Below are 42,129 nucleotides of genomic sequence, written 5' to 3' on the forward strand. Positions count from 1 at the left end.
TTTCTAGCCCATTTCTGGTTTTAGATAGAGCTGTGGAGAAGGGAATTGTTAAGCGGGGAGATTATGTGGCATTTTGGACAATAGGTGCTGGCATGCAGCATATTTGCATGCTGATTCAATATTAAACCTGAGTAAATTGAAAACTGCTGTTTCATGGCTTTAATTCATGAAACAGCAGTTTTTTGCAGTTTTATAAGAAAATTTCCTAGGTTTTATCAGCAAATAATTCTTAACGGAAAAGGCTTTTGTACTTCGTTATTTTGTGAAGTATACATTGGAAACAATAAAGAATTATAGTAAAATAAAAGTGTATGAAACATAGTAAAATAAATGTTGGTACAAACAGAAAAAATCAGAAAAAGAAAGGAAGGATTACATGAAAAAACAGATTGGAAAAAGGATTGCAGGATTGTTTCTTGCCGGAACCTTGATGGTGTCTTGCTGGACCGGTGGTATGCCTAAGTTTACTACTGAAAAACAGACAGTAGTAGCAGCGAGTTTTGCAGAGTATCCAGCAGAATTAGTCAGAATTTCCACTGCCAATGGCAGCCGAAACCTGAACATTTCTGGAACTGCAGATGGGGCCACATTGAACACAGATACAACCAGGGGAACACAAAATGAGAACTGGAGATTTGATTATGTAGTAAGTGGAGTTTTCCGTATCGTTAATATGGGGACTGGAAAGGTACTGGCAACGAGGAATGACAGTACCAATGGAGGTACTAGCTGCGTGATTGCACCATGCACTTTATCTAAGGCACAGTACTGGAACGTAACGCAGGTTTCTGCAGATAATCTAGGAAATGGATTGTATTATAAAATAACCAATTACTTAGACCAGAGCAAAGCCTTAACTTATAATTCAGGAAGCAATACCATTACGCTTGAGACATACTCTGGAAACAGTAACCAGAAGTTCCGTCTTAACACAGCAGGTCTGCAAGGATTTGCAGCAGAAGGAAAACAGATAAATGGTGCTGAGAAAGCTTCTGCCATAGGAGGACTGTTAGGGGAAACCGTATTTGTTGATACATATGATAAACTGGCTCAAGAAGCTAGTGGTTCCACTCCAAAAACAATTGTAATAACGAAAGATTTAAGTTATACAGGCGGATTTAATTATGATAATGAAGGAAGAAGATATCCAAAATCTAAAATTAATTTAGGAAATAATAAAACCATTATCGGAAGTTATGGGGCACATAAAATACATAATGGCTATATTGTTACGAACGGAGGGAATGGCAGAAATAACATTCTTCGTAATATTACAGTGAGTCATGATGAATCCAGCAACCATATTAATGTATGGGAATTTTCCAATGGAAATAACTTATGGCTAGATCATATTACATTTATGGGACATTCCAATATTAATACATCTAGTTATGGCGGAGATATTGACAAGCTTCTTTCTATCGTTGGAACATATGATTATGCTACCGTTTCAGACTGTACTTTTGGAAAGCATGAATATGGAGTTATTCTGGGTTATCCAACAGATACAGATGAAGCTCTTTCTGCTTATAAGGGAAAACCATGTGTGACTATAATGACAAATTATTTTAATAGCTGTATTACAAGAGCACCTGGTCTTATGCGTTATGGATATTTCCACAGTGCCAATAACTATGTATATGATTTTCATTTGGCATATACAATGCATACAGGAGCGAATATTTATACAGAAAAGAATTATTACGATGGTGCAGGAAATATAGGTTCGGTAGTAAATGACGATGCGTTAAACATTACTAGTATTTCAAATGCAACAGTAGGAAAAGTTGGTCCTTGGTATACAGATAATGGATCTATAGCAGTAAGATGTTATAATAACAATAACTTAAGAAATGTAAGTTCTCTAAGTACTTCATGGAGACCATCTAACCAGTATAGTTATAAAGTAATTGGTGCATCGGATGTTCCAAATTATTGCAGAAGCAATGCGGGAGCAAAAATGTCTTGTAATGATATGGCATATGCAGCATTTTCACAGAAAGGAGTTCCAATTGCATCTTACTTGGTAACTGGACAGAGTACTCCTTCTTATCCTAGTCCAACGCCTTCTCAATGGGTTCAGCCAAGCAAAAACCCGGTTCCATCTGTAACTCCAAGTAATGCTCCGACTGCAGTGGCTCCCCCTAATGAAAATCCAAGTACAGGAAATGTAATTGACATTTCGGCTGACGGCAATAGCTGGTCTGGTGGATATACAATGAATCTAACATTAAAAAATGTATCAGGAAACAATATTTCAGACTGGACGCTTTATTTGAACAAATCGGAAGCTGATATTACAAGTCTTTGGTGTGGGAAGATGCAAAGCTTGGGAAATCAGGTTATGATTAGACCTGAGAGTTATAATCAGAATCTAGGTGCTGGCGGAAGTTTAACATTTGGTTTTGGAGGCAACGGAACAATGCCAAATGCATTATCCTATAAGTTTGTTTATATAGTGAATGGAAAAGAGTACACCAGTACGGGAGTGGATTCTTCTTTATAAGATTGTAAAAAAATGCGTGTCTAGATAAGGGCACGCATTTTTTCTAAGTCTTCACTGGATATAAAGAAGTATAAAAAGAAATGCTATTGACATTTTTCAAAAATTTCTATATGATATCTATATTGTTAGTTTGGCCAATGGAGGGATATTCTGGATGGATTCCCTCTTTTTCATTTGTATGGACTTGGTAAAATAGAAAAGCAGAAGAGAGAGGGTAGATGATATGGAACAATTCGAAAAAATTGTGGGTTATGTGGATGACTTCGTGTGGGGGCCGGTTATGCTTATGCTATTAGTGGGGACTGGAATTTTTTTAACAGTGCGCACAAACTTTCTGTCATGGAAGAATCTTGGCTATGCACTTAAAATGACACTTAGCAAGGAAGCGAGAAAGAAAGGAAAAGGTGACGGCGATATATCACCTTTCTCGGCACTTACCACTGCGTTAGCAGCCACGATAGGAACTGGTAATATCGTAGGTGTGGCAACAGCGATGGCACTTGGAGGACCAGGAGCGATTGTATGGATGTGGATATCTGCTTGCTTTGGACTTACATCAAAGTTTAGTGAATGCATGCTTTCTATAAAGTATCGTGAAGTAAATGAAAATGGAGAAATGATTGGCGGACCAATGTTCGTTATGAAGAAAGCTTTTAAACATAAAAAAACAGGAGCTTTGTTTGGGTGGCTTTTTGCATTGTTTACCGTACTGGCTTCATTTGGAATCGGAAATCTGACACAGTCAAATTCAATTTCTTCAGCAATTAATGAAACCGCTGGGATTTCTGCAAAAGCTGTTGGTATTGTCATTACAGTATTAGCCTTAGCTATTATTGTTGGAGGAATTAAAACAATATCCAAAGTATCATCTGTAGTAGTTCCGTTCATGGCTGTCTTTTATGTAGTGGCAGGACTTGTTGTAATATTTGGGAATATCCAAAATGTACCATCTGGTATTGTAATGATATTTAAATATGCTTTTCACGTAAAGGCAGTTTCTGGTGGAGTTTTAGGAGCCATTACAGCTTCTATGATGCGTGCAATGCATTATGGAGTGGCACGTGGAGTATTTTCTAATGAGGCAGGTATGGGGTCTGCCGCCATTACAGCATCCGCTGCGACTACGGACAATCCTGTACGTCAGGCATATATTAATATGACAGGTACATTCTGGGATACTATCGTAGTATGTTCTATTACAGGCTTGTGCATTGCAAGTTCAGGAGTATTAGGAAGTGTAGATGCAAAAGGAGAAATCGTAACAGGTTCCGCTTTAACCATAGCCGCATTTAAAACCGTATTAGGTGATTTTGGAGCATGGTTAATTTGTATAGGAATTGCATTATTTGCTTTTTCTACTATTTTAGGATGGGAATATCATGGAGAAAAGGCATTTGAATATCTTGTGGATACACACAAATATAATATTGTCTATCGAGTTATTTTTTCATTGGTGGCATATGTAGGAGCCACAACAACATTGAATCTTGTTTGGAGCATTTCAGATATTGCCAATGCATTGATGGCAATTCCAAACTTAATTTGCCTTCTAGTGCTTAGTGGTGAGATTGCAAAAGATATGAAGGTATTTGAAAAAGAGGGAAAACGCTTATAGAGGAAAAATGTAGAGAGTAAAAGCAAAAAACTTTCTTTGCAGGCAATGGCGAAGAAAGTTTTTTGCTGGTGAGCCTTGCAAGGCATACAGAAGATGAAGGGAGACCTTCACGTACGGTTCTGTGAGAAGTTTAAGATGAGATTCGTCTTACTTACTTGACTGAGAGGATGGCTAAGCAAATAATGGTTAGCCTCCTGCACGATTATCATGGATTTGATGGAAATGGAGGGGCTAACATGATTTTACGGTTACCAGATTATTATAAAGATTTTAAATGTATTGCGGATCAGTGTAAAGATAGCTGCTGTATTGGATGGGAAATAGATATTGATGAAGAAACTTTAATGTATTATGAAAGTATTTCTGGTGATTTTGGAAAGAGACTTCGGGAAAATATAGTAGAAGAGGGTGAAGATACATCATTCGCTCTAAATAAAGGAAGATGTGCATTTCTAAATGAGAAAAATCTTTGTGATATCTGTACAGAGTTAGGAGAGACTGCATTGTGTGAAATTTGCCTGGAGTATCCCAGATTTACAGTTGAGTATGGCATTGTCAGGGAAAAATGTTTAGGATTATCGTGTGAGGAAGCAGGTAGGCTGATCTTTGAAAAGGATGAGCCGATGACGGTGGAAGAGACAATGATTCCAGAACAGTATCAGTGGCTAGAGGAGGAAGAAGAATACGAATTAGATCAGGAGGAGATGGATGAAAAACAGTATCCTTTTCTTGAAGCAGCAAGGAACCATACAATAAAAATATTGCAGTGCAGGAAGTATCCAATTGAAATAAGAGCAAAGGTGAGTTTACAGTTTGCCATGGAGGTACAGAAAAAGTTAAATACACAGGATTTTAAAGGTATTGTATCAGTAGTGGAACAATTTGCCGAAACAGCAATGGATACACAGGAGGATTTGCTTGGTGATGAAGAGGAGCAGTTTGCATGGTTTCAAGGACGAATGGCAATTTATGAAACGTTAGAACTTCTGGATCAGGAATGGGACACAGTCTTTAAACAGATGAAGGAACTCTATTGTGATGCAGATAAATATCAGGAAATCCATGCTGATCTGAAAAGGAATTATAAAAGAAAAGAAGTGGAGTATGAGCATTTGCTTGTATATTTTGTATTCCGCTATGGAATGAAAGCAGTTTATGATTCAAATTATCTGGATAAAATCCAGTTTGCGATTGTCAGTTTTCTTGTTATTCGAGATATGGATGGAGCATGTTATCATAAGAAAAAACAATTTCAATTAGAAGAAAGAATTGATGTTGCAAGAATATATTCCAAAGAGGTCGAACATTCAGAAGATAACTTGGAAATTCTATCAGAGGCCTTTGTGTTTGAAGAGGTTTTTGCTGTAGATACGCTTGTTAATTGCCTGTAATTTTATAAAATTCATTAGAAACAGCAGAAGAAAATATTGTTATATTGTACCTTTTGAAACAGTCACTGAGTTTTATAACCAGCTGTCGGTGCTTCGAAAGAATCTGACTGGAGTCCTGGATGCAGGTCATAGACTGCATCTGGATAACCAGAAAACGGTAGGGCTTACAGTGTGCAGTATTTTAAATGAAGTATATGGAAAGAAATAATTATGTTTTTTTACAACAAAGGGTGAAAAATTGACATGAATAAAGTTTTCTTTCAAAATATGATATAATTTTGGGAAAAGAAAAAATGTGAGGAGGAAAGCAATTGTCAGTAAAACATAGTAAAAAAGGTTATATCATGGTACTAGTTGGACTGCTGACTGCAATTTTCATAGGAATTACTCTATGGGGAACCGCCTGGACAGCATTGCATCTTTTTCAAGCAGAGGAGAGCAGATTAGAACATAGGATAGAGCAGCAATAAAATATGTATAAAATATATGTCCACGAAATAGTTATAGAAAGAGGGCTTGGCCAATATTAAAGAAATCTTTATTAACTAGGGGGCGTATAGGCATGAAAAGACTTAAGTCGGTATCTGCAGTGTTTATGATAGCAGTATTATGCAGCGTTTCTGTGCAGATACAAGGAAGAATAAGTTCTTACATGGATATTCGATGTTCACATCTTAGAGAATACAGTTATTTTCAGCATTATAATCAAAATCATTTCTTTAACCAATTCGAGTTATCAGAAGTATGGAGAGATGGAGCTCCGTATTATGAACTTTTTGCACCAGATGAAAGAATTAAAGTACAAGTGAATAGGGAACAGACCAGGGCAGCAGTGTATTATCTTGGAAAATCAGTGACGTTTCCAATCTACGGTTTTTTGAGTGCCAATGCCAATGTCTATTTGGCTGATATCACAGAAGATGGATTCTGTGAGCTTATATATAATGAGCCAGTTAGTGGAATTGATGGAAATAATGGCAATTGTGTGGTAGTGGATCTGCGGCGTATGGAACTGATAACCTATGAAGAAGATGTTTCCTGTTTTGTTCCAAGAATTAAGATAGAACCGGTTAGACAGGCTGGAAAGAAGACAATTTGCAAGGCGACAGATGCCAACCATCATATTTATTTTGGTGAGGTAAATGGAAACATTCAAGAAGTAACAGAAGCGGTCTGGAATAACAGCAAGTTAACTGTGGAATATGATGTATCCCAGAAAAAGCTGAAAGGATATGCCTGCTTTTCTGCAAAGGGAGGGAAAGATATCTTTGGTGACATTTCTGGCTGCTATACATATAATGTGGATAAAAAAAGATTGGAATTAGGGGAGATGTATTCAGTAACTGTTTGGAATCCAGTTATTCAGAATGAGAAAGGAGAAGGCTGATGTTACAATATTTTTTACAAAAAGAAAATGTGTTTCTATGGGTATTTTTTATTGGAGGCCTTGCAGGAATTGTCTGGTCTGTTTTAAGGAGAAAGGGTGTAATTGAAGAAAAAGGAATGGCAGAAATTGAGAAGGGTCCAATTGACATATTATGCTCGTTATTACTATTGTTCTTTGGGGTTGTTTCCGTTTTTTTATTGAGAGTCTGAGTTTACATAATTGTGAAAGCTGTCAACTGATAAAATAGTATTCTTATTTGCTTTTTTTCATATTTTTCGTATAATGGTATATGAGTGTTTCGCAAATATGGAATGAAAGATGGTAAATATAATGGGAAAGAAAGACAACAAGGATGGATTTATCGTTCAGGCGAGTATTCTTGCAGCAACGGGGATTATCTGCAGGATCATTGGTTTGCTGTATCGAAGTCCGTTGACAAGTGTAATTGGTGACGAGGGCAATGGGTATTATTCCAATGCGTATAATATGTATGCAATTATTTTGCTTATATCGTCATATAGTATTCCTTCAGCGGTATCTAAAGTTATTGCAGAGCGGCTTGCATTACGGCAATATAAAAATGCCCACAGGATTTTTAAGTGTGCTTTAATATATGTTGTAATTGTTGGAGGCATATTTAGTTTATTCACGTTTTTTGGTGCAAAATGGCTTGTACCTAAAAGCTCCGTTGTTGTTTTGAGGATTTTTGCACCTACGATTTTTTTCTCAGGGCTGCTAGGAGTGCTTAGAGGCTACTTCCAGGCTCACGGAACAATGGTACAGACTTCATTTTCTCAAATCATCGAACAGATATTAAATGCTGTAGTCAGTATCGGTGCTGCATATATGTTTACACAGGCAGTTGCCGATAAAGATCATACAACTCGGGCTGTGTATGGGGCGGCCGGCAGTGCATTAGGTACGGGGGCAGGAGTTTTAATTGCACTTATATTCATGTATCTGATTTACTTATTAAATAGAAACTATATCCGCAGCAGAATAGCAAAAGACCGCAGAAAAGAAGTTGATTCCTATCAGCATATTTTCCAGATTATCTTTCTTATGGTCACACCTGTTATTTTGAGTACTTTTATATATAATTCCAGTACAGTGGTCAATCAGAAGATTTACCATATGATCTTAAAGGCAGAATTTCATATGCCGAGTGCTGTGATTGCATCAAACTATGGTGTGTTTGGTGGGAAAACCACTGTTATTATGAATATACCTATTGCTCTTGCCTCTGCAATGGCGGCAGCAATGATTCCTATGATTTCAGGAAGCTATGCTACTGGAGATGAGGAGGAAACGAATAATAAAATACAGACAGGAATTCGAACTACAATGCTTATTTCTATTCCATGTTCCGTTGCAATGTTTGTACTGCCAAAAGAAGTAGTTGGATTTCTGTTTCCACAGAAAGAATCCCTTGTGTTAGCAGCAGATTTGTTAAGAGTGTTAAGCGTAAGTGTTATTTTCTATGCATTATCAACTTTAACGAATGGGGTACTCCAAGGTATTGGAAAGGTAAATGTTCCTATGATTAATGCAGCTGTTGCACTTATTGTACAAACTGTCGTGCTGGTTGCTGTGCTGTATTTGGGTTTGGGGTTATTCGGACTTGCGTTGGCAATGAATGTATATTCATTTGTAATGTGTGTACTAAATCAGGTTTCCATACGGAAATATCTTGGCTATGGGCTTGATATTATAGAAACATTTATAAAGCCTTTGATTGCTTCCTTTGTTATGGGAGCAATTGCCTGGGGTTCATATTACCTGTTTTCTTTGGTTATGCCAATTGGAAATTATAGCTTAAAGAACCGTGTGTGTCTTACATTTACTATAGTAATTGCTATGGTGGCGTATTTTGCAATTGTATTAAAGATGAAGATTTTAGATGAAGAAGATATGAGAACACTTCCTAAGGGAAATTTACTGATAAGAGCTGCGAAAAAATTAAGGCTGTTATAATGAGAATAAAGGCGAAACAAGGAGGACAGAGTTTCTCCTTGTTTTTTTGACTTATATTAAAAATATAATACAAGACAAAAGACCTATTGTTTATTGAGTCAAGTAGGAGTAAAATAGGAGATGTTTCAAGGAGTTGATTTCAAAAACATGATTCTTGTTCAAGGAGGGGTTAGAGTGAGTACTTACTTAGTAGTAGGATTTGCTGCATTCGTTTACGGACAGATATTTAGCACGAAAGTCGTAAGATAAGGGATAATAAAAAAGGATTTTTTTAAACTTCTTTGTGCAAAGTATATGGGGGGTTCTTGCACAAAGGAGAATAGGTGAGGATGATCAGAGGTTGAAACTTAGACAGGATCTGAATCAGGCGATGTATTATTTGAAAATCAAAGCGTGGAATCGTGTTTTGATGTGGGGGCTTATAGGGATTCTATGTATAATAGATTATTCATGTCGCTTTTTTGTTCATGATGGATTGTATAGAATGCAGAGTTATTGTAGTTGCCTGATTATAGGATTTACAGGCATGATTGGCTTTTTGCTTTACCGGAGGCTTTCGGTATTTCAATATAGCGAGATAGATACTTTAAAAATGCTGGGAATGTCCAATCAAGCAGTGTTTTTTGTAGCAGCATACCAGATAAGGTATATGTATTTCTTTGTTATGTCAGTTTTTTCGATAATGAATGTTTTTCTGATAGATGCTTCAGTTATCTATATGCTTATTTTGGAGGCTGGCGTATTCTGGTACATATTTATTTTTTTATATTTCATAAAAACCTGGCATTATCACAGATTAAAACTTGGGAGAGCATTTTATATTATAAAAAGAATAGCAGTATTAGTGAGTTCGCTTGCACTGTTTCTTATTATTTTATTACAGAAACGGTTGCAGGTTATTTTGCGTGTTAAGAAAAGTATTCCTGTGTTCCAAGAGATATTTGAGCAGGTTACGGATTTCTCTAATAAGCCGCTTGGAGGTATTTTTGTTCATATATTTATTATAGGTACTGAGTTTTTGTATTTGCGTTTTATTCGCAAGCATGCGTTGTTTGGTGAAGAAGAAACAAAGGTAATAGGAATTCCATTCTGGGTTCCAATGCGTGATATTCTGCTTAAATTTAGAGGAAAACGAATCTATCAGATTGTAAAAGTGAATTATATGCTTTATTGCCAGAATTTTAACTGCTTTATTACTAAGGTGTTTTTGGGAATGATCTGGTTTATCTTGATATTTTATTGTAAAGATGAAAAATTAGTCTATTACATTGCAAATGTAATTATCGCTATGCTATCGGCTCTTATTATGTATCGGGTCCGGGAAGATAGCTGTAATTTGGAATTGTATCGTGCCATTGGATATGACACAAAAAGAATGTTTATTTATCATAGCATATCGGCATTCTTTTATTTATATACGTTTATATTGCTGGGAATGGTATATGGAGTCTTAGCAAGACATTTGTCCTGTAAAGAAGTATGTGTACTGCTCCTTCTTATGGGATACCGGACCATCTTTTTTGTCTGCTTTAATTTTTATTATTTATTCGTACGCAAAATAGATATGGACTCACAAATATACGAGGCTTATGAGTTTTTTACTGGAACTGTATTATCCATTACGTCGTTTGGAATAATAGTTATGCTTTTTTTCTTGGGCAAGCTTATAAAATACCATAGAAGTATGGAATATAGGGGGGAAGAGTCTTGATTCAGATAGAAGGAATTACAAAGCGATATGAAAAGAACAAAGGTATCCACAATTTAAGTTTGAAATGTATGGATGGGGAAGTAATTTCCTTAATCGGCCCTAATGGTTCTGGTAAATCTACATCATTAAAGGGGATTGCAGGGTTATTGAAATTGGATAAAGGTTATGTACTTCTTGATGATAAAAATACATTAGAGGCAGATACGAAAAGAAGAATAGGATACCTTCCAGAAAACTTAAAATTTGATTTTAATATGACAGGATATGAATTAGTTGAAATGGTCAATGTGCTAAAATTCAAGTATTTCAATGGTGATGAGGAAACAGAGATCTCAAAAATGCTTCAAGATTTTGATTTATGGGAAAGCCGCCATATGAAGTTAAAGAATTATTCAGTTGGAATGCGGAAAAAGATAGGTATTCTGCTTGCAATCATGAGATTTCCTAAGCTTATTATACTGGATGAGCCAACGAATGCAGTAGATACAAAAGGAATTATAACCTTGAAAAGGTATATTGAAGAGGCAAAAAGAAGAGGTTGTATTATCATTGTATCTAGTCATATCCTGGATTTTATATCAAGTATCAGCACGAAGAATATTTTCATAAAAGATGGACAAGTTGAGAGAATTGTTTCTGGAACAGACAATGTCAACTTGGAAGAAGTGTACAAAGAATTATATCTATAGAATAACGGGGCTATCGCACTAAGTCGTTAGTGCGTAGCTCCTTTTTCGTACAAAAAACTGCCAAAGACTCGAAAGTATTCGGCAGTTGATGTAAAATTAATATTGAAAAACCGCCCCTAACCTAATGTGAACATGGTATAGAGGCGGTTTTCAACTACAAATATAATTCATTATTTAATGGCAACTTCTTTGATTAATTCATTATATATTCTCATAATATCAGTCATTCCAAATTTTTTACCCTGTTGATTATAACGAATTTTCTTTCTAGCCTTCTTATTCAAGTCAGCAACTAAATCTTTTGGAATCACAATATCCAAGCCTGTATTAATATCTTTATAAGTTCCAATAATATAATTCTTTGTTACTGGAAATAAATTCTGTGGCAAGAAAGCTCTTTGCTCACCTAATACATATCCAAAACTAATATTATCACATATAGAATACTTTTTAATTGATTTATCATATTCCGCTTTATACGTAGATATTTTTGATGATATTGGAATCATCCAATAGATTTCTTCATCTGAATTATTAAACTTAAACAAGTAACAACATGGTCTTCCGTGTTGTTTGCCATTCACCATTTCTTTATTTTCTAATAATCCGCATCCTTTGAATTTTTCATAAAATTCATCTTTTACAAAATATAATTTCCCTACTTCCACAATTCTCCTTATGTACAAAAAAAGGGGGTGTCGCACTAAATTAATGCAATAGTCTCTAAACCACAAAAGCCAGACTTCAAGAAGTCGGGCTTTTATGGTTTAATATAAGTATGCAGCTACCTATATTGCAACAAAAAGATTATACAAATTTAATGTCAAATTTATTTAAGTGAGAGAAAAAAGAAGTGCTATTTTTTATAACGTAAGTTGTGATTTTGTTCCTTTGGCAGCACGTTTCTTCATACGTACTTTTTTGACATTATAACGCTTGTCATCAAAGGCAAACTCTTCAATTTCAGGCTCAAGGACACAAGCATAAAGAACTTTGTCATTACCATCTAAATCAATTCCTTTTACACCTCGGCTGTTTTTCTTCATTTCACTTGTTTCGTTTAAGATATAGCCTAAGGAAGCCCCTTTTTCGGTTAAAAGAATTACTTTCATATTTTCTGAGTTTAACTGGTGGGCAGATACGGCATTAATACCAGCTAGACGGTCGCCATCTGCTAACTTTGTCGCTGCGATGCATGAACGTATCGTTTCAAACTCCGCACCAGAAACCAGTTTTACAAAACCATCTTTAGTTGCAAAGAAGACCATGCTTTCAAATAATGCTTCGAAAGAAATGAAAAGCAGAATCTCTTCTTTGCCTACTTTGCATAGATTATGAATTAAAGTACCTTTATCACGTATCTTACATCTAGGAATACTAGAGACTTTGATTTGGTACATATTTCCTTCGGCAGTGAACAGGCAAAGTTTATCCGTATTCTGTATAGGAACCTGATGAACATATTCCATTAGGGTTTCTTTGCCTAGACGCTGATAGCTTGCAGCATCAATAGATTTTGTATATCCGAAGCGATCCACTAAAATGTAAAGATCTTCTATTTTTACTTCTTCCACATAGTCTTTAGCACCTGCATTCTCAAGCATTGTTTTTCTCTCTTGCGGAAACATTTTCTTATAACTTCTTAGTCTTTGCTTAATCACTTTGTATAGTTCTTTTTGGTTTCCAAGAACCGTTGTGTACTTCTCGATATCTTGTATTAAAGAATCGCTTTCTTCGTGAAGCTTTAGGATTTCCAAGCCAATTAATTTGCTTAATTGCATAGATAGAATTGCTTCTGCCTGACGTTCTGTAAAATCAAGAGTGGAAGCAGTACGTCTGGATTCTTCAGACTTAAAGCGAATGTCATCTGTTTTTCCTGTCATTAAACATTCTTTTGCCTGTTTCACGGAAGAACTTCCACGTAATATTTCAATAATTAAATCTATAATATCCGTAGCACGTACCAGACCTTTTACGATTTCCAGCCTTTGATTTGCTTTGTGCAGCATGTATTCATATTCCTTTGTATACAGCTCTATCTGGAAGGATACAAACTCACTAATTAAAGATTTTAAATTAAAAGTAATAGGCTGTTTTTCTTTAACAGCAAGAAGATTCACACTATAGGTATCTTCCATAGCTGTTTTCTTATACAAGCCATTTAACAGGTTCTCTGCATCACGGTCCTTTTTTACTTCAATAATAATTCGGATGCCTTCCTTGGAAGACTCATCCCTTACGTCATACATCTCATCAAAAACTTTGTCTTTCATAAGAGCTGCTAAGTTTTCCACCAGTTTTGTTTTATTACCTGCAGCCGTGTAAGGAATCTCAGTAATAACAATATTTTTCCGGCCATTGTCACCTGGTTCAATTTCACATTTTGCACGAATCTTGATACGTCCTTCGCCCTGTTCATAGATCGTTTTTAAATCAGCTTTGTTTACAATGGAACCACCTGTTGGAAAATCGGGTGCTTTAATGTATTCCATCAGCCCTTCCATTGTAATGGCTGGGTTGTCCATGTAGGAAATAACGCCATCAATCACCTCACAAGGATTATGTGGGGGAATATTTGTGGCCATGCCGACAGCAATTCCCGTTGTACCATTGATTAACAAGTTTGGCAGCATAGCAGGCAAAACACTAGGTTCTTTTTCGCTTTCATCAAAGTTAGGAATAAATTCAACTAGCCCTTTATCCAAATGTTCTAATAGCGTAATCGCTCCTGTGGAAAGACGAGCTTCCGTGTAACGCATAGCAGCTGCACCGTCTCCATCAATGGAACCAAAGTTGCCATGACCATCTACAAGTGGAATCTGGAGAGAATAATCTTGTGACATATGAACCAAAGCATCATAAATTGAGGAATCACCATGTGGATGGTATTTACCCATGGTATCTCCGACAATACGTGCGCTTTTTCTGTGCGGCTTGTCTGGATTTAAACCTAATTCCTTCATAGCATATAGGATTCTTCTTTGCACGGGTTTTAGTCCGTCCCGCACATCTGGCAATGCACGGGAAATGATAACGCTCATGGCGTAGTCTCGATATGATGTGCGCATTTCCTCGGAAAAATCCAATTGTATAATATTATCCATTATCTTATTCATTATCGTACCTCACCATTCTTTTTCATGACCTTTTAGGTATCAATGTTAGCATATTTTGCTTCTTCCATAATAAAAGCTCTTCTTGGAGGTACCTCACTACTCATGAGCTTCTTCGTAATTTCATCTGCATCCGCAGGATCACTAATAGTAACCTGGGCAAGAATTCTGGATTCTGGATTCAGGGTAGTTTCCCAAAGCTGTTCCGCATCCATTTCACCAAGACCTTTGTACCTTTGTACGTGAAGAATCCTGTTGCCAGGAATTCGTTTGAATTTCTCTAGTTCGAAATCATTATAAATGTATTCGGACTTTTTCTTTTTGCCACGTTTTCCAGCTTCTGCAGTTTCATATTCTACTTTATATAATGGTGGAAGACCACGGTACACTTTTCCTTCATGAATTAGCTCAGGCATAAAGCGGTAGAAGAAGGTTAATAAAAGCGTGCTGATGTGGGCTCCATCTACATCTGCATCTGTTAAAATGATAATTTTGCCGTAGCGAAGTTTATTAATATCAAAATCGTCTCCAATGCCACATCCAAAGGATGCAATCATGGATTTGATTTCATTGTTTACTAGAATTTTATCTAAAGTTGCTTTTTCTACATTTAGAATTTTTCCACGCAACGGCAGAACAGCCTGTGTTTTACGGTTTCTTGCTGTTTTCACTGTACCACCAGCGGAATCTCCTTCGACGATATACACTTCACATTCTTCCGCTTTTTTGGAGGAACATGCAGCCAGCTTGCTCTTGGTATCCACATCATTTAACTGTTTTAAAGCAGCTGTTCGAGCCTTATCCCCGGCTTTTCTTGCATTATAAGAACGCATGGAGTTGTCAAGGATCTTCTTTAATTCGTCTACATTTTTATCAAAATAACGTTGTACTTGAGTACTGAACACATCGTCAACAGCAGTTTTGGCATCCGTATTACCAAGCTTTGTTTTGGTCTGGCCTTCAAACTGAGGATCTGGATGCTTTATGGAAATGATGGCAACAAGTCCATTACGGATATCACGGCCGTCAAAATTATCATCCTTATCCTTTAGAATGCCTAGTTCTCTGGCATACTGATTCATAACTCTAGTCAATGCAGTTTTAAAGCCAGTTACAAGAGTACCACCGTCTACTACATTAATTCTATTACAATAGGAATAAATCTGTTCGTTAAAGTTCCTGGTGTACTGGAAAGCTGCTTCCACTTCGATGTCGCCACTAGCACCTTCTACATAAACAACTTCCTCATTTAAAACTTCCGCATCTCTGTTCAGATAACGGACAAAACTTTTAATTCCGTACTCTTCCAGATAGGTAGTTGTTGTACCTGTAAATTCATCTGTAAAATTGATTTTTAAATTTTTGTTAAGAAAGGCAATTTCTTTTAGTTTCTTCTGTATTACTTCGGATTTGAATTCTACTGTTTCAAAAATAGAAGCATCTGGATAAAAAGTAACTTTTGTTCCAGTATCGCTTTTTTTGCATTTTCCTACCACAGGAAGAAAACCATCTACTAATGCAGTAGCTGGATGTCCGCCATTTTCATAGGAATCACGGTAAACCTCTCCGTTACGTTTGATCTCAACTGTTAATTTGGAAGAAAGAGCATTCACAACGGAAGCACCAACCCCATGAAGGCCACCGGATACTTTGTATGCTGTATTGCCGAATTTGCCCCCCGCATGAAGAATCGTATATACAACACGGGCTGTAGGTATTTTTTTTGCAGGATGAATGTCCACAGGAACACCACGGCCATTATCCTGAATGGTAATCCCGCCATCTTTTTGAAGAATGATTTGGATTTCAGAACAAAAGCCTGCAAGATGTTCATCAATGCCATTGTCTAGAATTTCCCAAATTAAATGGTGGAGACCTCTAGAACCAGTGCTTCCGATATACATGCCAGGTCTTTTGCGGACTGCTTCTAATCCTTCTAAAATAACAATTTGACTACCGTTATATTGTTCCATTTAAAAACTCCTTTGTTTATCAAATTATGATTTTTCAATCACCTTGAAAAACTCAATAATTAGGTATTATAACACAGCAAGTAATAAAATTCCATATAAACTCATCTTCATTCTTGTTTCCTGTTTTGACAAATTTTCCAAGAAATCGTTCATAGCAGAAGAATAGAATAAAGATTGACAGAAAAAAGAAAAAGAATTATAATAATAAGAACTATTACTATTTATAATTGAAAAATTTCAGGAGGGAATATAGGGATGAATTGTGTTGAAGTAAGAGAAGGAATTTATTTTGTAGGGGCAGCAGATTGGAATGTTCGAAGCTTTCATGGTTATTCAACTAATCGGGGGGCAACTTATAATGCGTACTTAATTATTGATGAAAAAATAACACTTATTGATACCGTGAAAGCTCCGTTTGCAGAAGAATTAATTAGACGTATTTCTGATATTATAGATCCTTCCAAAATTGATTATGTAGTATCCAATCATGTGGAAATGGATCATTCCAGTGGAATTCCAGCTATTATGGAAGTAGCAAAAAATGCAGTAATTGTAACCAGTGCTCCAAGTGGATTAAAAGGTCTTCAGGCACACTATGGAAGTGATTATAATTATATGGCGGTAAAAGCCGGTGAGACTTTATCCATAGGAAAGAGAAGCCTTGCTTTTGTAGCAACACCAATGCTTCATTGGCCTGATAATATGGTTACCTATTGTCCAGAGGAGAAAATTTTATTTTCCAACGATGCATTTGGGCAGCATTTTGCCTCAAGCAAGCATTTTGATGTAGATGTGAATCTGGAAGAAGTATATCAGGAAGCAAAAAAATATTATGCCAATATTTTGATGCTTTATGGAAAACAGGCTGCGAAGGCTCTTGAGATTGTAAGAACTCTTGATTTGGAAATGATTTGTCCAAGCCACGGAATTATCTGGACAAAGCATATTGCAGAAATTCTGGATAAATACGAGGAATTTGCAACAGGAAAAGCAAAGGACAAGGCGATTATTGTCTATGACTCTATGTGGCATTCTACAGAAAAGATGGCCCATGCAATTTTAGAGGGATTCGCAAAGAAGGGTGTGGAGACAAAGCTTTATGATTTAAAGGAAAATCATATTTCAGATATTATGACAGAAGTACTAGATGCCAAATATATAGCAGTAGGTTCCCCTACATTGAATAATACGATGATGCCTACAGTAGCAGGTTTCTTGTGCTATATGGAAGGACTCCATCCAGAAAATAAGAAAGCATTTGCATTTGGTTCTTATGGCTGGGGAGGTCAGGCAGTGGTAAAAATCCAGGATAAGTTAAAAGAAATTGGATGTGAAATCATTTGCGATCCTATAAAAACTACATATATTCCAAGTGAAGAAGTGCTTAATACCATCGAAACTTCAATTGAAACATTGATATAAGTAGAAATTGAGAAAAATTATTGTTTATAAAGGTCTTGCCAAATTGACTTTTGCATGGAAGGATGTTATAGTATTCCTAAAAAGAAACACTATTAGAAGAGGGTGGCCAATGGAATTTATAGATAGATTATTAGAATTTGGTTTGACAAGGCAGGAAGCAACTATTTACCAGACTTTATTATTACATGGAGAAGTTACAGGATATGAGGCGGCGAAGCTTACAGGAATTTCGAGGTCCAATACGTACAATGGGCTTGCAGGCCTTGTAGAGAAAGGTGCTGCATATGTGATAGAAGGAAATGTCACCAAATACATTCCGGTGGATGTGAAAGATTTTAGTGCCAACATTATCAGAAATCTGAAAACCCTTAGAGAAAGCTTAATTGAGAGTGCGCCAGATAAACTTGTGGAATGTCAAGGATATGTGACTATTACAGGAAAAAAACATGTGATGAATCAGCTGCGAAATATGATCCAGAATGCAGAATACAGGATTTATGTGTTAGCGGGGGAAGATTTACTAGCAGAAGTAAAACAAGAGCTGGAGAACCTGCAGAAAAGAAACATAAAGATTGTTATCATTACCGATAAGCCATTTCGTGCAGTGGAACATATTACAGTATATCAGAATGATGGTCCTATACAGCAGTTTGGCGTGATTATAGACTCTCAGGAAGTATTGACTGGAGAATCAGCACAAAGAGAAAATACGGCATGTCTTTATTCAAAAAACAGTAATTTTGTTGCTGTATACAAGGAAATGCTTCGTAATAAAATCAGCTTAATTACCTTACAAGGAGGAAATGAAAAATGAAAAAGAAGACATTTGTAACATTAGATCAGGTAAAGGAAATGAATCAGCAATATCCAACTCCATTTCATTTATATGATGAAAAGGGAATAAGAGAGAATGCTAGAAAGCTGAAGGAAGCATTTTCCTGGAATAAAGGTTTCCGCGAGTATTTTGCGGTAAAAGCTACACCAAATCCATTTATTTTAAAAATATTACAAGAGGAAGGCTGTGGAACGGACTGTTCTTCCTTAACAGAACTTATGATGTCAGAAGCTTGTGGTTTTACGGGAAGCGATATCATGTTTTCCTCTAATGTGACACCAGCAGAAGAATTTAAGAAAGCGAAAGAACTAGGTGCATTTATTAACTTAGATGATTTTACGCATATAGCATTTCTGGAAGAAACAGCAGGTATTCCTGAAACCATATTCTGCCGTTATAATCCAGGAGGCTTCTTTAAGCTGGGAACGGATATTATGGATAATCCAGGGGATGCAAAATACGGATTTACAAAAGAACAGCTTATAGAAGGATTTAAGATTTTAAAAACAAAAGGGGTAAAACAGTTTGGCATTCATTCTTTCTTAGCAAGCAATACAGTATCCAATGAATATTATCCTATGTTAGCAAAGATTTTATTTGAACTTGCTGTAGAAGTGAAAGAAAAAACAGGAGCGGATATTAAGTACATCAATTTATCAGGTGGTATTGGAATTCCATATACACCAGATAAAGAACCTAATGACATTATGGTGATTGGGGAAGGTGTTCGTAAAGCATTTGATGAAATTCTGGTTCCAGCAGGAATGGGAGATGTATCAATCTTTACAGAATTAGGCCGTTTTATGTTAGCACCTTATGGATGCCTTGTAACAAAAGCAATTCATGAAAAACATATTTATAAAGAATATATTGGTGTGGATGCGTGTGCTGTAAATCTTATGCGTCCAGCTATGTATGGTTCTTATCATCATATTACGGTACTAGGAAAAGAAGATGCACCTTGTGACCACAAATACGATGTTACAGGCTCCTTATGTGAAAATAATGATAAGTTTGCAATAGACAGAATGCTGCCAAAGATTGATATGGGAGATTATCTTGTGATTCATGACACAGGGGCTCATGGTTTTGCAATGGGATACAATTACAATGGAAAATTGAAATCAGCAGAAGTTCTTTTACAAGAAGATGGTACAACAAAATTAATCCGTAGAGCAGAAACACCAAAAGATTATTTTGCTACATTTGATTTCTGTGATATTTTAGATAATGTGAAACAATAAGGAAAGATTTTATATTTTGTAAGGACTTTTTTCATAATTAGTTATATGAAGAGAGTCCTTTTTCTATTTTTTAGAATTTTTATTAATGATTTTAATGAATGTGCCGATAATAACAATATAGCAATAGAAGGGTTGTGGTGAAGATGAGAATTAATTCAGTTAAGCAGGTAGAGCAGATCTACCAGAAGACAAGTGCAAAAAGCAATGTAGCCAGTGCCAGAAAAACTTCATCTGATCGCATCGAGATATCGAATATAGGCAGGGATCTGCAGGTTGCTAAAAAAGCAGTCAGTGAGGCAGAAGATATAAGATGGGATAAAGTGAACGCTATTAAAAAGCGTATGAAGTCCGGCACGTATAACGTGACTTGTGAAGAAGTAGCGGAAAAAATGGCAGACAGCTATTTTAGCACGACTGTTTAAGGAAACAGCAGGCAGTATAGTAAAAAAGTGAGGTTTCATTAGTGGCGAGTCTTATTGAAGAGTTGATTCAGACACTGGAAAAGGAAGAAAAAGTTTATGAAGAACTCCTTCCAGTGGTGGAAAAAAAAGCACAAATTATAATTAAGAACGACTTGGAAGAACTGCAGAGAGTTACTGCTGCAGAACAGGATTATGTAGACTTGATTACAAGTCTGGAACACAATAGGAATAAAATCATTTCTAACATTGGAATTGTAATGAATCGGAAACCAGAAGAACTGAATTTAAAAGCAATTGTTGCAATGTTAGAAAAACAGCCTGCTGAACAGGAAAAGCTAGGCAGACTTCATGATTCTCTCATTAAGAAACTCGGCAGGCTGAAAGATTTAAATATGCAGAATAAGATACTGATTGAACAGTCCCTTGAAATGATAGAATTCAGCATGAATGTGATACAAAGCGACAGGATAGCCCCTGTGAATAATTACAATAGAGCAGCAGCAACACAGAATATCCCAATGAGCCAGCGGGGAATGTTTGATGCGAAACAATAATGGTATATAGAATCAGGATGCAGGTTTATCCTGCATTTTCATATAGAGGACATTTATGTGACAGTAAGAAACATAGTAGTATGGTTGGAATAGAAGAGGATAGATGAGTATGGGAAATATAATGACAAGTATGTGGACCGGAGTTTCTGGCTTAAAGACAAACCAGTCCAGTTTAAATACGGCAGGTCATAACCTTGCCAATATTAATACAGAAGGTTATGTCAGACAGCAGATTGTAACAAAGGACACAATATATAATTCTATTGGAACATCGCATATCTCTGAACTTCAGGTTGGTTATGGAACCAATATTCAGGAAATACGGCAAGTCAGGGATGTCTTTTTAGATAAAGCATACCGCATGGAAGTGGGAAGACAAGGATTTTATGAGGCGCAAAGCGAGGCCACACAGGAGATAGAAGCAGTTTTAGGGGAGCTAGAGGGAGAAGCGTTTCATCAGGACATTACGTATTTCTGGAACACATTGCAGGAACTGGCGAAAGAACCGGACAGTATTGTAAAACGTGCTGCAGTGTTATCTGAAGCCAGTACGTTATTAGAACGTGCACAAAGTATCTATGATGCATTTGGCAAATATCAAAAAAATCTGAATACCCAGGTACAGGATAAAGTAAATAGAGTAAACCAGATTGGCCAGCAGATCAAAGAACTGAATGATAAAATTGTCCGTTATGAATGTGCTTCTGAGAATGCCAATGATTTAAGAGACAGCAGAAACCAGCTTTTAGATGAACTTGGGAAGATAGTTAAAATTTCCTACAGTGAAGATTATATGGGCAATGTGGATGTCAGTATAGAAGGAAGGCAGTTTGTCTGGGACAGAAGTGTATATGGACTCACAACAAAGACGGTGGAAGATTCTTCATCACTTTTGGAAGTTGTGTGGGATGATGGACAGAATACCCCATTGTATGATTTGACACAGGAATGCAGAAGTGATAATAACAGTAATATTGGTTCCTTAAAAGGCATTCTGATAGCAAGAGGAAATACCAGTGCTAATTATACGGATATTCCGGTTAGAGAGAACTTTAATTCAGATGCAGACTTTGATGATGCAGTAAAGAAATATAATGCAGAAGTAAACTCTTCCGTTATCCGGAATACCATGGCTCAGTTTGATCAGCTGATACATGGCATTGTTACAGCAATTAATGATGTGTTATGTCCAAATGTATCTTTTGATACATATAAGACAGGGATGGGCATTAATGGGAATGGTTTTACGGTGACAGGCAGTGATGGTACGGAAATAGATATGTCTAAAGTAAAAGTATGGGATGAAGCCAATGCACCGGTAGGCATGGATCCAAACCACACACCTCGTCAGGAGCTATTTGAAAGAAAATATACAGATCGTTATATGGAAGCGGATTTGTCTTATGTAGATGCCAATGGGGATCCGCAGACTCGTAAAATTTATATTTATAATGAAGAAAATCCTGCCAATGTATATTCTTTGTACTCTATTGATTCAATTCAGATTAATGATGAGATGCAAAAAGAAGTATCACTTTTTCCACTGAGCAGTACCAGTTTAAGTGGCGGTACAGCACAGTTTGCTTTTGGCAAGTGCCAGCAGCTGGTGGATGTATTTAATATAAAAGGACATACGCTATCGCCAAACCAGCTGACAAAATATACATTTGCTGATTATTACACAGCATTTGTTGGGGAAGTGGGTACAAAAGGAAATATGTTTGAATCCATGGCGGCAGAACAGCAGACGGTTGCAAGCAATATAGATAACCAGCGTTCTACGGTATTAGGAGTTTCTTCAGAAGAGGAATTAACCAACATTATTCGTTTCCAGTACGCATATGGAGCGAGTTCAAAATATATTAACGTAATTAATGACATGTTAGAGACCATTATTAATTCAATGGGATGATTTTTAATTTTAAATAGAAAGAAGGGAAAAACATGGCGTCCACATTTTTTGGTTTATCTATTGCAACATCGGGGCTGTATGCAAGCCAGGCTTCCATGAATACAACAGCACACAATGTTTCCAATGCCAATCGAGAAGGATATACAAGACAGCAGACCGTTTTGAAAGCAAATAAGCCGATTTCAACCAATAGTTCTTATGGCATGATTGGTACGGGAGTTGTGACAGACAGTATTATTCAGATAAGGGATTTGTATTATGATACAAAATACAGAACCAATCAGGCAATTTATGGCAATTATTCAACACAGCAGTATTATATGCTTAGTATTGAAAATACATTTAGTGAAGTAAATGCAGAAGGAATTACAAAATCTTTTGATAATTTTAATCTTGCTATGCAGGAACTTTTAAAAGATGCAGGTGATAACGCAAAAAGAACGCAGGTTTCCAGCATGGCAGCAGGATTTACAGAACTGGTAAATTCTATGGCGAATACATTAGAAAAGCTGCAGGGTGACTGTAACGAAGAGATTAAAGTTTGTGTGGAACAGGTTAATTCCCTTGCTTCACAGATTGCTTCTTTAAACAAGCAGATTAATACCATTGAATTATCAGGGCAAAATGCCAATGATTTAAGGGATTCCCGTAATCTTTTGTTAGACCGGTTATCTGTGTATGCCAATATTGATGTAAGCGAGACAACATTAGATAACGGAATGTCTACTATTTTCACCGTTCGTATGGATGGACAGGTATTGGTAGACAACTATGAATCAAATAAATTAGAAGTGAAACCTTTGGATATTTATTATAACCTAGGGGATATAGATGGCCTATATAACGTGATATGGAGCAATGGACAGGAATTTAATGAAGAAAGCAGTTCACTGGGAGGAAAGCTTGAAGCTTTAATGCAGATGCGGGATGGCAATAATCTTGAAAATTTATCAGGTGCAGGTGACGGCAAAGAAGGCGAAACCGTTTTAACCTTAACAGAAACAAGCTGTAATGATATTAGCCGGCTGTATGCACCTGCACAAAAAGGCGTGCTTACAATTGGAGCTAATGAGTACCAGTATTCCTCTTTTGACTGTGAAGTGGTGAATGGCAAATACACCTATAAGTTTCATTTGACAACTTCTCTTTCAGAGGATGTTGCAGGGAAAGAAGTACAGGTTGGAAAAAGGGTTTCTACGAAAGGCATCCCATATTATATGAATCAGCTTACTGATTTTGTAAGAACATATGCTTCGGAGTTTAATGCAATTCATAATAAAGGACAGGATTTAAATGGAGTGGAAGGAGTGGATTTCTTTACTGGCAGACAGGCAAATTCGGATAAACAATATGAGTTTGCTGAAAATTTAGAAAGCTTTACATTTTCTTCTACTGTAGATCCAGATACAGATGTAAATGCCAATGGAAATCTGAGTGCAACGTATTATAGTGTGAATTGTAAAAACTTTACTGTAAATAATGCCATAGTTTGGGAGCCGGATAAAATAGCATGTACCCAGAAAATCGTAGATGGCATAAGCAAAAACGAGATTTTACAGGAACTAGTAGATTTGAAAACCGATCCGTCAATGTTTAAGCAGGGTACACCAGATATGTTTCTTCAAAAGCTGACGACCGATTCAGGAACAGATGCGAAAAAAGCGACTACATTTACTTCTAGCCAGGAAAATATTCTGAAGGTAGTAGACAGTCAAAGGATGTCCGTTTCAAGTGTTGATCAGGATGAAGAAAGTATGGATCTGGTTAAATTCCAGAATGCATACAATCTTTCATCTAAAGTAATACAGACAATGAACCGTATTTACGACACCTTAATCAATGGATTAGGAATTTAAGATGAAGAAAGAGGAGGGAAGGCGTTTATGAGAGTAACCAGTAAAATGATGACGAGTAATGCACTGAATAATATTAACCGGAATAAAACCAATATGTCGACTCTTGCCAATCAGTATTCCACACAGCAAAAGATACAGCGGCCATCTGAGAATCCGGTAATAGCAGTTCGTTCTTTGAAATACAGAACAAGCGTTGCGGAACTTGATCAGTATGCCAAGAAAAATGTTCCGGATGCAATGTCGTGGATTTCCAATACAGAAACTGCACTAAACAGTGTGAATTCGATTTTGACTAATATGAATACGTATTTTAACCAAGGTTCCAATGATACATTAGAGACCTCAGAGCGTGTTGCGTTAAAACAGACTTTGTCTGAATATCGTGACCAGATCTTTCAGTGCTTGAATTCTGATTATGCAGGAAGATATTTATTCACAGGTTACAGGACGGATACTTCGCTTATATTTGATAAAGAATCGAAAGATACCATGTACAATATAACAGAGACATTTAAAGATACAGATTTGCAGATTTTTACTTATATCAAAGCAGACTTAAAATATTCGGATACCGCAGCTGCCAATGATTACGCTAGCAATGCGGCTTCCAGCAATAAAGGTTATAAGCTGAATCTTGCTTATAATGAAATTGGAATTGCACAGGATAATGATGGAAATGATATCATGCCAGTGCTTTCTTATCAGACAGCAGAAGGAGCAGCACCACAGAATATTCCAGTTAAGGTTGTTTCAGTTGCAGATAAAGATGCATATGATGTTGGAACGAATCAGGCAGTACTAATTAAGGAAACCGGGGAAATTATATTAAGCAAGGATTCTTATAGCAAATTAAATGAAGCGTACAGTTTCCAAGTGAATTACAGCAAACAGAATTTTGACAAAGGGGATGTAAGACCAGAGCATTATTTTGACTGTACTGCCACAGATGCACAAGGCAATGTATATCAATATACAAAGCCGGCAAATCAGCACATTGAATATGAAGTGAATTTCAGCCAGAACATAGTAGTGAATACATTAGCCAATGAATGTGTGGATTTCAAAATTATCAATCAGCTTGATGATATCATATATCAGATTGAAAAAGTAGAAACAGCGGAAAATAAACTGGCTGAGATTGAAACTATGCTGGTAAATGGAACATATGCAGGAGATAAAGATGCATTAACCGAGTTAAAATCTCAGGTAAAAAATGAATTGGCTCTTGAAAAGAGTGTACTTCAGGAAAGATTTGGAAATGGCATTACTACCACCACCAAAGTCCAGGCAACTGTAAATAAGGCGGTAGCGGATCTTGGAAGCCGTTACAAACGTCTTGAATTGACAGAAGCCAGACTGGAAGACCAGCTTACTTCTTTTAATGAAATGCTTACTACAAATGATACTGTTGATATAGAAGATGCGATTGTAAATTATACGGCAGCATTGACTGCTTATAATGCTTCTTTAAATGCAACAGCTAAAATCGCACAGAACAGCTTGCTGGATTTCTTATAAAAAAGATTCAGTAACCGAAAGGAGAATGGAACGTGCTTATTAAAACTAGATGCTTTGGTGAAGTTGAGATTAGCGATGATAAAATTGTTGAATTTCCAGAAGGAATTTTAGGATTTGAAGAATTAAAAAGATATACGTTGATTTATGATGTTAAGGAAAATGGGGAGAAGGCGAAGATAGCCTGGCTGCAGGCGGTAGATGAACCGGAACTGGCACTGCCTGTCATTAACCCATTTGAAGTGAAAAAGGACTATGACCCAGTCATTAATGAAACATTGATGAAGGATTTAGGAGATGTGAATTCTGAAAATGCGGTTGTATTGCTTGTTGTTACCGTACCAAGCGATATAACAAAGACAACAGCCAATTTAAAGGCACCAATTATCATTAATTCTGATATCCGAGTAGGTGCTCAGCTGATTGCAGAAAACAGGAATTATGTAGTGAAGTATCCGATTATAAAGAACGATGATAAGGGGGAAAAATAATGTTAGCCCTATCTAGGAAAGTGAATGAATCTATTGTTATTAATCAGGATGTAGAGATTACGATTCTGGACATAAAAGGGGATCAGGTAAAAGTAGGAATCAAAGCACCAAAAAGCGTACCTGTTTTCCGGAAAGAAATATATCTGCAAATTCAAGAAGCAAATAAAGAGTCTGCCAATAATATGAGCAATGTTGATAAATTAAAAGAATTATTATAATCAAAAGGAGGTACTGGATTAAATACAGTGCCTCCTTTTGGCAAATGCAAATTGGAAAGACTTTATTAGAAATAGTATAAAGTTTACTTTATTCTATGCCGATAAAATACATAGGATAATAAGATAAGGGAATATCTTTTAAATTACATGGAGGTGAATATATGTTAGAAAAAGTGAATGGAGCCAATCCTTCAGCAAGTCCGGCATATAGTAGTGAGGCTGGTGCAGGTGCATCTGTAAAAGGCGGTCTGGATAACAGGCAGGAAGCAGGAAGCAGTACGTCAGCAGACAGGAAAAAAGGTTCAGAAAACAGTTCTGCTGATAACAGGAAAATCAAGGATGCAATTGACAAAATGAATGCAGATATGCGGTTTAAGAGGACAGGATGTGAGTTTACATATCATGAAGAGTGCAATCGTGTATCCATTAAATTATATGATGTTACTACCAAAGAAGTGATTCGAGAGATTCCTTCCGAGGATACCATTAAAATGCTTGAAAAACTAAATGAAATAGCAGGGCTGATGATAGACGAAAAAATGTAAAGGAGGTTTTTATCATGGCGGTTCGTTTGACAGGTATGATCTCTGGACTGGATACGGATGCAGTTATCCAGGAACTGGTAAAGGCACAGAAGAGCAAGAATAAAAAAACAACGGATAAAAAACAGCTGCTGGAATGGAAACAGGAAAAGTGGAAAGAGCTTAATACAAAATTATATAAATTGTATACAGGTACAGTCAGCAATCTCCGTCTGCAGAAAAATTATTTAACCAAAAAAGCGGTTGGTTCTGACGATACAAAAGTTTCCATTACGGCACAGAAAGATGCTCCGGAAGGTTCCCATCAGGTATCTGTAAAACAGCTGGCAAGTGCCCAGTATGTAACCAGTGGGAAAATTACAACGGATGGTTTTAGTGAAAAAACAAAGCTTGCTGATATTGGCTTTGCTGCAGGTTCATCTGTAATAACAATTAAAAATGGAGATGAGGAACAGCAGTTAGGGGTAAGCAGCAATACAACCGTAGGTGATTTCTTAACAGCATGTAAAAGTGCAGGATTAAATGCCAGCTATGATAGCAGGCAGAAACGCTTTTTTATCAGTTCGGCAAGCAGTGGAGTGGAAAATGCATTTTCCATTACGACAGGAAATTATACAGCACAAGGAGCTGCTGCAAAGGCTGATATTGAAAAGCTGGTAAATATGAGTGTTTCTAGTACAGCCTCATCTGTTAATAGTTGTCTGGTTTCTTTGCAGAAGAATGGAGATACTGCCCAAGCAGAAGAACAGCTTATCAAGTTGGCAAAAGAAAACTCCAATGCGGATGCTACAGCAAAGGCGACAAAATATTATAATGAAATTCTGAAACGGAATACTTCCTTAGAGGAAGAGGAGATTAAGAAGATAGAAGAAAAGCATGCCTCTATTGAAAATGAGGAAGAACGTGCTGAAAAAATAGCAGAAGCAAAACAGAAAGAACTGGATGCAAAGATCAATTCAAAACTGAATTCAGCAGAATATCAGGCTAAAATTAAGGAAGCAGTTGCCAATGGATTATCGGAAAGTGATGTTGCATCGGAATTAGGCTTAACGGATGCTTCTGAAACTGCAGAATATACATTTGCAGATCAGGCTGCACGTGATTTGACAGTGGAAACCGCCATGAAAAGTGCCATTGCCAATTATAAGGCAGTTTATGCAGATGGAGGCGGTGCTACTAAAACTTCAGGAACGAGTCCGTTAGCTGCTTTAGGATTAGGTGAAATTGCAGCATCCGATGAAGATAAGTCCGCATCGGATACGGGAAGCTATACATATGTTGCCGCAAAAAACAGCATTATCAATTACAATGGCGTTGAATTGGAAGATTCATCTAATACCGTTTCTGTAAATGGATTGACAATTGCTATTAAAGGCATAACAGATACACCGGTTTCCTGCAGTATCTCTAGAGACACAGACTCTGCATATAATATGATTAAAGATTTTGTAAAAGAATATAATGAGATACTAAAAGAAATGAATACATTATATTATGCAGGTTCTGCACGTGGCTATAATCCATTGTCTGATGATGAGCGGGAAAGCATGTCGGATGATCAGATTGAAAAGTGGGAAGCAAAGATTAAAGATTCTTTGTTAAGAAGGGACACTTCCCTTGGAAATGTCACAAATGCCATGAAAAATGCTTTGCAGAAAAGCGTGACGGTAAAAGGAAAAAATTATTCGCTGGCTTCGTTAGGCATTCAGACTTCTACTGATTATACGGAAAAAGGCCTGCTTCACATTATGGGAGACGCAGAGGATCCGCTTTATAAGGATCACAATAATAAGTTACAGCAGGCATTAACAGAGGATCCGGACTTAGTAATGGAAGTAATGTGTGGTGTAGCAAAAGAATTGTATTCTGCAATGGCGGATAAAATGAAAAAGACATCTATGAGCAGTGCTTTGACATTTTATAATGATAAAGAGATTGAGAACCAGATTAAAACACTGAACAAAAGGATTTCCAAGGATGAAACTGCTTTGAAGAATCTGGAAGACAAATATTACAGCCAGTTTAGCAAGATGGAGACGGCCTTGGCAAAACTGCAGCAGCAGCAGTCATCCTTGGCAGGTTTACTAGGTGGCTGATGATACATAAAATCTACGTCAGGTAGGAAAGATAGATGGAGGAGAGCATATGTCATTTAATGCGGCGGCAGCTTATCAGAACAGCAAGGTCCAGACGGCCTCTGGAGCTGATTTAACTTTAATGTTATATGAAGGGGCAATTAAATTTTGCAATATTGCAAAAGCTGCAATTGAAAAAAGGGATATTCAGGGGGCAAATACCAATATTCAGAAAGCAGAACGTATCATTTTAGAACTGCAGGCAACGCTGGATTTTAAATATCCTGTTGCGGAGAACTTTAATAACGTGTATAAATATATTCAAGGAAAGCTGTTTCAGGCAAATATTAAAAAAGATGCAGATTTGCTTGAGGAAGCCTTGACGGAGATCCGGGATATGAGAGATATCTGGAAACAGGTTATGGCTAAAAGCAGGATGAAATAGCTTCGGAAAGGAGTAAGCCTTGAATAATATTGTATATGTAAAGGTGCTTGCAGATTCCCTGCAGAAAAAGTACAGTGCATTGCAGTCTATATTAGACATTACCAAAAAACAGGAAGAACTGCTGTTTCAAGATTTTGAAGAAGAATCATTTCTTGAGACAATAGCGGGAAAACAGCGTTTTCTTGATCGGATTGCAGAGCTGGACAATGGGTTTGAGGTGGTTTATAACAGAGTCAGGCAGGAACTTGCTTTGGACCGTTCCCAGTATGGGGAGGATATTGCGTCAATGCAGAAGCTGATTGCAGGGATTACGGAACTGGGAATGGATATTGAAGTACTGGAAAAGCGCAATAAGATGCAGATGGATAAAATATTGGAGGAGAGAAAAGGACAGTTACGTGAGATGCGCAGGAATAACAGTGCAGCCTCTAATTATTATCGCAATATGGTACATCAGCAATACAGCCAGTCGTATTTTCTGGATAAGAAAAAATAGGGAAAAGGTGCAGGGCCAGGAATGGGTTCTGCACCTTTTTATGGGACTATCCATTGTATGGAAAGGTTTTGTTTTGCAATCTGCCAGTTTATTTTATAATATAATTATAATATAAAAAAAATAAAAAAAGTTTCAAAAAACTATTAAGTTTCTTTTGCACAATCCGATATATATTACAAATGTAAGAGTTATATATTACATGGACAGCAGAGTTTGGCATAATGCAAAAATCAACCATTTAATTTAAGTAGCATGGATGCTACTGGAAATTCAAGGAGGAATGAATTATGAGAATTCAACACAATATGACAGCTGCTAACACAAACAGAATGTTAGGTATTACAAACGATAACGTTGCAAAATCTGCAGAAAAATTATCTTCAGGATTTAAGATTAACCGTGCTGCTGACAATGCTGCTGGTTTAAAGATTTCTGAAAAAATGCGTGGACAGATTAGAGGTTTAAATCAGGCTTCTATCAATGCGCAGGATGGTATCTCTATGGTACAGACAGCAGAAGGTGCTTTAAATGAAACAACTTCCATTCTTCAGAGAATGAGAGAATTAACAGTACAGGCTGCCAACGATACAAATGTAGCGGCTGACCGTGAATCCATTAAGGAAGAAATTGAGCAATTAGAAAAAGAAATCACACGTATTGGTTCTCAGACAGAGTTCAACAAAATGAGATTATTAAATGGTACTTTATCAGGCAAGAATCTTCAGGTTGGTGCAAATACAAAACAGAATATCAGCTTTGCAATTAAGGATATGAGAGCAACAGCTTTAAGTGTAGCTACGATTCATACTCAAGTAAGTTCTTATGCTAATGCAACATCTGCTATTACTACAATTGATAATGCTATTGTAGCAGTAACTGCTCAGAGATCTGCTTTAGGTGCTATCCAGAACAGATTAGAGCATACAATTGCTAATGCAAATAACACATCTGAAAACTTACAGACAGCAGAATCTCGTATCCGTGACGTTGATATGGCTGCTGAAATGGTTAACTACAGCAAGGACGGTATCCTTCAACAGGCTGCTCAGTCTATGCTTGCTCAGGCTAATCAGGCTTCACAAGGTATCTTAAGCTTATTAAGATAATTGCAGGGTATAAAAAAAGGCTGACAGTGTCAGCCTTTTTTTAATATGAGAGAATACCATTCTATTTGGAAAATTAAAGGCAAAAGGATAATCCTTAGAAAGTACAATTGTATTTAATGGGGATATAAGCTAGAATGAGAAAAATATAAAAACGAGGTATAGTATGAAGAAAATAGCAGAAGGAGCAAAGGAGCTCCTTAATGAAATAGATGAAATGACAGAGCTTTTTTACCAGAATAAAGTACAGGAAGGATTTTTAGCATTAAATGTGTTTATTGAAAAACTGGAAAAACTGTTAGCGGAGATTTCTAGCTATCAGATAGAAAGCAATAGAAAAGTTGTAGATGAAGAAAAACTGTTAAGTTCAGTAAAAGAGGCATTTAAAGCCATGCAGGAACAGGATAGTGTTTTGTTAGCAGATTTATTTAGTTATGATATTAAGGAACAGTTAGAACAGGTATTGGATAGTTGTGAATGTAATTAAATTCAGTTTAGATAGAGGAGTATATAGTGTATAGTAAAAATCTTAATATTATAGAAAAGTATAAGCCATCGCTGTTTCAGAAACTGGCAGAATTAGATATTGATAAATTGGAGAAAAAAACAGAAAAAATTGAGAATATGCCAGCCCGTGATGGCAACCTTATTACCGTTGTTACAAAGGATGGGAAAGCGATTCGTTTAAATAGTGCATTTCGTCCGCTGGAAGAAGCACATAAGTGGGTACAGCAATATAAATTTAATAATATGAATAACCATGTTACCATGTATGGAATGGGAAATGGGTATTTTGTAAGAGAACTGTTAAGCAATATGCAGGAACAGGATTATTTACTGGTTTATGAACCTTGTACCGAGTTATTTTTAAATGCACTTCATAATTTTGATTTAGAGGATATTTTTAAGGATTCCAGATTTATTATAGGGGTTGAAAAGATTAATGAATTTGATTTTCATAAGCCGCTTAAGGCAATTTATGGAATGGAGAATCTTTCAAATGTTAAATTCGTGGTTCATTCTGGATATGATAAATTATTCCAAAGAGAATTCAATGAATATTTTAAAAAGGAAATTATTCAGTCTGCTGAATCAGCTCGGGTTGAATATAATACTTTGTTAAAATTGGCAATAAGTACATTAAAAAACCAGTTTATAAATATTCCCATGCTAAGAGACAGCATTTCCATTACACAGCTAAAAGAAATATGGAATTCGGAGGTACCTGCTATTGTAGTAGCAGCAGGGCCGTCATTAGCAGACAGTTTGGAAAAATTAAAATGGATAAAAGGAAAAGCGGTTATTGTAGCAGTGGATAGAAGTCTGCAGTATCTTTTGGATCATGGTATAAAGCCGGACTTTGTTACTACATTGGATCCTGAAAAAAGTTTACAGCAGTTTTCAACAGAAGAATCCGTAGATATTCCTATGTTTTGTTTAACTGCATCTCAGCCTCTGATTATGGAAAGGCAAGTTGGCAGGAAAATCATATGCTGGTCAGGTTATTATTTATACAAAGATTATTTGGAAATGTTGGGGGATTTTCCAGACGTTCACTTAAGTGGTTCTGTTGCAACTTTTACGGTACAGATTTTGGAATATCTTGGGATCAAGAAAATATGTTTAGTAGGGCAGGATCTTTCTTTTCATGGAGAGGTAACTCATGTGGGGGATGTTGTAAGTAATCCATGTGGCACTGCTGGAAAGCTGGTTAACGGCATTGGAGGAACCAAAGTTTTTTCTCGTTATGACTGGATTGAGTTTATTAAGTGGTTTGAAGATTTTATTGAAGTGCATCCAGAGATTACTATAATTGATACAAAGAAGGAAGGGGCACTGATTAAAGGAAGTGTACTTATGGACTTGGAACAGGCAATAGGTGATACCGATCATCAAGTGGAAACCCTGATGGAACAATTCAAAGAGATTCCTCCAGCTTTTACCAGAGAATATTTTCAAACAATTCAAGACAGACTGGTATCGGATAAAGATAGACTTGTAAAGATGAAGAAAAAAGCCAAGGAAGGAGTTGGTTATTGTGCTGATTTAATTCGTCTGGTAAAGCAGGGAAAGGTACAGAGCAAGAGTGTAGATTCTAAAGTTGGAAAAGTAAAAGAAATCACCAATTATCTTAAAGCATTGGAATTTTATAAAATGCTGGATGATTTAGTTATTGCTACAATGGAGCAAAGTTATGTAAAAGTCTTTTCAACCAAGGAAGATGAAAAGGAAAACTTACTTAATATTTTTGATTCCAGCCGTTCATTTTTTGAAGCGGTAGTAGAAGTGGTGAATCTTATAGAACCTGTTATGGCAGAAACCATTCATAAGTTAGAAGAGCAAAATAGCTAAAGGAGTATAGTATGAATATTTTAGCAGTAATTCCAGCAAGAAGCGGTTCAAAAAGTGTAAAAGACAAAAATATCCGTAACATAAATGGAAAGCCCATGCTTGCATATTCCATTGAGCATGCACAAAAAAGCAGATACATCCATCGCATTATTGTAAGTACAGATAGCCAGCAGTATGCGGATATCGCTAAGGAATACGGGGCAGAGGTTCCATTTATAAGGCCGGCAGAATATGCAACGGATACTGCCTTAGACTATGATGTTTTTTGGCACTGTCTGGAGTATTTAAAAGAGGAAGAAGGATATGAGGCTGATATTGTTGTACAGTTAAGGCCCACTTATCCAATTCGGGATATTAAAGATATTGATGCAATGATAGAAATGCTTCTGGAAAATAAGGAGGCAGATTCCGTTCGCAGTCTTGCACCTGCCAGGGAAATTCCATATAAAATGTGGCATAAGGATGAGGATGGAAGAATTACACCACTGATACAGGAGATTCCGGAATGTTATAATATGCCGCGGCAAGAACTGCCAAAGGTATATTATCAGAATGCTTGTATTGATGTATTCCGGGGAAGCGTTGTATTAGAAAAACATTCAATGTCTGGAGACTATATATTAGGATATGAAATGGCACATAATTATGATATTGATACGGAAGAAGAGTTTCAAAGAGCAGAAGTGTATTTAGAGATAACAAAAGGAAAGAAACGTTTTGTTTTTGATATAGATGGAGTGGTAGCCCAATTCGAGCCAGATCTGGATTATAAAGTGGCAAAGCCAAATGATAAAATGATTAAAATCATCAATCATTTGTATGAACTGGGAAATGAAATTGTATTGTTTACGGCAAGAGGCTATGTGACAGGAATTGACTGGTCAGGGATTACACAAGAACAGCTTGGCAGATGGGGAGTAAAGTACCATCAGCTGCTTTTTGGAAAGCCTAATGCAGATTATTATATTGATGATAAAATGCTGGAGATAAATAAGCTGTATAATATTTTTAATATATAGGAGAATAGGAAAAGTGTTTATAAAAGAATCTATGGAAAAGATGTTTTATGAAAATCAGATGGTGCTTCAGGATATCCATTTGGCTGTAAAAAATTTTCATGTGCAGAATTATGACAGGGCATTAAGACTTGGAAGCCAGATTCTTGAGAAAATGGAAGGTCTAGTAAGGGAGTATGTGGAACATGCCGATGAAATAAACCAGACTGGTTTTGCCCAGATTGATTTGCAGCAGATACAAGAGATGCTGTTACGAATATTGAAAACTCAGCAGGACAGGGATTATGTGCTGCTTGCAGATTTATATGAATTAGAACTTGCAGCATATATTGAGGCTGTACAGCAGGCATTGTTCCAATATGTATCGGAAGAAGATTTACAGGCAGATGCACCATATTTTATAGAATTCTGTACCAATGGAGAGTGTACTCTTGCAAAAGAGGCAGAAGGCAGAAAGTTCTATTTTCATAGTAATGATAAGCCGCTGCTTGCAGCGTATGAATTGGCGGAGTCTTGGTATAAGCAGGATAAATCTCAATATATTATTTTTGGTTTTGGCCTAGGATACCATGCATATTTTCTTGGAAAAATAGATGAGACGGTAGAAATTATTGTTTATGAAAGTGATGAGAACGTCATTGCACTGTCCGAAAAATATGGAGTAAAAGAAAAGTTCTTAAAAAATCCAAAGCATAAGCTGATTTATGATAGAAACCAGTCTAAATTGTGGAAGGGACTATCTGGAATGACAGATAGTGGAACCTTTGTAATCCATTATCCTTCTTTGCAGGTAATGGAAGCAAGCAGTATAAAAATAAGGCTGGAAAATTATTTTATCCAGTATAATTCAGTTGAAAATCAGATGGGGATGCTAATTGCAAACTTTAGAGAAAATCAAAAAAATGTTCCAGACACGGTTTACCAGCTTTCGGATAGCTGGAAAGGGAAAACGGCCTATATTGTAGCGGCAGGTCCGTCTCTTGATCAGAATTTCCATGAATTAAAGAAAGTGAATAAAGAGCATAGCATGATCATTGCTGTAGGAACGGTTTTCCGTAAAATGGTAAAGGAGAAGATTCCAATTGATTATGTGGTGATTTCGGATGCCAATCTGCGTGTAAGGGAACAGATAAGAGGAATAGAGGATCAGCAGATTCCGTTATTGCTTTTATCTACGGCAAATTATAAATTCGGAGAAGATTATAAAGGGCCAAAGTACTTGATTTATCAAGAGGATTTTATCCTTGCAGAAGAAGCGGCGAAAAAGAAGAATGGTTTTACCTGTAAAGTAGGGGGATCGGTTTCTACGGTGGCACTGGATCTTGCATTGAAATTGGGGTGCAGAAAAATTATTACATTAGGTCTGGATTTGGCATATACCAATAATTATGCACATGCAAAAGATACATTTAGAAGAAATATTTCAGATGTAAAGGATTTACGTGTAATTGAAGATATATATGGAAAGGAAGTGTATACAAACTGTTCTATGGACCAGTACCGTGAATGGATTGAAAGACACATTAAGAATTTTAGTGATGTTGCATTTTATAATGCGACGGAAGGTGGAGCAAATATCAAAGGAATGAAAAATGTTGCCTTAAAAGATATGGTAAAATAGGAGGTTTGTGCGATGAGCAATATTTTTGAGGATTTATTTATTTTTGAAATGGCCAATAGCCATCAGGGAAGTGTAGAACATGGTCTGGATATTGTACATGCTATGGGAAAAATTGCCCGTAAATATAATATTAAAGCAGCGGTAAAACTTCAGTACCGTAATCTGGATAATTTTATTCATCCTGATTATGTAAACCGTCAGGATATTAAGCATGTGCCAAGATTTATGAGCACTAGATTAAATTATGATCAGTTTAGCCAGATAGTGGATGCCATTCGAGAAGAGGGAATGGTTACGATGGTAACTCCTTTTGATGAAGATAGTGTGGACTGGTGTATGGATCAGGGAATAGATATTATTAAAGTAGCAAGCTGCAGTGCGTTAGATTTTCCGCTGTTATTAAAGATTGCAGAAACACATAAGCCAGTTATTCTATCAACAGGTGGAAAAACGGTCGCAGATATTGATAAAATCTATAATTTTATGACACATAAATCCTGTGAATTTGCATTTATGCATTGTGTTGCGGAATATCCAGCTCCTATGGAGCGTCTTCAGTTAGATTTTATAGATAAACTGAATAGAAGATATCCACATATTACTATCGGGTATTCAGGCCATGAAGATCCAGAGGATAATACCATTCCGATGCTTGCAGTTGCCAAAGGAGCTAAAATACTGGAGCGTCATGTAGGTTTGCCAACAGAGGCAATTACTTTAAATGCGTATTCCATGAATCCGGCACAGGCAGATAAGTGGGTAGAAGCTTCTTTAAACGCCAAAAATATCTGTACCTTAAAGAAAAGCGATGAAAAGTATATTAGTCAGGAAGAAATTGATTCTTTGCATTCTTTAATGCGTGGTGTTTATTTAAAGCATGATGTGAAAGCAGGAGAAGAAATTAAGAGAGAAGATGTATTCTTTGCTATGCCATGTTTTGATAAACAGATGACAAGCGGCGAGTTTTATGATGGAGTAATTGCTTCTAAGGATTACAAAGCCAATGATGAGCTTCATGAGAAAAAGAAGATAACAGATATCAGTCTGGTCCGTAGTGTAATTCATGATGCCAAAGGTATGCTGTATGAGGCAGGAATTGCCCTTGGAAATGATTTTGAAGTAGAATTATCCCATCATTATGGCATGCAGCATTTCAGACAGTTTGGTGCAATTATTATTAATATTATTAATCGTGAATACTGTAAAAAATTAATTATCGTGTTGCCAGGACAATATCATCCTGTACATGCCCATAAAGAAAAGGAAGAAACGTTCCAGCTTCTATATGGCGATTTAAAGGTAACGATCAGTGGAAAAGACCGTTTTATGGAACCAGGGGATATTCAGACGGTATTACGTGGGGAAAAGCATTCCTTTACGTCAAAGCATGGAGCTATATTTGAAGAAGTATCTACAACCCATATTAAAAATGATTCTTATTATGAAGATGAAAAAATAAGTGGATTAGATCCAATTGAGAGAAAAACCATAATGAGAAGATGGTAGGAAAATGCTTATGCTAGGTTTGCAGTATTATGAAAAGTGAAATAATTATTTATTTGCTGAAAGCCTTTGAACAGGATCAGCAAAAGCAGATGGGGAAGACTATTTTAAAATGGAGCATTTAATTATTTTGATAAGGGGAAGATGAAATGCGGATTGGAATTGTGCAGATGCAAATCCTATGGGAGAACAAAGAAAAAAATAAGGAAAAAATTCTCTTATTTCTTACACAAGCTCAAAAAGAGAAAATAGATCTTGTACTGTTGCCAGAGATGTCTTTGACTGGATTTTCAATGGAAGTTTGTAAAACGAAAGATTCGTATGCTGGTCAGACCATAGAATGGTTTCAGAAGATATGCCGGAACAGGAAATTAGCGATTGGGTTTGGATGGGTAGAAAAAAATGAACAGGAGAAAGCCCTGAATCATTATTCTATTGTAGACAAACAAGGAAATCTTATTTCGGATTATGTAAAAATCCATCCATTTCGTTATGGAAAAGAGTCGGAATATTTTCAGGGTGGAAATAATATAGTATGCTGTAATCTGTTAGAGCATAAAATAGCAACAGTAATCTGTTATGATCTTCGTTTTCCAGAACTGTTCCGCATACAGGACAAAGACTGTTCCGTAATCATTGTACCAGCTAATTGGCCAGCATCTAGAAGCAGTCATTGGAAATGTTTATTACAGGCAAGAGCCATTGAGAATCAAGTCTATATTATAGGCATAAATTGTTGTGGCATGATGGACGGTTCTTATTACTCAGGAGACAGCTCCGTGTTTAGTCCAGTTGGGGAACGGCTGCTGCAAGTAGGAGATAAAGAAACCATGGCTTGGATTGAAATAAACAATGATGTAAAGGAATATCAGAGCAAGTTTCCTGTGAGAATGGATCAGCGGATTCAGATTAAACAGGAATTTTGAAAGGAGAGTTTACATGATATTTATTTTAATTGCATTGGGGATTTGTGGAATTGATTTGAGTATAAAGTACTGGATTGAAAGCAGGAGAACGTTTTCGGATAAAACGGAGCTGTTAAAAGGAAACGTTGTAATTGAAAAAAGTCATAATAATGGTGTCTGCCTTAATTTTATGGAAAAGAGGCCAAATTATGTTCTTGGAATTACAGGGATTATTCTAGGAATTTTAATTTGTTTTTTTGCGATACTGCTTCCGAAAAAGAGAAAATATTTTTGGAAGTTAGCTGTTTCTTTTATGGCTGGTGGTGCTTCGGGAAATTTTTTTGATCGCATGCACCGAGGTTATGTTGTAGATTATTTGAATTTTCCAAAAATAAAAAAAATGAAACAGATAGACTTTAATTTGTCAGATTTGTTTTTAATAGCAGGAAGTGCTTTGGCTTTTATTATAAGTCTATTTACTAAGGAGTCGCAATGACAGGGAAATTATTATAGAAGATAGTGTAAAGTAGCCTATGAAAAAATCAAGCCAATAAAAAAGGCTTCAACGAACCTTGATAATTACAAATTATTCAGTTTTAGGCATGCCACGCCACCCTTGACAGCACACAAAAGCAGTGCTCTGAACGTCTCACCGACGGCGAAGAACTCAGGAACAGTATAAATGTCAATACAAAAATGTACAAAAAATCTAAAATAAGAATGTACATTTACACTATCTAATCTGTTGCTTTCATATGGTCTTTTAACCGATATGACTTACCTGAAATGCTTACCACATTTGCATGGTGAAGTACACGGTCTAATATTGCATTTGCTACTACTGCATCATAAAACACACTGTCCCATTCGCTAAAATTTATATTTGTGGTCAGTATTGTGCTCTTTTTCTCATAGCGCATATCGATTAACTGGAAGAATAGATTGGAATCCTCCTTGTCTATTGGAAGATAGCCGTGTGTTCTGCAAGCTGTCAACAGCTTGCCAGTGAAAGTCTGGTCGGAGTAATCACCAGTGAGCTCCGTAGCAAGCATCCAGTGCTTTTGGGTGACCGATTGTGCTGAAGCGATGTATGCCTATGTGAAATAGGTGCAAGTTAGTAGTCCGTAACATTAAGTGAATCCTGTAGCATCGTTACCTTAGACCCCTCGGGGAAAAAAAGGGAGTCGAGTCACTGGCTTTATGACGAAGACCATGGAAGGTGTGTAGACACTGGAATCAGCGCTGAGGAACCCTTCGGTGTAGAGGGAGCGGAATGTTAACATAGTTGTTGATGGAACAGAAGAGACCTCATAGTGTCATGCTTCCATAAACATGTAATTCTTGATATAAATTACACACGAAATTCAAGAAGAAGCATTATGAGGAGTCGGAGGAGCCAATAGTATCTGTGATGGTGTGGCAAGATAAACACACCTAGAAAAGGGGCTCTGCTTTAGTCAAGTTAAACAGGAAGGTAAGGGACAGTGCATGCCTCAAAAAGGACAACAACACTCAATAAATAAATCACGACAACTTCAATGTAAACTATACTTGGCTGCCAAAAAGGATAAACAACGCAGATTTCATGCGCTGTATGACCGTATTTTTCGCCTGGATATCTTATGGCGGGCGTGGAAAGAGGTAAAAGAGAACAAAGGAAGTGCTGGAATAGATGGTGTAACCTTTGAAATGATTGAAGAGTATGGTGTGGAATCATACTTACTGGATATCCAAGAAGATTTAATGAAAGGCGTTTATCGTCCAAAGCCAGTCAAAAGAGTCTATATACCAAAACCAGATGGAAAACAACGACCACTGGGCATACCTGTCATTCGAGATAGAATCGTACAACAGGCGTGCAAGATAGTGGTTGAGCCAATATTTGAAGCAAACTTTTTAGAATGTTCATATGGCTTCAGACCAAAGAGGGATGCAATACAGGCAACAAAAGAGGTACAAAAGATTCTATACAAAAACTGGTATGTGGTAGATGCAGATATAAAAGGATATTTTGACAACATTGATCATGAAATACTCATGAAACTTATCGAGAGGAGAATCAGCGACAGACGAGTTCTGAAATTGTTTCGGCAATGGCTGAAAGCTGGAGTTATTGAAGATGGAAAATTTTTTCCGACTGATATGGGTTCGCCACAAGGGGGAGTTATAAGTCCACTCATGGCGAATATATATTTGCATGTCTTGGATTCTCACTGGAATAATAACAAAGAATTAGGAGAATTGGTTAGATATGCAGATGATGCTGTAATTGTCTGTTATTCCAAGAAACAAGCGGACTTAGCGTTTATGCATCTAAAAGCTCTAATGCAAAGGCTGAAATTAACTCTGCATCCCATTAAAACAAGGATAGTAGATATGAACACAGAAAGTTTTGATTTCCTCGGGTTCACCTTTCAGAAATTTCATAACACGAAACTCAATCGAAAGCTACCTTATATGATGCCAAATAAAAAGGCGTTAAAGAAGGTAAAAGATAGTATTCGAGAAGTCACCTGTAGAATAATCGGCATATGAATCGTTAGACCATAAAGTGGAGAGATTGAATCCCATTATTCGGGGGTGGAGAAACTACTTTGCAAATGGTAATTCATATCTGAGATTTAAACAGTTGGATGAGTATCTATGGATGAAACTGTGGAGACAGAAGTATTGTTATCGAAAGCAAAGAAAATACAGAGAGAGAATACTGATGGAATTCAATGAATGGTACAGAAACAGTGGAATAGAGTTCTTTTACGCTCCAAACAAAAAGAGATATATGCATAACCTTTGAATGCAGCAAGATGAAGACTATCGGAAAGCCGTGTGAGGGAGAACCTCATGCACGGTTTGATGTGGCAGGTGATGGAATCGTGAATAGCGCGCCATCACTTGACCCTACCAGTTCATCAATTATTAACAGTCTATAGTGACAAAAATGTTTTAGCCTGTCCTGTAGCCTGTTTTCTGCCTTAGCCTTTTTTAACTGCTGGAGCAAGTCATTACACTTAATAAAATAAGTGCTAATTCTTTTTTGGGCAGCCTCTATTCCAATAGAAGTCGCAAGATGTGTTTTCCCAACGCCACTTGTACCAAGAAATACAATATTCTCATTCTGTTCAAGGAAACGCAGGGTCCCGAATTCAGCAATTTGCTGCTGGTTAATGCAGGACTGGAAGGTGAAATCAAAATCTTTCAGCTCTTTGTGATGTGGAAATGCACCCGCTTTAATCATGGATTTGG

39 protein-coding genes and 1 pseudogene (1 of these 40 cut by a window edge) are annotated in these 42,129 nt (G+C 36.7%); 35 read left to right on the forward strand and 5 right to left on the reverse strand.

Annotation, left to right across the window (positions count from 1 at the left end; translation table 11 throughout):
- From BMY85_RS08565 to BMY85_RS08610, 11 genes are all read left to right on the forward strand, one after another.
- Nucleotides 1-125, forward strand: partial view of a 3-oxoacyl-[acyl-carrier-protein] synthase III C-terminal domain-containing protein gene (locus BMY85_RS08565; RefSeq protein ID WP_092477863.1) — the 3' portion only. The gene continues 871 nt to the left of window position 1, outside the view; 125 of the gene's 996 nt are visible here — the last part of the coding sequence; its start codon lies beyond the left edge, outside the window; the stop codon is at nucleotides 123-125.
- A 251-nt stretch (nucleotides 126-376) separates the two neighbouring features.
- A complete protein-coding gene (locus BMY85_RS08570; RefSeq protein ID WP_092477864.1) occupies nucleotides 377-2,506 on the forward strand; it encodes a pectate lyase family protein in 2,130 nt (709 codons plus the stop codon).
- Nucleotides 2,507-2,729: 223 nt separating this feature from the next.
- Nucleotides 2,730-4,121, forward strand: a complete 1,392-nt coding sequence (locus tag BMY85_RS08575) for an alanine/glycine:cation symporter family protein (RefSeq protein WP_092477865.1) — start codon at nucleotides 2,730-2,732, stop codon at nucleotides 4,119-4,121.
- A 236-nt stretch (nucleotides 4,122-4,357) separates the two neighbouring features.
- Nucleotides 4,358-5,512, forward strand: coding sequence for a flagellin lysine-N-methylase (gene fliB / locus BMY85_RS08580; RefSeq protein ID WP_092477866.1), 1,155 nt, complete (start codon nucleotides 4,358-4,360; stop codon nucleotides 5,510-5,512).
- A 311-nt stretch (nucleotides 5,513-5,823) separates the two neighbouring features.
- Nucleotides 5,824-5,982 (forward strand): hypothetical protein, encoded by a 159-nt coding sequence (locus tag BMY85_RS15605; protein WP_177180712.1) that lies wholly within the window; start codon nucleotides 5,824-5,826, stop codon nucleotides 5,980-5,982.
- Between the two features lie 92 nt (nucleotides 5,983-6,074).
- On the forward strand, nucleotides 6,075-6,899 hold the full coding sequence (locus tag BMY85_RS08590; protein WP_092477868.1) for a hypothetical protein: 825 nt from the start codon (nucleotides 6,075-6,077) through the stop codon (nucleotides 6,897-6,899).
- A complete protein-coding gene (locus BMY85_RS08595; RefSeq protein ID WP_092477869.1) occupies nucleotides 6,899-7,108 on the forward strand; it encodes a hypothetical protein in 210 nt (69 codons plus the stop codon). Before BMY85_RS08590 ends, BMY85_RS08595 begins: the two co-directional genes overlap by 1 nt.
- Before the next feature lie 121 nt (nucleotides 7,109-7,229).
- Entirely contained in the window at nucleotides 7,230-8,873 is a 1,644-nt protein-coding gene (locus BMY85_RS08600; RefSeq protein WP_092477870.1) for a putative polysaccharide biosynthesis protein, read from the forward strand.
- A gap of 120 nt (nucleotides 8,874-8,993) precedes the next feature.
- Nucleotides 8,994-9,122, forward strand: a complete 129-nt coding sequence (locus BMY85_RS16050; RefSeq protein ID WP_278280389.1) for a hypothetical protein — start codon at nucleotides 8,994-8,996, stop codon at nucleotides 9,120-9,122.
- Between the two features lie 91 nt (nucleotides 9,123-9,213).
- On the forward strand, nucleotides 9,214-10,584 hold the full coding sequence (locus tag BMY85_RS08605; RefSeq protein WP_092477871.1) for a hypothetical protein: 1,371 nt from the start codon (nucleotides 9,214-9,216) through the stop codon (nucleotides 10,582-10,584).
- Nucleotides 10,581-11,273, forward strand: coding sequence for an ABC transporter ATP-binding protein (locus BMY85_RS08610; protein ID WP_092477872.1), 693 nt, complete (start codon nucleotides 10,581-10,583; stop codon nucleotides 11,271-11,273). Before BMY85_RS08605 ends, BMY85_RS08610 begins: the two co-directional genes overlap by 4 nt.
- Before the next feature lie 170 nt (nucleotides 11,274-11,443).
- Here BMY85_RS08610 and cptIN read toward each other — a convergent pair whose 3' ends face one another.
- From cptIN to BMY85_RS08625, 3 genes are all read right to left on the reverse strand, one after another.
- Nucleotides 11,444-11,941 carry a type III toxin-antitoxin system CptIN family toxin gene (gene cptIN / locus BMY85_RS08615; RefSeq protein ID WP_092477873.1) on the reverse strand — a complete coding sequence of 166 codons (498 nt, stop codon included), beginning with the start codon at nucleotides 11,939-11,941 and terminating at the stop codon, nucleotides 11,444-11,446.
- A gap of 195 nt (nucleotides 11,942-12,136) precedes the next feature.
- Nucleotides 12,137-14,389, reverse strand: a complete 2,253-nt coding sequence (locus BMY85_RS08620) for a DNA gyrase/topoisomerase IV subunit A (protein WP_092477874.1) — start codon at nucleotides 14,387-14,389, stop codon at nucleotides 12,137-12,139.
- A 32-nt stretch (nucleotides 14,390-14,421) separates the two neighbouring features.
- On the reverse strand, nucleotides 14,422-16,359 hold the full coding sequence (locus BMY85_RS08625) for a DNA gyrase/topoisomerase IV subunit B (protein ID WP_092477875.1): 1,938 nt from the start codon (nucleotides 16,357-16,359) through the stop codon (nucleotides 14,422-14,424).
- A gap of 255 nt (nucleotides 16,360-16,614) precedes the next feature.
- Between BMY85_RS08625 and BMY85_RS08630 the strand changes: the two genes are divergently transcribed.
- The 22 genes from BMY85_RS08630 to BMY85_RS08735 all read left to right on the forward strand — a co-directional run bounded on the left by BMY85_RS08630 (nucleotide 16,615) and on the right by BMY85_RS08735 (nucleotide 39,382).
- Nucleotides 16,615-17,781: an FprA family A-type flavoprotein gene (locus tag BMY85_RS08630; protein ID WP_092477876.1), complete on the forward strand. Its 1,167-nt coding sequence runs from the start codon at nucleotides 16,615-16,617 to the stop codon at nucleotides 17,779-17,781.
- Nucleotides 17,782-17,890: 109 nt separating this feature from the next.
- Nucleotides 17,891-18,595 (forward strand): TrmB family transcriptional regulator, encoded by a 705-nt coding sequence (locus BMY85_RS08635; protein ID WP_092477877.1) that lies wholly within the window; start codon nucleotides 17,891-17,893, stop codon nucleotides 18,593-18,595.
- Nucleotides 18,592-19,860: a diaminopimelate decarboxylase gene (locus BMY85_RS08640; RefSeq protein WP_092477878.1), complete on the forward strand. Its 1,269-nt coding sequence runs from the start codon at nucleotides 18,592-18,594 to the stop codon at nucleotides 19,858-19,860. Before BMY85_RS08635 ends, BMY85_RS08640 begins: the two co-directional genes overlap by 4 nt.
- 143 nt (nucleotides 19,861-20,003) lie before the next feature.
- Entirely contained in the window at nucleotides 20,004-20,282 is a 279-nt protein-coding gene (gene flgM, locus BMY85_RS08645; protein ID WP_092477879.1) for a flagellar biosynthesis anti-sigma factor FlgM, read from the forward strand.
- Nucleotides 20,283-20,323: 41 nt separating this feature from the next.
- Nucleotides 20,324-20,836 carry a flagellar protein FlgN gene (locus tag BMY85_RS08650; protein WP_092477880.1) on the forward strand — a complete coding sequence of 171 codons (513 nt, stop codon included), beginning with the start codon at nucleotides 20,324-20,326 and terminating at the stop codon, nucleotides 20,834-20,836.
- 109 nt (nucleotides 20,837-20,945) lie between these two features.
- Nucleotides 20,946-22,748, forward strand: a complete 1,803-nt coding sequence (gene flgK / locus BMY85_RS08655; protein ID WP_177180713.1) for a flagellar hook-associated protein FlgK — start codon at nucleotides 20,946-20,948, stop codon at nucleotides 22,746-22,748.
- A 32-nt stretch (nucleotides 22,749-22,780) separates the two neighbouring features.
- Complete coding sequence (flgK, locus tag BMY85_RS08660) at nucleotides 22,781-24,604, forward strand: flagellar hook-associated protein FlgK (protein WP_092477882.1); 1,824 nt, start codon at nucleotides 22,781-22,783, stop codon at nucleotides 24,602-24,604.
- 27 nt (nucleotides 24,605-24,631) lie between these two features.
- On the forward strand, nucleotides 24,632-26,122 hold the full coding sequence (gene flgL / locus BMY85_RS08665) for a flagellar hook-associated protein FlgL (protein ID WP_092477883.1): 1,491 nt from the start codon (nucleotides 24,632-24,634) through the stop codon (nucleotides 26,120-26,122).
- A 32-nt stretch (nucleotides 26,123-26,154) separates the two neighbouring features.
- Nucleotides 26,155-26,610 (forward strand): flagellar assembly protein FliW, encoded by a 456-nt coding sequence (gene fliW / locus BMY85_RS08670; RefSeq protein ID WP_092477884.1) that lies wholly within the window; start codon nucleotides 26,155-26,157, stop codon nucleotides 26,608-26,610.
- Nucleotides 26,610-26,828 carry a carbon storage regulator CsrA gene (gene csrA / locus BMY85_RS08675; protein ID WP_092477885.1) on the forward strand — a complete coding sequence of 73 codons (219 nt, stop codon included), beginning with the start codon at nucleotides 26,610-26,612 and terminating at the stop codon, nucleotides 26,826-26,828. Before fliW ends, csrA begins: the two co-directional genes overlap by 1 nt.
- Before the next feature lie 161 nt (nucleotides 26,829-26,989).
- Nucleotides 26,990-27,373 (forward strand): flagellar protein FlaG, encoded by a 384-nt coding sequence (locus BMY85_RS08680; protein ID WP_092477886.1) that lies wholly within the window; start codon nucleotides 26,990-26,992, stop codon nucleotides 27,371-27,373.
- Between the two features lie 14 nt (nucleotides 27,374-27,387).
- Nucleotides 27,388-29,466, forward strand: coding sequence for a flagellar filament capping protein FliD (gene fliD, locus BMY85_RS08685; protein ID WP_092477887.1), 2,079 nt, complete (start codon nucleotides 27,388-27,390; stop codon nucleotides 29,464-29,466).
- A gap of 49 nt (nucleotides 29,467-29,515) precedes the next feature.
- On the forward strand, nucleotides 29,516-29,890 hold the full coding sequence (gene fliS / locus BMY85_RS08690) for a flagellar export chaperone FliS (protein WP_092477888.1): 375 nt from the start codon (nucleotides 29,516-29,518) through the stop codon (nucleotides 29,888-29,890).
- 19 nt (nucleotides 29,891-29,909) lie between these two features.
- Complete coding sequence (locus BMY85_RS08695; protein ID WP_092477889.1) at nucleotides 29,910-30,386, forward strand: hypothetical protein; 477 nt, start codon at nucleotides 29,910-29,912, stop codon at nucleotides 30,384-30,386.
- Nucleotides 30,387-30,673: 287 nt separating this feature from the next.
- A complete protein-coding gene (locus tag BMY85_RS08700) occupies nucleotides 30,674-31,492 on the forward strand; it encodes a flagellin N-terminal helical domain-containing protein (RefSeq protein WP_092477890.1) in 819 nt (272 codons plus the stop codon).
- A 163-nt stretch (nucleotides 31,493-31,655) separates the two neighbouring features.
- Nucleotides 31,656-31,976: a hypothetical protein gene (locus BMY85_RS08705; protein WP_092477891.1), complete on the forward strand. Its 321-nt coding sequence runs from the start codon at nucleotides 31,656-31,658 to the stop codon at nucleotides 31,974-31,976.
- A 26-nt stretch (nucleotides 31,977-32,002) separates the two neighbouring features.
- Nucleotides 32,003-33,841, forward strand: a complete 1,839-nt coding sequence (locus BMY85_RS08710) for a motility associated factor glycosyltransferase family protein (protein ID WP_092477892.1) — start codon at nucleotides 32,003-32,005, stop codon at nucleotides 33,839-33,841.
- Between the two features lie 11 nt (nucleotides 33,842-33,852).
- Entirely contained in the window at nucleotides 33,853-34,860 is a 1,008-nt protein-coding gene (locus tag BMY85_RS08715) for an acylneuraminate cytidylyltransferase family protein (protein WP_092477893.1), read from the forward strand.
- Between the two features lie 13 nt (nucleotides 34,861-34,873).
- Nucleotides 34,874-36,478: a motility associated factor glycosyltransferase family protein gene (locus tag BMY85_RS08720; protein WP_092477894.1), complete on the forward strand. Its 1,605-nt coding sequence runs from the start codon at nucleotides 34,874-34,876 to the stop codon at nucleotides 36,476-36,478.
- A 12-nt stretch (nucleotides 36,479-36,490) separates the two neighbouring features.
- Nucleotides 36,491-37,984, forward strand: a complete 1,494-nt coding sequence (locus tag BMY85_RS08725) for an N-acetylneuraminate synthase family protein (RefSeq protein ID WP_092477895.1) — start codon at nucleotides 36,491-36,493, stop codon at nucleotides 37,982-37,984.
- A gap of 146 nt (nucleotides 37,985-38,130) precedes the next feature.
- Complete coding sequence (locus BMY85_RS08730; RefSeq protein WP_092477896.1) at nucleotides 38,131-38,907, forward strand: carbon-nitrogen family hydrolase; 777 nt, start codon at nucleotides 38,131-38,133, stop codon at nucleotides 38,905-38,907.
- A gap of 13 nt (nucleotides 38,908-38,920) precedes the next feature.
- Nucleotides 38,921-39,382, forward strand: coding sequence for a signal peptidase II (locus BMY85_RS08735; RefSeq protein ID WP_092477897.1), 462 nt, complete (start codon nucleotides 38,921-38,923; stop codon nucleotides 39,380-39,382).
- Between the two features lie 241 nt (nucleotides 39,383-39,623).
- On the opposite strand, the gene BMY85_RS08740 is transcribed toward BMY85_RS08735, so the two are convergent.
- Nucleotides 39,624-39,938: an ATP-binding protein gene (locus BMY85_RS08740; protein WP_330387247.1), complete on the reverse strand. Its 315-nt coding sequence runs from the start codon at nucleotides 39,936-39,938 to the stop codon at nucleotides 39,624-39,626.
- Nucleotides 39,939-40,374: 436 nt separating this feature from the next.
- On the opposite strand from BMY85_RS08740, the gene ltrA reads away from it, so the two are divergent.
- A complete protein-coding gene (gene ltrA / locus BMY85_RS08745) occupies nucleotides 40,375-41,421 on the forward strand; it encodes a group II intron reverse transcriptase/maturase (RefSeq protein WP_242939707.1) in 1,047 nt (348 codons plus the stop codon).
- 13 nt (nucleotides 41,422-41,434) lie between these two features.
- Nucleotides 41,435-41,680: pseudogene (locus BMY85_RS16350) on the forward strand (group II intron maturase-specific domain-containing protein); the annotation flags it as partial.
- A gap of 45 nt (nucleotides 41,681-41,725) precedes the next feature.
- Here the strand turns inward: BMY85_RS16350 and BMY85_RS08750 are convergent.
- Nucleotides 41,726-42,129, reverse strand: a 404-nt coding sequence (locus tag BMY85_RS08750) for an ATP-binding protein (RefSeq protein WP_278280400.1), incomplete at its 5' end; no start/stop codon positions are given.

The organism is [Clostridium] polysaccharolyticum (assembly GCF_900111595.1).
Taxonomy (GTDB): domain Bacteria; phylum Bacillota; class Clostridia; order Lachnospirales; family Lachnospiraceae; genus Clostridium_AI; species Clostridium_AI polysaccharolyticum.

Bases quoted from the DNA above. Each gene is read 5' to 3' on its own strand.
- flgK (WP_092477882.1), top strand. From the start codon at position 22,781: ATGGCGTCCACATTTTTTGGTTTATCTATTGCAACATCGGGGCTGTAT.
- flgK (WP_177180713.1), top strand. From the start codon at position 20,946: ATGGGAAATATAATGACAAGTATGTGGACCGGAGTTTCTGGCTTAAAG.
- BMY85_RS08635 (WP_092477877.1), top strand. From the start codon at position 17,891: ATGGAATTTATAGATAGATTATTAGAATTTGGTTTGACAAGGCAGGAA.
- BMY85_RS08600 (WP_092477870.1), top strand. From the start codon at position 7,230: ATGGGAAAGAAAGACAACAAGGATGGATTTATCGTTCAGGCGAGTATT.
- BMY85_RS08570 (WP_092477864.1), top strand. From the start codon at position 377: ATGAAAAAACAGATTGGAAAAAGGATTGCAGGATTGTTTCTTGCCGGA.
- BMY85_RS08705 (WP_092477891.1), top strand. From the start codon at position 31,656: ATGAAGAAAATAGCAGAAGGAGCAAAGGAGCTCCTTAATGAAATAGAT.
- BMY85_RS08630 (WP_092477876.1), top strand. From the start codon at position 16,615: ATGAATTGTGTTGAAGTAAGAGAAGGAATTTATTTTGTAGGGGCAGCA.
- flgM (WP_092477879.1), top strand. From the start codon at position 20,004: ATGAGAATTAATTCAGTTAAGCAGGTAGAGCAGATCTACCAGAAGACA.
- BMY85_RS16050 (WP_278280389.1), top strand. From the start codon at position 8,994: ATGTTTCAAGGAGTTGATTTCAAAAACATGATTCTTGTTCAAGGAGGG.
- BMY85_RS08680 (WP_092477886.1), top strand. From the start codon at position 26,990: ATGTTAGAAAAAGTGAATGGAGCCAATCCTTCAGCAAGTCCGGCATAT.
- BMY85_RS08590 (WP_092477868.1), top strand. From the start codon at position 6,075: ATGAAAAGACTTAAGTCGGTATCTGCAGTGTTTATGATAGCAGTATTA.
- fliB (WP_092477866.1), top strand. From the start codon at position 4,358: ATGATTTTACGGTTACCAGATTATTATAAAGATTTTAAATGTATTGCG.
- csrA (WP_092477885.1), top strand. From the start codon at position 26,610: ATGTTAGCCCTATCTAGGAAAGTGAATGAATCTATTGTTATTAATCAG.
- fliD (WP_092477887.1), top strand. From the start codon at position 27,388: ATGGCGGTTCGTTTGACAGGTATGATCTCTGGACTGGATACGGATGCA.
- flgL (WP_092477883.1), top strand. From the start codon at position 24,632: ATGAGAGTAACCAGTAAAATGATGACGAGTAATGCACTGAATAATATT.
- BMY85_RS08620 (WP_092477874.1), bottom strand. From the start codon at position 14,389: ATGAATAAGATAATGGATAATATTATACAATTGGATTTTTCCGAGGAA.
- ltrA (WP_242939707.1), top strand. From the start codon at position 40,375: ATGCCTCAAAAAGGACAACAACACTCAATAAATAAATCACGACAACTT.
- BMY85_RS08640 (WP_092477878.1), top strand. From the start codon at position 18,592: ATGAAAAAGAAGACATTTGTAACATTAGATCAGGTAAAGGAAATGAAT.
- BMY85_RS08730 (WP_092477896.1), top strand. From the start codon at position 38,131: ATGCGGATTGGAATTGTGCAGATGCAAATCCTATGGGAGAACAAAGAA.
- fliS (WP_092477888.1), top strand. From the start codon at position 29,516: ATGTCATTTAATGCGGCGGCAGCTTATCAGAACAGCAAGGTCCAGACG.
- BMY85_RS08740 (WP_330387247.1), bottom strand. From the start codon at position 39,938: ATGCTTGCTACGGAGCTCACTGGTGATTACTCCGACCAGACTTTCACT.
- BMY85_RS08700 (WP_092477890.1), top strand. From the start codon at position 30,674: ATGAGAATTCAACACAATATGACAGCTGCTAACACAAACAGAATGTTA.
- BMY85_RS08625 (WP_092477875.1), bottom strand. From the start codon at position 16,359: ATGGAACAATATAACGGTAGTCAAATTGTTATTTTAGAAGGATTAGAA.
- BMY85_RS08575 (WP_092477865.1), top strand. From the start codon at position 2,730: ATGGAACAATTCGAAAAAATTGTGGGTTATGTGGATGACTTCGTGTGG.
- BMY85_RS08725 (WP_092477895.1), top strand. From the start codon at position 36,491: ATGAGCAATATTTTTGAGGATTTATTTATTTTTGAAATGGCCAATAGC.
- BMY85_RS08735 (WP_092477897.1), top strand. From the start codon at position 38,921: ATGATATTTATTTTAATTGCATTGGGGATTTGTGGAATTGATTTGAGT.
- BMY85_RS08715 (WP_092477893.1), top strand. From the start codon at position 33,853: ATGAATATTTTAGCAGTAATTCCAGCAAGAAGCGGTTCAAAAAGTGTA.
- BMY85_RS08595 (WP_092477869.1), top strand. From the start codon at position 6,899: ATGTTACAATATTTTTTACAAAAAGAAAATGTGTTTCTATGGGTATTT.